This window comes from Streptomyces sp. NPDC048389 (genome assembly GCF_040706335.1).
Lineage (GTDB): Bacteria > Actinomycetota > Actinomycetes > Streptomycetales > Streptomycetaceae > Streptomyces.
In genome coordinates, this window is sequence record NZ_JBEZKP010000001.1 from 319,054 (window position 1) to 369,036 (window position 49,983).

Here is a 49,983-nt window from a genome sequence, read left to right on the forward strand (position 1 = left end):
GTCGGCCAGGGGCGCGGCCTCCGAGGTGGCGGCGTTTGCCGGCGGGTCCTGGACGACGGGTGCGTCGTCCCTGGAGGCGCTGGTCTCCTGGGCCTCGCCCTGGGGCGCGTCGTCCCCGGCGGGGGTGGTCGCCTCCGGTGCGTCCTCGGCGACGACGGGGGTGTCGGCCGGAGGCGTGTCCGCCCTGGCGGGCTCTGTGGCCCGAGGAGCGTCGTCAGAGGCGGGCGTGCCATCGGTGACGGGGGCGGACTCGACCGGGGGCGTGTCCGCCGCGGGGGCGTCCGCTGTGGACGGCGCGTCGGTCTCGGCCGTGATCGAGCTGCGGTCCTCGGTCACATCGGCCACATCGGACTCGGACGCGGACGTGGCGCTCGCGACAGCCGCCTCCGGGGCCGGTGTCCCGGGCGCGGGGGTCTTCGCAGCGGGGGTGTCCGCCACGGGCTCCCCGGCCTGCGGCTCCGGGGCATCGGCCCCGGGCTCGTCCGAGGCGGTCTCGGCCGCGACGGCCGCGCCGTCGTTGGTGTCGTCGTGCGTGTCGTCGTTCGCGACCGGCGCGTCGGCCGACACCTCAGGCGCCTTCGTCTCCGTCTCCGTCTTCGCCTTCGTCTCCGCCTCGGCGGGGCGCGACGTGGTGCGGTCGGCCTGCGGCGGGACCGAGGGCGTGGTGCGCGGCGACGGGTTGTCGAAGGCCGCGGAGACCAGGTCCGACACCCGCTCCGACGGAGCCTGCGAGGGCACCGTCGCGTTCGAGCCCTTCGAGCCCTCCGAGCCCTTGGCGGACGCGGACGCGGACGCGGATGCGGCCACGGACGCGTCGGACGACGTGTCCGTGGCCGGTTCCGTGCGCTCGGTCTGGGCCGGGACGGAGGCTGCCGCCGACTCGTTACGCTCAGCACGGTCGCGTCCGAACACCTTGCGCAGCAAGCTCCGAATACTCATGGTCGAGACCTTTCGCATGAGTTGAGTGCGGTGAGTGTCCGCTCCTGCCCGGGCATCACAGGCCAGGGCGGACACGTAAGGTTAGCGGCCACCCGGCCCGCCCTCGGGGAGGGCACCCTCCTGTGCCGCGCACACGCCCCGACCGTGCCCCAACCGCGTCCCATCCGCGCCGCATTCATTCGTCGTTCATCCGGCGTCCGCCGCCGTGCACATGTGCGCACATAACGTCATGGCCGGAAATGATTCCGACACCATGTCGGCGCAGGCTGCGCCGAAGGAGGACGAAGTGCGCAAACTGCTGCCGCTGTTGAACACGACTCCGCACGTGGGCGGACGCTCTGCCCTCACCTGCCGCTACCGCTGCGGCGACGCCTGCTTCCACGAGGTCCCCAACACCAGTGACAACGAGTACGTCGGTGACGTCATCGCGAGCGCCCTGTCGCGCCGCTCGATGATACGCGCCGCCGCGGTCGTGACCGTGGCCGCCGCGGCCGGCGGTGCGGTCGTACAGGGTGCGACCCCGGCCGAGGCCCACCCCGGCCACGGCCACGGCCACGGGCACGGCCACCGGCCCGGCAGGGCCGATGGCGCCCGCGGTCTGCGCTTCGCGCCCGTCGCTCCCAACACGGACGACAAGGTCACCGTCCCCGAGGGTTACGCCCACAGCGTCGTCATCGGGTGGGGCGAGCCGATCCTCCGCGGCGCGCCTGCCTTCGACCCGGACAACCAGTCGGCCAAGGCACAGGCGGGCCAGTTCGGCTACAACAACGACTTCCTCAGTCTCCTCCCCCTGCGGGGTGAGCGCGGCCGTCAGGTGCTCGTGGCGAACCACGAGTACGCGGACGAGGTCCTGATGTTCAAGGGCTACGACTCCGAGAACCCGACCCGCGAGCAGGTCGAGATCGCCTGGGCCGCCCACGGTCTGTCCGTCGTCGTGGTCCAGGAGGAGCACCGCTCCGGCAAGCTCTCCCCCGTGACCCGCCACCCGCTCAACCGCCGTCTGACGGCGACGAGCGAGTTCGAGCTGACCGGCCCGGCCGCGGGTTCCGAGCTGCTGCGCACGAGCGCCGACCGGTCCGGCAGGACCGTGCTCGGCACGCTCAACAACTGCGCCGGCGGTACCACCCCGTGGGGCACGATCCTGTCCGGCGAGGAGAACTTCAACCAGTACTTCGCGAACGGCTCGAGCGCCACGGACAAGCGCTACGGCATCGGCTCGGGCGCGACCGAGCGCAAGTGGGAGCGTTTCGACAAGCGTTTCGACGTGAAGCAGGAGCCGAACGAGCCCCACCGCCACGGCTGGATCGTCGAGCTCGACCCGTACGACCCCGACTCGACGCCCGCCAAGCGCACCGCGCTGGGCCGGTTCAAGCACGAGGCCGCGCAGCCCCGGCTCACCGGCGACGGCCGCCCGGTCGTCTACATGGGCGACGACGAGCGCTTCGACTACTTCTACAAGTTCGTCTCCTCGAAGCGGATGAAGAAGGGCCGCGGCAGCGCCGCGCGCGAGCACAACCGCACGCTGCTCGACGAGGGCACCCTGTACGTCGCCAAGCTCACCGGTGACTCGCCGGGCGAGATCGACGGCACCGGCAAGCTCCCGAACGACGGCGAGTTCGACGGCTCCGGCGTGTGGATCCCGCTCGCGACGGGCGACGTGTCGCACGTGCCGGGCATGACCGCCGAGGAGGTGTACGTCTTCACCCGCCTCGCGGGCGACAAGGTCGGCGCGACGAAGATGGACCGCCCCGAGGACGTCGAGCCGAGCCCCCGCACCGGCCGGGTCTACGTCGCGCTCACGAACAACACCAACCGCGGCAAGGGCGACAATCCGAGCGCGGACGAGGCCAACCCGCGCAACCTCAACAAGCACGGCCAGGTCCTGGAGCTGGCCGAGCACTGGGACGACCCGACGTCCGACGGATTCGCGTGGCGCCTCTTCCTGGTCGCCGGCGACCCGGAGGACCCGGCCACGTACTACGCGGGCTACCCGAAGGACAAGGTCAGCCCCATCTCGTGCCCGGACAACCTCGCGTTCGACCCGTACGGCAACCTGTGGATCTCGACGGACGGCAACAAGCTCGGTTCGCACGACGGACTGTTCGGCGTGGCGACCCACGGCGAGCGCCGCGGTGAGCTCAAGCAGTTCCTGACCGTGCCGACCGGCGCGGAGACCTGCGGCCCGATCATCCAGGACCGCCGTGTCCTGGTGGCCGTGCAGCACCCGGGCGAGGTCGACGGGGCGTCCGCGGAGAAGCCCGCCAGCGCCTGGCCCGACGGACCGGGCCGGATGGTCCGCCCGGCGGTTGTCGCCGTGTACCGCAAGGACGGCCGCGACATCGGCGCGTGATGCACGGGTTCACGCGGTGGCGCGAGCCACCGGTTCACGAGGCGGCGTGATGCACGGGTTCACGAAGCCTCGTCGTTCACCGGTTCACGAGGCGGCGTGATGCACGGGTTCACGAAGCCTCGTCGTTCACCGGTTCACGAGGCGGCGTGATGCACGGGTTCACGAGGTGGCGTCCATCTGCGCGCGCCACCTCGCGAACTGCTCCGCCGCGTCTCCCGTGTAGGCCCACGGGAGGTGCGCCGCGCGGCGGCCCAGCAGCCGGAACAGCCCGCTCGCCTCCAGGCGCAGACCCGCGTGGCAGGCCGCGTGGACCAGGTAATTGAGCTCGCCGACCTCCTGCGGGGCGAGCAGCCCGTCCGTACGCCACAGGATCCACCGCTCCCAGGTGCGGCGGATCTCCGTGATCGCCAGTTCGTGCTTCCAGTGCTGGTCGAAACCGCGCACCACCCGCCCCTGCGCCTCACCGGCGACGTACCGGTACTCCTCGGCCCGGGCGATCTGCACCAGCACCGGCAGCGGTGATCCGGGCGGTGACGCCCCGGCCGCGTCCCGGGCGAAGTCGTACATCCTGCCGTGGGTGCCGTGCCAGCGCGCCGAGTGGTAGCGCAGCAGCTGCACATGGCCCTCGACGTTGTACGGGTCGCGTCGGCGCATCTCGTCCCACCAGCCCCGCAGTTCTCGTCTGGGCACCCCGTCCTGGTAGAGACGGGCCACCGTCAGCAGCGACACCCACGGCATCGGGTCGGCCGGGTGGGCATCGGCGGCGGTGCGGCAGGCCGCGACGGCGGCGTCCAGCCGCGTACGGTCGGTGCCCGCGCCCCGGCCGGCGGCGATCGCCCGCTGGAAGACGCGCACCACCTCGGTCGCCGCGCCCAGGACCGCCGCGTCCGGGCACGACGGCTCCGCCGCCCGCCAGCTCTCGGCCGCGGCGGAACCGGCCGCGGCGTGGGCGAGCAGCCGGATCCTGTGGGTGCGCAGCGACCAGTCGTCGGCCGTGTCGCGCAGCAGGTCACGCACGCCCTGCCACCTGCCGATGGCGATGTCGTGCAAGGCGTCGGCCAGCGGCCGGTCCCCGAAGGCGGGATCGAAGTCGGGTACGAATCGGCGGCGTACGGCCATGTGCGGCACTTCCCTCGGCGGTGCAAGCGTGCGGCTGGCGTTCCCGGGTGGCCGGCGTACGGGCGCCGGTCCGTGCGGGCGTGGTGACGTGGTGGTGCTCAGAAGTCCGTGGCCAGCGCCTTGTCGGCGTAGTCCCCGCCGTGCGGGCCGCGCTCCCCGTGGCCGCCGCCGGGCACGACCGCACAGGACGCGTCCAGCCTGGCCGGCCGGTAGTACGCGCTGCCGCGCCGCCAGTAGACGATCATCGGCACGAGTCCGGAGGCGAGACCGCCGAGGCCGATCGCGATCGACGCGCCGCCGAGCCCACCGAGCGACTCGAAGAAGACCCAGAGCATGAACAGTGCGCCGACCAGCGGCCACGCGCCGCCGAGGACGAAGTCGCGCACGGAGGTCAGCAGCATCCTGCGGTACGCGACGACGGCGGCGATCCCGGCGAGCCCGTAGTAGAAGGCGATCTGGAGACCTATGGCGGAGACCGCCGCGGCGACGACGTCACCGGCGGAGCCGAGCGCCGTGGACGCCACGAACATGGCGAGGGCGACGGCCCCGACCACCGTGACGGCCACCCAGGGTGTCTTCCACCGCGGGTGGACCAGGCCCAGCGAGGCGGGCATCGTACGATCACGGCCCATCGCGAACAGCGAGCGGGTGACCTGGATCAGCGTGGTCTCCAGCGTCGCCACGGTCGACAGCAGCACCGCCACGACAAGCAGCTTGCCGCCGACGCCGGGCCAGACGGCGGTACCCAGAACGGACAGCACGTTCGATCCGGCGGCCCGGATCTCCCCGGACGTCAGGACGACGTTGACGGCGATCGTGAACGCCTCGAACAGCAGGAAGACGACACCCACACCGATGAGCGCGCCGAGCCCCGGGGTGCGGTGGCTGTCCCGGGTCTCCTCGCTGAGGTTGCCGGTGACGTCCCAGCCCCAGAAGTAGAAGGTGGCGACCAGCGCCCCGGCGGCGAAGCCCGCCGTCCCCTGGAAGTGGGAGAAGCCGAACCACGACCAGTCGAAGGCGACGGCGGCTCCACCGTGCAGCAGAGCGGCCCCGATGAACAGGACGAGGATCACCATCTCCGCGCCCGACAGCAGGAGTTGGGCGCGCACGGTCAGCCGGACGCCGCCCAGGACGACGAGGAGCATCGCGAGGAACCAGGCCGCGCCTACGGCCGTCGCGAGAACCGTGTTCTGGGCGAGGACCGGATCGAAGAGCGCCAGCGTCATCGAGCCCGCCGGCAGCGTGCCCGCCACCATGAAGATCGTCGTCGAGACCACCAGCGCCCACCCGGAGAGAAAACCGAGGAACGGGTGGAGGGTCCGCCCGACCCAGGAGTACGCGGCGCCCGCGTTGACGTCGATGCGGCCGAGCCGGCCGAAGGCCAGGACGATGCCGAGCATGGGTATCGCGCAGTACAGCAGCGCGGCGGGTCCCGCGAGCCCGACCGTGGCGACGAGTACGGCCGTGGTGGCCGCGATCGAATAGGCGGGGGCGGTGCCCGCCACGGCCATGACGGCGGTGTCGAAGGTCCCGAGGACACCTGGCCGAAGCCCTCTGCCGGAGCTGCTGCGCATGGAAGTCTCCGAATGCCCTTGCGCCGCACGGAAGCTGACGGCGCTTCGAAGGGGGTTGGCGGAATGCGGAGGGAGCGCCTCCGTCGTGGGGGATCGTGCGCATCGTAGTCGGATGTGTGCGCTCCGGTGAGGGGCAGGGGGCCCGCCCCACCCGCACGTGCCTGTACGGGCGCGACACGGGCGCCGGGTCGTAGAGTCGGAGGCATGGCTGCAGAGGGAGCGTCCGCGACAGGCGAGGGGTCCGTACGGGTCGACGTCTGGATCTGGTCCGTACGGCTCACGAAGACCCGCTCGCAGGCTTCCGCGGCCTGCCGCGCGGGACATGTTCGTGTCAACGGTGACCGCGTGAAACCCGCCCAGTCGCTGCGCGTCGGGGACCAGGTGCGCATCTTCCACGCGGGGCGCGAGCGCATCGTGGTCGTGTCGCAGATCCTGCGCAAGCGGGTCGGCCCGCCGGTCGCGGCTCAGGCGTACGTGGACAACACCCCGCCGCCCCCGCCCAAGGAGTTCACGGCCCCGGCGGCGGTACGCGACCGGGGGGCCGGCCGCCCCACGAAGCGCGACCGGCGCGAGCTGGAGCGGCTCCACGGCGGGCGGCCGAAGAGCTGACGCGAGGCGGCCCCGTAACCGGGCCCCGGCCCCGATCCGTTGCGCGGGTCTCCGCCCCGCACCCCTTCCGTGCCGTGAACTCCGGCTCGGGTCTCCGCCCCGGCCGTCCTCAGCGCCCCGGCGCGGGCGACGCGATCGCTCGCGCCGCCCTGACCTCCTGCCGCAGCGGTGCCAGCACGCCCTCCTCGTCGCCCGGCAGGTCCGCCCGCACCTCCACCAGCACGTCGCTCGAGCGCAGTCCGTCCGCCAGTTCGCGCAGTTGCCGCTCGATACCGGCGATCTCATCCGGCCGGGGCGGCTCCGCCCCGTGATCGACGCGGACCCGGGCAGCCGTCGTCGCGTCCACGATCCGCTCGACGGCCACGACCAGCGGCCACCAGGCCGCGGCCCGTCTCCCGGTCGGCGGCGGCTCGGTCAGGGCCCGCTGGAACTCCGACCGCACCGAGGACAGGTCCCGGTAGATCCGCCGCCGGGCCCGCGCCCGCGCCGCGTGGTCCAGGTCGCCGAACGCGCACGCCACATAGCCGGCCGTGTCCTCGACGCACTGCGCGAGCCGGTCCCCGACCCGGGCGTGCCAGCTCTCCGGCCACAGCAGATAGCCGGCCACCAGGGCGATCGCGCAGCCCAGAAGGCTGTCCACCAGCCGCGGGAGCACCAGATGGAAGCCCTCGTGGTTGAGGACGTCGGAGAGCATCAGGATCACCGGCGTGATCGCCGCCGTCTGGAAGGCGTAGCCCTTCACGGAGAACGCCGGGATCAGCGCCGCGAGCACCATCATGACCGGCACGTCCCACCAGCCCCGTTCGACGGCCGAGAGCACGGCGGCCGCCACCAGCAGGCCCGCCGCCGTGCCGAACGCCCGGAGCACCGCGCGGGAGAACACCGAACCGAAGTCGGGCTTGAGGACGAACGTGACGGTGAGAGCCACCCAGTAGGAGCGAGTCACCGGTACGAGGGACACCAGGGTCTGCGCCAGCCCGATGCAGAGCGCGAGTCGCAGCCCGTAGCGCCACGACGGCTCCGACAGCAGCATGGTGCGCACGGCGCTTCGCGCCCGGACGCCGAGCGAGGCCGGCCGGCCGAGCCGGTCGTCCATGACCGCGGGGTCGAGGCCCGCGTCGTGGACGACCGTCGACGCGTGCCGCAGCGCGCTGTTCACGGCACGGTCGGCGGGACCCTCGGGCTCGGGCAGGACGAGCTCGGGCGCGGTGCCGCGGCGCTGCTCCACGGACGTGGCCAGCTCGCGTGCCGCGGCGGCGATCTCCGGCCGGCGGGAGGCCCGCCCGTACCGGTGGGCGGCGGCGGCCGCCTCGACCAGCGGGATGACCACGTTGAGCTGGGCGAGCAGCTGCACCAGCGGGCTGCGGCGCCCGTGGTCACGGGCCCGCCGGGCCAGGATCAGGTCGTACGAGGTGTTGAGCGACCGGGTGACCTCCTGTCGGCGCTCGTCGTAGTCGGCCGTGCCCGCCGCGGCCAGCAGGTCGGCGGCGGCGCGGTATGTCGCGGCGACGGCCGACTGTTCGGGCACCCGTGCCCGCAGCGGCCAGCCGAGCAGGGTGAGGAAGAGGACGAACAGTCCGCCGAGCGAGAGCAGCAGCGGGGCCTTCCACCAAGGCCCCGGCATCGGGAGTCCCGCTCCGACCACGGCGTTCAGCAGGAGCAGCAGCCCGGACACGGAGGCCACCGCACCGATCGAGGAGATCATGCCGGACACGAGCGCGACGAGGGTGAGCGCACCCACGGCGGCCCAGCCCTCTCCGTACACCAGGGTGCCGAGGGTGACCCCGACCGCGCCGAAGAACTGCGGCACGGCGATGTTCAGCAGACGCATCCGGTAGGCGTCGGCGGTGTCGCCGATGACGCCGGCCAGGGCACCCATCGACACGAGCGCCCCGTACTCGGGGCGTCCGGCGGCCAGTCCCACGGCCAGCGGCGCGGCCAGTGCGACGGCCGCACGGCCGACTGCGGCCTTGGGGACGGGTGTCGGCTGGGGCCGCAACCCGTGTGTCAGCCAGTCCGGCGGGGTCAGGCGTCCTGTGTGCCCCCCGATGCCGCCCTCACGTCGTGCCATGGGATCAAGAGACCCCGAACGGACCGTCGCGCGCAAGCCCCGCGGCGGCCGCGCCCGGGCGGGGCCCGCCCCGCTCAGCTGCGGTAGTTCTCCACCTCGTCCGCGGGCCGTTCCTTCACCGTGCCGGGGTCCTCGCCGACCTCGGCCTTGGCCCGGCGCCGCCGCAGCACGTCCCAGCACTGGTCGAGCTGGATCTCCAGCTCGCGCAGCCGGGCCTGCTCGTCGGGGCCCAGGCCCTGCTGTCCGGTGGAGCGGTCACGCAGAGCGCGCTCCTCCGCGACGAGGTTGCCGATGTTGTCGATGATCTGCTCGTCGACCTTCGCGTTGTGCTGCTCGTGGTCCATGGCGTCCGCTCCGGTGCCGGTTTCTCGTGCCGGTGCTCGTGCCGGCTTCTCTTGCGCGGCGCGCCGAGTGCCCGGTGCTCGGTTCAGGACTCGGTGCTCGGTTCAGTACTCGGTGCGCAGTACTCGGCGCTCGGTTCTCGTCGTTCGGTGCTCGGTTCGCACTGCTCCGTCTCGGTTCGCACTGCTCCGTCTCGGTTCGCGGTGCTCTCGCTCGACTCTCGCGCGTGCGGGCCGTCAGCGCACATCGTGCAGCTCCAGGTCCACGAGCAGCGACCGGTGGTCGGTGTCGGGAAGGCCGAGAAAGCGGGCCCCGCGTACCGCAGAGTCCGCGCTGACCAGCACGTGATCGATCTGTGTGCCCAGCGGCCCGCTCAGCTCCGCCGGCCAGGAGGAAGCAGCAGGGCGGCTCCCGCGGGCACCAGCAGCCAGGCAGGAAAGCCGGCAGTCGCGGTACGGGCGTGACATCGTCCGAGTCCGCGGCACCGCATGCGGCGACGGCCCTCGGGGACGACGGGCAGCAGCTCGGCGGGCCGCCCGCCGCCGTGTCCGGTGCGGTGCGCCCTCGCCCGGGTCGTCCCGTTCCCACCGGCTTCCACGTGTGGTGTCTCCCCGTTTGCGCGTCCGCCCGTGTGTCCGCCTGTCTCCTCTGTCCTGAGTGAGACGCGGGTCTGTCCTGAGAGAGACGCGGGGCCGGGCCGATCCGTTGGGAGCGCCTACGCGGCGCGCCGTGCCCGGCCGCAGGTGTACCGGCGGCGGCACGCCGTGCCCGGCCCCAGGCGCGCGGTCCCAGGACTTGCCCGCGGCGGCGTGCTGGTGTGCCCTGAAGAGGGGGCGCGGGGGACAGGGAAGGAGCCTCTGCCATGGCCGCACACGCAGCGATGTCGCACCGGCGGCGCCGGACGCGCGAATCACGGCATCACAGCCCACTCGCCTGGGCATTGCCCGTCACGCTGGGCCTGACCTTCGGCATCTGGGCCGCCGTCATCAGACGGGTCGAGGAGGGCGGCGTCGCGACCGGCGGCCAGTGGCTCCTGGGCGTGGTCACCGCGGTGGTCGTCGCGGGCCTGGCCTTCGGCCTGGGCCGTGTCCAGCACAGGCTGCCGCGCGAGGCGCGCGCGGCAGCTTACGGGGCGCTGACCGCCGTGGTCATCGGTTTCATGACCAGCCTGGCCGACGGCAGTGTCCTGAGATCCGCGGCGATCGGGATCGCCGTGGGCGTGGGCCTGGGCGCCGCGGTCTTCTACTTCTTCTACACGCGGGAGTGACAGCGGGAGTGACAGGAGGAGTGACACCGGTGCCGTCCCGACCGATTACTTCGGGCCTCGGATCCCGTCTGTACTTGCACGGACGGCGAGAAGGAACCGAGGGACGGGCGAACGGACGATGAGTACAGCGACAGATCCGGCAGTCGAGACCAGCGGGCTGGTGAAGGTCTTCGGTGACAACCGTGCCGTGGACGGCGTCGACCTCCTGGTACCGGCCGGGACGGTCTACGGCGTGCTCGGTCCGAACGGGGCCGGCAAGACGACCACCGTCCGGATGCTCGCCACGCTGCTGCGGCCCGACGCCGGCGAGGCCCGCGTCTTCGGGAAGGACGTGCAGAAGGACGCCGACGCGGTCCGCGGCAGGGTCAGCCTCACCGGGCAGTACGCCTCGGTCGACGAGGACCTGACCGGCACGGAGAACCTGGTCCTCCTCGGCCGGCTGCTCGGTCACAACAAGCGGGCCGCCCGCGAGCGGGCGGCCCAGCTGTTGGAGGCGTTCGGGCTGCGCGACGCCTCCGACAAGCAGGTGAAGAACTACTCGGGAGGCATGCGGCGCCGCATCGACATCGCCGCGTCCATCCTCAACACCCCGGACCTGCTGTTCCTCGACGAGCCGACCACCGGCCTCGACCCGCGCAGCCGCAACCAGGTCTGGGACATCGTCCGAGCCGTCGTCTCGCAGGGGACGACCGTGCTGCTGACGACGCAGTATCTCGACGAGGCCGACCAGCTCGCCTCCCGTGTCGCCGTGATCGACCACGGAAAGGTGATCGCGGAGGGCACGAAGGGCGAGCTGAAGGCGTCCGTCGGCTCCGGGGCCGTGCATCTGCGGCTGCGCGACGCCGAGCAGCGGCCCGAGGCCGAGCGGGTGCTGGCCGCCGCGCTGGGCGCGGAGGTGCTCCTGGACGCCGACCCGGTCGCCCTCACGGCCCGGGTGGGCGGACACGGCACCGAACGCGGAGCGGCCGAGCAGGCGGCGCACGCGCTGGCCGAACTGGCCCGCTCCGGCATCACCGTCGACAACTTCGCGCTGGGCCAGCCCAGCCTGGACGAGGTGTTCCTCGCCCTGACCGACAAGAAGGGGGAGGCGGCATGACGACCGCGACCACCGCCAAGGAGCCCGGTGACCTCGAACTCGAAGCGCCGCGGACGGAGGACCTCGCCTCGCTTCTGGTGGCCACGGACCGGCCGGCGCGGCCCACGGCGTGGTCGGCGTCACTGACCTTCGGCTGGCGGGCCATGCTCAAGATCAAGCATGTGCCGGAGCAGCTCTTCGACGTGACGGCGTTCCCGATCATGATGGTCCTGATGTACACGTACCTCTTCGGAGGCGCGATCGCCGGCTCCGTCGACGCGTACGTGCAGTTCCTGCTGCCGGGCATCCTCACCATGAGCGTCGTGATGATCACCATGTACACGGGCGTGGCCGTCAACAACGACATCTCCAAGGGCGTCTTCGACCGGTTCCGTACGCTGCCGATCTGGCGACCGGCGCCGATGGTCGGCTACCTCCTGGGTGACGTCGTCCGCTATCTCATCGCCTCGGCCGTGATGCTGTCGGTCGGCCTGCTCATCGGCTATCGCCCCGACGGCGGGCCGGTCGGCATCGCTCTCGGGGTCGCCCTGCTGTTGGTCTTCTCGTTCGCGTTCTCCTGGATCTGGACGATGTTCGGCCTGCTGCTGCGCACCGAGAAGTCGGTCATGGGCGTCAGCATGATGATCATCTTCCCGATGACGTTCCTCAGCAACGTGTTCGTCGACCCGAGCACCATGCCGGGCTGGCTCCAGGCGTTCGTCAACAACCAGCCCGTCACCCACGTTGCCACGGCGGTCCGGGAACTGATGGCGGGTGACTGGCCTGCGGCGGACATCGCCTGGTCACTGGGCTGGTCGGCGCTGCTCGTGGTCGCATTCGGCTCGATCACGATGCGCCTCTACAACCGCAAGTGACTGCGCGCCGGCCATGGGGAGGGTGCCTCGGTGGCCCCCGGGCACTCGCCGGCCAGGATCGGCGGCCCGGGGCACCCTGGCAGGCCGGGAGTCGGCGGCCCGGGGGCGCCTTCGCAGGCCGGAGGCCCGCCCGACAGGTGGGTACGGACCTGCCGGGCCGGGCGTCAGGTCGTGGTGCCGCGGACCACGACGACCGGGCAGGGGGCGTGCTGGGCCAGGTGGAGGCCGACCGAGCCGAGCAGGGCCGCCTTGAAGCCGCTGTAGCCGCGGTCACCCACCACCAGCAGTGACGCGCCCTCCGACCGGTCCATCAGGGCCTGCGCCGGATTGCCGATCAGGACCGTGCGGGCGACGGCGGCCGCCTCGTCGCCGAGCGTCTGCTCCAGGGTCTCGTCCAGCACTCGGGCCGCCACCTTCTGCGGGTCGAAGTCGGCCGGGACGGCGGCGACCAGGGTGGCCCAGCCGGCTGCCGGATACTCCCAGCTGATGACGGCCTCCAGGGAGTCCCCGGTCAGCCCGGCCTGCCGCGCCGCCCAGCGCAGAGCCCTGATCGACGGCTCGGAGCCGTCGACGCCGACGACGATCCTGCCCGCGGCTGCGTTGTCCGCCATTCCCGCCACCTCCGTAGCTGTAGCTCGTTGCCAGCCTACGTAAATCTACGCAAACAGGTCCGCGGTGGCCGTGTCCCGGCGAGGCCCGCCGGTGCCCGGCGCGACCATCAGGGCCGCGAGTTCGGCGCCCGCGCGGGCGATGCGGTCGGGCAGGGCGGCCGTCATCGAGTCGCCCGTGCCGCCCCAGTCCTCGGACGCCGCGTACACGGCGGTCGGCACGACGAGGGCCCGCAGGTAGGCGAAGAGCGGCCGCAGCGCGTGCTCCAGCACGAGAGAGTGCCGGGCGGTGCCGCCGGTCGCCGCGATGAGCACCGGCGTGCCGGTGAGCGCGTCGGGCTCGATCAGGTCGAAGAACGACTTGAACAGGCCGCTGTACGAGGCGGTGAACACGGGCGTCACCGCTATCAGCCCGTCCGCGCCGGTCACCGCGTCGATCGCGTCGGCCAGTGGCCCGGCCGGGAAGCCGGTCACCAGGTTGTTGGCGATGGCCACGGCGAGGTCACGCAGCTCGACGACCGTGACCTTCACCTCGCGGTCCGTGCCCGCGAGTTCACGGCGCACGGACTCGGTGATCCGGTCGGCCAGTAGCCGGCTGGAGGACGGAACCCCCAGGCCGGCCGAGACGACCACGAAATTCACGGGGGCGGACGTCTGCGTCATGAGGTCTCCTCGGTGTCCCGGTCGGTGGTCCCCTCCGTGGCCCGCCCACTGCTTCCGTCGGTGTCGCGGCCCCTGTCACGAGCGAGGGTGGCGGGGTGCGCCGGCGCGGTCTCGGGGACCCCGGCGGGCCGCAGCTTCGCGAACTCCTCGCGCAGCACCGGTACGACCTGCTCGCCGAGGATGTCGAGCTGTTCGAGGACCGTCTTCAGCGGCAGTCCCGCGTGGTCCATCAGGAACAACTGGCGCTGGTAGTCGCCGACCGCGTCGCGGAAGCCGAGCGTCCGCTCGACGACCTGCTGCGGGGAGCCGACGGTCAGCGGCGTCTGCTCGGTGAAGTCCTCCAGGGACGGCCCGTGCCCGTAGACCGGCGCGTTGTCGAAGTACGGCCGGAACTCCCGGACCGCGTCCTGCGAGTTCGCCCGCATGAAGACCTGGCCGCCCAGCCCGACGATCGCCTGCTCGGGGGCGCCGTGGCCGTGGTGGGCGTACCGGCGCCGGTAGAGCTCGACCATCCGCCGGGTGTGGGACATCGGCCAGAAGATGTTGTTGTGGAAGAAGCCGTCGCCGTAGTACGCGGCCTGTTCGGCGATCTCGGGGGACCGGATGGAGCCGTGCCAGACGAACGGCGGGACACCGTCCAGCGGCCGCGGGGTCGCGGTGAAGCCCTGCAGCGGCGTACGGAACTTCCCCTCCCAGTCGACGACGTCCTCTCTCCACAGCCTGTGGAGAAGCGCGTAGTTCTCCATGGCCAGCGCCATGCCCTCGCGGATGTCCTTGCCGAACCACGGGTAGACCGGCCCGGTGTTGCCGCGGCCCGTCATCAGGTCGACACGGCCGTCGGCGAGGTGCTGGAGGTACGCGTAGTCCTCGGCGATCTTCACCGGGTCGTTGGTGGTGATCAGTGTGGTCGAGGTCGAGAGGGTGATCCGTTCGGTCAGGGCCGCCACATGGCCGAGGAGGGTGGTCGGGGACGACGGGACGAACGGCGGGTTGTGGTGCTCGCCGGTCGCGAAGACGTCGAGGCCGACCTCCTCCGCCTTGCGGGCGATGGCGACCGTCGCCTTGATGCGCTCGTGCTCGCTCGGCGTGCGACCGGTGGTCGGGTCGGGCGTGACGTCGCCGACCGTGAAGATGCCGAACTGCATGGCGGCTCACCTCCCAGGGTGGTGGTTGAACGTTTAATTAACTGTATCGCTCAACCGTCGCGCCCGCGCCGCTGTTCCCACGCCGAGCGGCAGCGCTCATCCCATGCCGGTCGCCCCCGGGAAGAGCTGGCGGAACGCGTCCGCCGATTCGGAGCCGGAGCGGCCGAACGGCGCGTCGAAGTCCCACACCAGGAAGAGCAGGAAGGCGATCAGCGCGCTGAAGAGCCCCGCGAGCAGCAGCTCGCGGAACGTGCGGCCGATCTGCATGGTGAAGATCAGCCCGATCGTCACGACGGCCCCGCTGATCAGCCCGAACCACACGATGCCCGGCAGCGTCTCCTCCGCGCCCGCCGCACGCGCGTTGCGCGCGTCCTCGGCGGCGGCCACCTGGTCGAGCATCGGCTGGTATGCCTGCGCCTCCAGTTCGTTCTTCGGCTCCCGCTCCGCGACGCCGGTGCGTACCGCCGCCAGCAGCTCCGTCCCGCGCGACGACAGCTCCTGCTGCTCGACCATCCGAGGCCACTCCGCCTCGACGACCTCGGCGACGTACGTGTCGATGTCCGTACGGAGCCGTTCACGGAAGTCGGCCGGATAGACCTGCGCCCGCTGGGTGACCTCGTGCAGCGCCTGCGCCTCCGTACGTACGGCGTCCTGCGCCGCTCCGCGCGCCTCCCAGACGCCGGCGATCGCGAGGCCGAGCACGATCGCGTACACGACCCCGACCATCATCACCATGTACTCGAGGACGTCCGGGGTCTCCGGCGCCTCCCGCTCGTCGAGGCCGGCCGCCGCCGTCGTGCGCTGCACGCGCTGGCTGAGGACCGTGACGACGAGGACGACGGCGCAGGCGGCGGCCATCACGATGGCCAGGACCAGCCATTCGGACATGAGGGTCTCCGGTGTGTGGGGGTCGGTGGGCTGTGTGGGCGGGTCAGGCGCGGCCGCGCCGCGCGGCGGACTGCGAGCGGGGACGCAGCAGGGCAGCGGCGAGTACGGCCGGAATCGTGGTGACCAGCATCAGGACGGTGAGCGGTGTGCCCGTGGGCTTGGGTGCGCGCGTCACGGGCCGGTAGGTGCGGATGGCGACGGCCTGCACGCGCTCCGGCGGCGGCGCGGCGGCGGGCGGCGCGGGTGCCGGCGGCTCGGGAGACGGCGGGGGCGGGGCAGGCGGGCCGGCCTGCGCGGCGGGCGGTGGCGGCGGGGTGGGGGAAGGCGGTGCGGGGGGAGGCGAGGGGGTGGGTGGCGCGGCCGGCGGCGTGCCGGGCGCCGGAGGTGACGGCGCCGGAGGTGACGGCGCCGGTGGCGGCGGCTCCGGACCGGGGGGCGTCGGCGGGGGTGTGGGGCAGGAAGGCGGCGGCGGACAGTGTCCGGCGCCGACGGTCACGCAGACCGTGACCCGGGCCGGCCAGGGCACGGCTGCCGACACGGAAACCGATAGCGACAGGACGGGCGCCGCCGGGCTCGGCCCGGGCTCCGGTCCCCACCCGGCCGCGGTGGCCGACGTTTTCGTGGTCGATCCTCCGGCGTGTGCGGCTCCTGTGGTCGATGCCGCGGTGGCCGAAGCTCCCGTGGCCGATCCCCCGGCGTGCGCGGCTTCCGTGGTCGATGCCCCGGCGTGCGCGGCGACCGGTGTGCCGGTGGGTGTGATCACCGAGGCCCCGACGGGCGCGGTGTCCGGCGCTCCGGCGTGCGTGGTGGCGACAGTGGTGACCGATGCTTCCGCCCGCCCGGCTCCTGCGGCCTCCCCGGATGACGGGGCCACGACGCCGGCCCCCTGTGCTCCGAGAACCGCCGCGACACCCAGTGCGCTCACGTGCTGCCATCCCGCCACGACGTCACGGTAGAGGCCCGGGTCGCGGTCCTATGGCCAGGATCACCCGTATGGCTGATCAGCACATTTGTCCTACCGGTGGCGATCTGTGGTGCGAATCATTTTGCACTTTGTTGCACAAGGTGGGGTCGGCCCGCTAGAACTTCAGTCGACACCCCCGTGCGAGGAGGCACCGATGACGACGAGTACGAGCACCACCACGGCCGGGCCGGCGCCGTACCCGCATCTGCTGAGCCCCCTCGACCTCGGGTTCACCACGCTGCCCAACCGCGTCCTGATGGGCTCCATGCACGTCGGCCTCGAGGAGGCGGAGCGCGGGTTCGAGCGGATGGCGGCCTTCTACGCGGAGCGCGCCCGCGGCGGCGTCGGCCTCATCGTCACCGGCGGCATCGCCCCCAACGACCGCGGCCGCCCCTACGAGGGCGGTGCCAAGCTCACCACAGAGGACGAGGCCGACCGGCACCGGGTCGTCACCGACGCCGTGCACGCGGAGGGCGGCAGGATCGCCATGCAGATCCTCCACTTCGGCCGGTACGCGTACCACCGGGACCTCGTCGCCCCCAGCGCGATCCAGGCCCCCATCAGCCCGTTCGTCCCGCACGCCCTGACCGACGCCGAGATCGAGGAGACGATCGGCGACTTCGTCCGCGCGGCCGTCCTCGCCAGGTCGGCCGGCTACGACGGCGTCGAGATCATGGGCTCCGAGGGCTACTTCATCAACGAGTTCATCGCGAGCGCCACCAACCACCGCACCGACCGCTGGGGCGGCAGCTACGAGAACCGCACCCGGCTGCCCCTGGAGATCGTCCGCCGCACCCGCGAGGCGGTCGGAGACGACTTCATCCTGATCTACCGGCTCTCCATGCTGGACCTGGTGCCCGGCGGCTCCTCCCTCGAAGAGGTCGTCGCCCTTGCCAAGGAGATCGAGGCGGCCGGTGCCACGATCATCAACACCGGTATCGGCTGGCACGAGGCCCGTATCCCCACCATCGCGACGTCCGTGCCGCGCGGCGCGTACACCTGGGTGACCAAGAAGCTGATGGGCGCCGTCTCGGTGCCGCTGGTGACCAGCAACCGCATCAACACCCCCGAGGTCGCCGAACAGGTGCTCGCCGACGGCCGCGCCGACATGGTCTCGATGGCCCGCCCGTTCCTCGCCGACCCCGAGTTCGTGGCCAAGGCCCGGGCCGGCCGCCCCGACACCATCAACACCTGCATCGGCTGCAACCAGGCGTGTCTGGACCACACGTTCAGCCTCAAGATCACCTCCTGCCTGGTCAACCCGCGCGCCTGCCACGAGACCGAACTCGTCCTCGCACCGACCCGGTTGAAGAAGCGCGTCGCGGTCGTCGGCGCCGGACCGGCCGGGCTCGCCTGCGCGGTCTCCGCGGCCGGCCGCGGCCACGACGTGACCCTGTTCGACGCCGCCGACGAGATCGGCGGCCAGCTGAACGTCGCCAAGCGGATCCCGGGCAAGGAGGAGTTCGACGAGACGCTGCGCTACTACCGCACGCAGCTGGAGGAGCACGGCGTCCGCCTTCGTCTCGGTGTACGTGTCACCGCCGGCGACCTGCCGGCCGCCGACTTCGACGAGGTCGTCGTCGCCACCGGTGTCACGCCGAGGACACCCGCGATCGACGGCATCGACCACCCCAGCGTCGTCAGCTACCTCGACGTCCTGCGCGACGGCGCGCCCGTCGGCGACCGGGTCGCCGTCATCGGCGCCGGTGGTATCGGCTTCGACGTCGCCGAGTTCCTCACCGACGGTGGCGAGGGTGCGAGCCTGGACCCGCAGACGTACTTCCGCCAGTGGGGCGTCGACATGGAGTACGCGGGCCCCGGCGGGCTGACGAAGCCCGTGCGCCCGGCCCCGCCCCGCACCGTGCACCTCCTCCAGCGCAAGACGAGCAAGGTCGGCGCCGGGCTCGGGAAGACGACGGGCTGGATCCACCGCACGGAGCTCAAGCACCGCGGTGTGACCATGACGGCCGGTGCCACGTACGACCGGATCGACGACGAGGGCCTGCACCTGACCGTCGACGGCACGGCGTCCGTCCTCCCCGTCGACACGGTGGTGCTCTGCACCGGCCAGGAGCCGCAGCGCTCGCTCCACGAGGAGCTGGCCGAGGCGGGCCGTACGGTCCACCTGATCGGCGGCGCGGACGTGGCCGCCGAGCTGGACGCGAAGCGCGCCATCGACCAGGGCACCCGCCTGGCGGCCACCCTGTGAGTCCGGGCCCCGCCGGGGGCGGGTGAACGGGAGGGCGGCGCGTGCGCGCCGCCCTCCCGGCCGTTCATATCCGGTCATGAACCGGTCAGGCGGGTGGCATACCATGCGCACGACATTCATAAGAATTACGTAAGAGGACGTACCGTCATGGCCCTGCGCACCCCGTCCCGTCCCCTGCGCGGCATATCCGCCGCCGTCGCCCTGCTCGCGGTCGGCGCGGTGGGGTGCTCGGAAGTAGTCGACAGCGCCAAGGACGGTGCCAAGAAGGTGGCCCGCCAGCGTTCGGTGTTCTCGCTCGGTATCGGGGACTGCTACAACCCGAACGGCAAGGAGGCCGAGGGCGAGACGTTCGCCATCGAGGTGGTGCCCTGCGAAGAGCCCCACCAGGCCCAGGTCGTCGGCGAGTTCAAGCTCGACGAAGCCAAGGCGTTCCCCGGCAACGACGCGATCTGGGCGGTCGCCGACGAGCGGTGCCCGGCCGAGGCCCAGAAGTTCGCCCCGGACACCTGGGCCCTCCCGCAGGGCGTCGGCATCCTCTACTACACCCCGACCCAGGAGAGCTGGGCGACCGGCGACCGCGCCGTGAGCTGCACGTACACCAAGGAGAAGGGCACGTTCAGCGGCTCCCTGAAGGCCGACGACGCGAAGCCCGGGCAGGCCGAGTACCTGAAGGGCTCCAACGCCGTGTACCAGGCCCTGTGGACGACCCAGCCCGAGACGGGGTCCGTCGAGGACGACCTGGACGGCTACAAGGCGCAGGCGAAGGCCGTCGCCGCCGCCCTCGACGCGCACGTCAAGGGTCTCGAGGGCATCGACGGCACGGAGACGGGCAAGCTCCGCGGCCGGCTGGAGAAGACCGCCGCCGAGTGGAACAAGGCCGCGAACGCGGCCGACGCCGACGCGTTCTACATCGCCTACGACCCGGCCGTCACCGGTATCGACCCGAACAAGACGGTCGCTGCCCGCAAGGAACTGGGGCTGGCCACCACCGTCCCGGCCGACGAGGCTGAGTTCTGGGCGGGCTGACGCCGCACCCGCCCGTGGGGCGCGTCCACACCTCTTTCCGGGGGAGCCGCTCTGGCTCCGATCCGGTTCCGGGTGGCCATCGGGGCCTGAGCCCACGGACGGCCCTCCCGCCGCGCAGGAAACCGCCCCGGGCACCGAGACCCGGGGCGGTCTCCTGTGTCCAGGGAGAGCGACGCAGACCCCACGACCGCCTATGCCCCGGCCGGGGGGCCTCCGTCAAGATCGTGACCGCCAACGGTTTCTGGGTCCTTGATGACCGCCTGGTGGTCGCGGAGGAACTGGCACGCCGAGCTGTGGTTGGACGACGCCGACAACGTCGCCTTGTACGCGAAGGTCTGGAGGACCCTCGGCGAGTCGGCCGGGTACGGGGCCGGCGCCCACAACGTCATCAACTCCGCCCGGCGTGCCCTGAACCCGCGTTGACGGGTCGGTCAACGCTCGACGGCGTCCCTTTGGAAAGGGCTGCGCCAGCGCTCCAGCTTGAACGGGAGCGCGAAATCCGCCTCCGACGCCGATATGAGGAGGAAGCGGTGTCCGGAAAACGAGGGTGTGCCGGCCCCCATGGGCGGGTGCGCACGCCGTAAGCGCGGTCTACGGGGCCGCGTCCGCCGGTGCGCCCGGTCCGGAGCGCGGCCCCGGCGCCCCGCTGCAACCCCCGGGCACAACGCCTTCCCGGCCCCGGCCCGCCCGCGTCCGCCGCCGCGCCGCCGCCCCGGTGCGCTGCCACCGGTTCCGGCGGAGGCGCCGGGGCCCCGCGCGCGACACGGGTCCTACGATGCGGCCATGTCCCTGCCCCACGCGATCCTCACGGCCCTGCTCGAGAAACCCTCTTCGGGTCTGGAGCTGACCCGCCGCTTCGACAAGTCGATCGGCTACTTCTGGTCGGCCACACACCAGCAGATCTACCGCGAACTGGGCAAACTCGAACAGGCGGGCCACATCCGGGCCCTGCCGTCCGAGCAGCCGACCCGGGGCCAGAAGAAGGACTACGAGGTTCTGCCCGCCGGCCGGGAGGAACTGGCGGCCTGGGTCACCCGCCCCGAGGACCCCCGGCAGATCCGCGACCCCCTGCTGCTGCGGCTGCGCGCGGCGGCGGTGGTGGGCGGCGCGGACATGGAGGTGGAGCTCGTACGCCATCTGGAGCTGCACCGCACCCAGTTGGCCGGGTACCTGGCGATCGAGGAACGCGACTTCCCGCCGGAGCGCCGGGTGAGCAGGGAGGACAGACTGCGCCATGTGGTGCTGCGGGGCGGCATCGAACTGGAGACCTTCTGGACGAAGTGGCTGGCGGACACGCTCGCCGAACTCTCCGCCCCGGCCGGCGGCGCCGAGCCGCCCCGAGACACGTGACCTGACGCCCGTCCCGCAGGCGCATCACCCGACGACCGTCCCGAAACGTATGATCGGACCGCCCCGAGATGCGCTGCCTGACGACCCGTGAGATCGTCGCCGCGTGACGGACTCCTTGATCGCGGTCTGCTGTGCGGCCGCTCTCACCCTGCTGCTGAAATCCGCCGTGGGCCTGGCCCGTGCCGGCGGCACCGACCCGTCCGCGGAGGCCCGCTCCGTGACATCGGCCCTGTACGGCTGCGGAATCGCCGTACTGGCGCTCGGCCTGTTCATCACGCTGACCTGACGGCGCGCGCCGGCCGGCAGGCATGCCTAGGCCAGGGGCGTCTGCAGTATGCCGCCGTACTCGTAGAGGTCCTTGTCGCCCTTGTCGCTCTTCGAGGCCCCGAGGTAGGGCACCAGGTCCGGATGCACCGGGGCGAGCGGCGGCTGGTCCGGATCGGGCCGCCAGTCGGCCAGATCGACCAGCCCGGGCTCCACCGGCACCAGCCCCTCCACCAGCGCGTCGACCTCGGCCGGGGTCCGCGTCTGCCAGGGGATGCCGCTGGACGAGATGTGCGCGGTCATCTCGGCGCCGCGGACGGGGTCGTCGCACACGACGTGCGAGAAGCCGACGCAGCTTCCCGGCGCCGCCCGGTCGAGGACCGTGCGCAGGATCCGGCGCGGGTCGTCGCCGTCGACGAGGTGGTGCCCCACGGAGAGGAACAGCACCGCCACCGGCTCCTGGAAGTCGATCAGCCGCCGCACATCGGGATGGTCGAGCACCGACTGCTGGTCCCGCATGTCGGCGGTGATGACGGTCGTCGTCGCGTTGTCGGCGAGCAGCGCGTGCCCGTGCGCGAGCACGATCGGGTCGATGTCCACGTACACGACGCGCGCGTCCGGCGCGAATCGCTGGGCCACCTGGTGCACGTTGTCGTCGGTGGGCAGCCCGCAGCCCATGTCCAGGAACTGACGGATCCCCAGCTCCTGCGTCAGATACCGGACCGCCCGGAAGAGGAACTGCCGGTTCTGCCGGGCGATGTCCACGCACTCCGGGAACGCCGGCAGCGTGGCGAGACAGAAGGCGCGGTCGACCTCGTAGTTGTCCTTCCCGCCCAGCATCCACCCGTAGGCCCGTGCGGAGGTCGGCACGTCGTACGGTATCGCGACCTCGTCGGGCCGCTTGTCGTCGATCACAGCGCGCTCTCCGCCTCTTCCGGATGTCGGTGTGGCTGCCTCGTCAGGCCGACCCTACTGGGGCTCCGCCCGGCGCCCGACCGTATCCGGCCACCCCGGCCACGGCCGGGGACCGGCCCGGCGCAGGCCGAGCGCAGGCCGGGGCGCGTGCGACGCGGGCCTCAGTCGTGCGGGCGGGGCCGGCCGGACCGGTGGCCGCCGTCCGTCTCCCCCTCCCGGCCGGGGCCGGTCAGGCGGGTACGCAGCCAACGGGAGAGGGCGGTCCCCGCGGCGGTGAGGAACACGAAGGTGTAGACGATCTGAAGGATCGCCACCACGCGGGCGCTCTGACCCCTCGGGGTGATGTCGCCGTAGCCGACCGTCGCCAGGGTGACGATCGTGAAGTACAGGGCATCGACGCGGGTGTCGAGACCGTGGAACTGGCCCGGTTCCCTTCCGAGCGCGTGGTACGCGCCCGCGAAGATGAGCACGGACGTGCACATCAGCAGCGGGATGGCGACACCGGGGCGGGTGCCGGGACGGTCGGTGAGGACGTCCCTGACCTGGAAGAGGAGCAGCAGTGCGATCGACAGCAGGGCCAGGGCGAAGATCGTCCAGCTGACGCCGGGGCGCTCGGGGCCGAGTTCCTCCAGGGGGAGCAGGAAGTACGCCACCGTCATGAGGGTGGCTGCCCCCACCGCGGCCAGCCTCAGCGGTGTCCGCGCCGGGCGACGCGGTCTACGGTCGTCGTCCGCCATCCGTATGCCTCCCGCCCCGGTCCGTCGCGCCCGGTTCGTTGCCCCGGTCCGTGGGGCCCGGTTCGTTGCCCGCCGGTTCGTTGCACCGAGCAGTGGGGCCCGGTCGTCGCGTACGGCCGTGGTGCCCGTTCCGCCGCGCACGGCTCGTCGTACCCGGCCGACGCCACCCGGTCAGATCCCGTCGTCGCCCACGATCGGCCGCGCCTTCGGCCCGCCGCCACCCGGGGGCCGCCGAACGGCGCACACGCGGGGTGCAGGCGTCACCGGCTCCGTGCACGCGGCGTGCGGCTCACCGACCGGCCCAGCGTGGCGGCCGACCGCGCGAACTCCGCCGCGTCCAGGACGGCCGCGCCGCCGGGGTCGTTGTTGAAGTAGACGTACACGTCGGCCTCGTCCGGCCATGCGGTGGCGATACGGGCGGCCCATGACATGAGCGCCCGGCGGCCGTAGCGCGGCTCCGGCAGGGCGAGGCCGGCGTGGAGGCGTACGTAGCCCCAGGATGCCGTCCGCCACAGCGGGGCGACCGGGCGGGAGCCGCGGTCCGCCCAGCACAGGGCGGCGTCGTGCCGTTCCAGCAGCGCGCGCAGCCGGGCCTCGGCCTGCCACCAGGACGGGTGCCGGAGCTCGACGGCTACGCGGACCGTGCCGGGGAAGCAGTCCAGAGTGGTCTCCAGGGCGTCGACGTCCTGCTGGAAGTTCGGCGGCAGTTGCAGCAGCACCGGCCCCATCCGGTCGCCGAGCCCCGCCGTGCGGTCCATCAGACGGTGCACCGGCTCCACCGGGTCGCGCAGCCGCTTGATGTGCGTCAGAAAGCGGCTGGCCTTCACCGCCATGACGAAATCGTCCGGCGTCCGCTCCCGCCACGCCGTGAAGATCTCAGTGGTGGGGAGCCGGTAGAAGGCGTTGTTGTTCTCCACGGTGGTGAACTGCCCGGCGTACTCCTCCAGCCACAGCCGCTGCGGCAGGCCGGGCGGATAGAGAACGCCTCGCCAGTCCTTGTACTGCCATCCGGACGTTCCGACCAACACGGGCATGGTTCGATCCCTGCCCGTACGCGGCGTGGGCCTATCGCCTTCGGGGGCGTGACACTCCGTACGGAGAGCGGTCGAGGCCCTCCGGGGTTACCTGCGGACACATCTTTCCCCGTCGATCCGCCTGCTCCACTATGGGGTCCTGTTTCCGGCCGGTAACACCGGACAGCCGCCGCATGACGACTGGTTGGTCTGCCGGCTCGTAACCGAACGAGGAGTCAACAGGGTGACCAAGCTCCGACACGGCGTTTGGGAGACCGGGGACGACGACCCGGGCCACGCCGCCCTGTCCGACGCCGAACTCACCGAACGCGTCCGGGCCGGCGCCCCGTCCGCTTATCCCGCCGCCCAGGAGCTCAGGCGCCGCCACCTGCCGGCGCTCCGCGCGTACGCCATGCTGTGCGGGCGCACCGGCCTCGCCGGCAACCAGCTCGCGGTACAGGCGGTGGACCTCGCCACGCAAGAGGCGTGCCGGGGCATGGAACCACGGGGCAGCTGGGGCCATCACCTGCTGATCACACTTCAGCGCATCGGCCTCCGGTGGGCCGTCGGCAGCCGCCGGGCCAGACTGGACCCCGGTTTCGCGGCGTGGCTCGACCACAACACCGATCCCGCCGCACCGCGTTCGCCCGACTCGCCGGGTCCCCGGCTCGCGGAGACGTCCACGATGCTCGCGTGTTTCTACGGACTGCCGGAACAGACCAGGGGCGTCCTCTGGTACGCGACGGTCGACGACGAGCCGGACGGCACGGTCGGCACGTTCGTCGGCGTCCCCGCGAAAACGGTCCCCGATCTGCGGGCCAAGGGCCAGGACGCGATGCGCAGGGCCTACATCCAGGCGTGCCTGGAGCACAGCGGCGACAGGAAGTGCCAGGGGTTCCGCCGCATCATCGATGCCGCGTCCCGGCCCGGGGGCGGACGGCGCAGCAACGATCTGACGCTCCATCTGGGGGAGTGCACCGGCTGCGCCCGGCTCATGGGGGAGCTGATGCGGATGGCGGACGCCCCCCGGGCCGTACTCGCCGAGGGCCTGCTCGGATGGGGCGGAGCGGCTTACGCGGCCGGCAACCCCGTGCGGGCGAGGCACACGCCGGACTCCCCGATCGAACGGTGGGAGAACCGGGCGGCCCTGCCGACGGTCATCGGCTCCCCGCGCGTACGCCGACGCGACGTGGCGGTGCGCAGCGGTACGTGGCGGCCCTCGCTGCTCACCGTCCTCACCACGGTGACGGCCGTGGCCGTCGCCGCCGGAACCTGGGCGGCGACCGGATCCGACGGCTCGGACCCGGACCTCGACCGTGGCCGGGCCCGAGCTGAGCAGCCCCGGCGCTGGGAAGCACCGCCGCCCACCGCCCTGCCCACCTTCGCGCCTTCGGCGACCATCACCGCCACCGCCCCACCCTCCGGGAAGCCTTCGCCCTCACCGAGCCCCGTCACCTCGGCCCCCAGGAGGGCGACGCCCGCTCCCAAGCCCTCACCCACCCCTTCGACGAGCAGCCCGCCCCGGCAGGTGCCCGTCGCGGTAGGCGGCGGCTGGGTGCAGATCGTCCACGCGGAAACCGGACTGTGCCTGGACATTGACAACGGCGTCATGGCCGACCGCACCGACGTCCTGATCGTGCCGTGCGACGGAACGTCCACCCAGCGCTGGAGGCCCGAGCGGGTCGGACTGCTGCGCAGCGGTGCCGACCCCGACTACTGCCTCGACTCGCGGGGCGCCACGGACCGCGGGGTCGGCATCTGGTCCTGTGCCTCCGTCGAGGGCAGGAACGGCATCAACCTTCTCTTCGCCGTCGACTCGGCGGGTGGAATCCGTCCCCGGATCGCACCGGAGTTCGCTCTCGAGCCCCTTGGCCGCTCCGGCAGCAGCACCCTCGAATTCGACCCGGCGGACGGAGGCACCGACCAGCGCTGGATCGCGCGGTACTGACCGGCGCTGGACCGTGCGGTACTGACCGGCGCTGGACGGTACGGACCGGGGAAGCCCGGCAGACGGCCACCGAGGCGTTCCGCCGGTCCCATGACGGCGGGACGGTTCCCACCGGCGCCCGGCTTCCTCAGAGGCTCCGCCGGGCCCCGCGGTGTCAGGCGGGGGCGAGTGCGTCAAGCGGCATCAGGCGATGGTGCAGGCGTTTCGGCGTGCAGGCGTGCCGTTCATCGTGTGCGAGGGCGGTCTGCCGGTGCCGGTGGGGACGATGGCCGCCGTCAGGCCGGTGTGCTCTTCTGCTGCGCCGACCGCCCCTACGGCGTGCGGCCGACGTGTCGCCCGACGTGCTGCCGGTGCTCAGCCGGGGAGTTCCGTGCGCTCCCACCATTCGTAGACGGGCAGTGTGCCCTCGGTGGTCTCCTGATGCCGCGCGGTCGCCCTGAAGTGCTCGTAACCTCCGCGGAACCGGACCTTGATGTCCGCTCCGGGTGCGGAGACGGGGACGATCCGCTCGGGGAGATCGCCGGGGCCGCCTTCCAGGACTGCTCTCTTCGCGTTGTCACTCATGCTGGGAAAGTCTCCCGGGAGATCGGCCGCTCTTCTTCGTGACGCGCCGGAGGCGGCGCACGCCGACACGGGCGAACCGTCCCGCCGGTCATGCCACTGCTGTGCAGCAGGTCCGCACCGTCACGGCCGGCGGCCGGCCCCGTGCGAGTCACGGAGGCCGGGGGCGGCGATGGCCCGGCTCCGCGATGGCCGGCTCCCACGATGTTGTCCGGCTCCGCGACGGTCCGGGAAGCGATGCCCGGCTCCGCGACGGTCCGGGGAAGCGATGCCCGAGACGGTGACCTACCGGGTCCGTGACGCCTCTCCAGGCTGACGCACGGGACGTGACCTCCGTGCCGGGACGGGATCACGCGGAGCCGTCGTCGCGCTCCTCGGCTGCCGCGCGGCGGAACTCCCCGTTGATGCGCTGGGCTTCCTCGAGCTGGTCCTCGAGGATGACGATGCGGCAGGCGGCCTCGACCGGCATGCCCTCATCGACGAGTTCGCGGGCGCGGGCCGCGATCCGGAGCTGGTACCGGGAGTACCGCCGGTGCCCGCCCTCGGAGCGGAGCGGGGTGATGAGGCGGGCATCACCGATGGCGCGGAGAAAACCGGGGGTGGTGCCGAGCATCTCGGCGGCCCGTCCCATGGTGTACGCGGGGTAGTCGTCGTCGTCCAGACGACCACTGAGCGGAGTGTCTGCTGTCATTCTCACCTCGTTGAGCAACGCGTCGAGGGGCCCTGGTGCCGTACGGCACCAGGGCCCCGAAGGAAATTCAACACCATCGGTCGGCTCTACTGCGGTGCCGACCTGCTGTTTCCGCCGACTCGCCCCAGGAGGGGGCGAGAATGCGGGGATCGCGGATGCGTGACCGGGGACCACCTTCCAATCCGGGGCCTTGCGGTACCCGGGCCGAATCTTCCCTGCCCGGGCGATCCTGATGGCGCCTGCTTCCTCCATTCCTCGTCGGACCGGCCACTGGGTGCCGGTCGGTGGTGCCAACTGCTGGTGTTGCCGTCGGCAGCCCCTCGCCTGCGGGCCGCCCGGTGCGCCTGCCAGTCCCGTCGCCGTCCTTCGAACCACGTGGCTTCGGAACTCCGCAGTCGCACCGTCGTGCTGAATCGCCTACTGCTACCCGGCAGTTCGTCTCTGCCGGGTCTCATCCGACTTCGTCTACGGAAGAAACACTAACCGTGTGGCGAGCCAATGTCTACTGTGGTGAGCATAGATTTCGATTCGTCGCGGACGAGGGAATCTGCGGGCCGCAACGGCAGAAGCCCGCCCGGAGCGGAAGCCACCCCCGTCACCTCGCTCGGAGCGGGGGACGCGCTCGGCAGCCGGCCTGGAGCGGAAGCCGACCCATACCCCGCCCGGAGCGGAAGCCGCCCCATCACCTCGCCCGGAGCGGGGGACGCGCTCGGCAGCCGGCCCCCTCGGCGTCCGCTCTGTGACCGGCCCCCGCCCCACCGGGCCCGTCGCGGATAGAATCGGCTCTCATGTCGAATGCTGACGAACTCCTCGTTGACATCGCCGCCATGGTGGAGTCCGAGCAGAGCAATCAGATGTCCCTCACCGTGGTCATCGGCGGCGCCGTCATCACCGGACGGCTGGCACCCGAAGCCGTGTGGCGCCAACGCGTGTCGGAGGTCCTGAGGGACTCGGAGCACCTCCGCCCCTTCTCCGGCGTCTTCTCCTCCGAGCGGGCCGCAGGCCGTCCCGAGCGCGGAGAGCCGCCCACGCATCTGCACTTCCACGTCGCCCGGATCCTGCAGGGCAGTGTCGGTATCCCGGAGACGGGCGGGATGTACCGGGTCGCGATCAAGGAGGTCAGCGGCTGGACCGTCGGCGACTTCAGCTACTCCGACCACTGATCCCGCGACCACCGACCGGCCCGGCCCACCGACCGGCCCGGCCCACCGACCGGCCCGGCCCACCGACCGGCCCGGCCCACCGGCCCTGCCCGGTCCGTTCCTCGCCCCCTGCCCGGTCCGCTCTCCGCCCACCGGCCCGGTCCGTCCCCCTGTCCTGCCCGGGTGCCGGTGGTCGGCCCGGTCGGTGCGGCCGTGCTGACCGGGGGCCGAACGCGGCGAGGGCCCGACCGCAGTGTGCCGGTCGAGCCCTCGCCGCTGTCGTACGCCTGTCTGTCCTGCCCTTGGTCTGCGCCCGGCTGCGCGGCGCAGACCTGGTTGTGTCCGCCTGCGTCTGGTTGTGCGCGCTACCGCCGGCCTCCGCCGGTCACACGGCGGGCGAGGTGCCGAGCAGCGCCGACGCCTCCTCGAACGGAGTGAGGGCACGCGCTGGCGTGGCCACGGGCAGGCTGCGGCACGTGAAGCCGAGGCGGGTCACTGCCCTGAGGACTTCGCCGGCGGTGAAGTCGCGGCGGTCCTGCCGGGTGATGACTTCACCGACCTGCATCATGGGGTAGTGACGACGGCCGATGATCACGGAGTCACCCGTGATCGGCTCGGGCCTGACGCCCTTCATCGACGCCAGGACCCCGCTCTTGGAGAGGTCGAACGGGAAACGGGCGATGACGCAGCGCATGGTGCCTCCAAGGGGAGTGGGGAGAGGTCCGGCCCGGGGGAAGGGGCAGAACTCAGCGGGGGAGGGTGAAGACGCCCACGGCACAGCCGTGCTCGTCGACGACGGGCACGGCCTTGAGCCGCCGGTACCGCATGGCATGCTCCGCCTCGGCCACCGTGGCCAGGGACGAGGGGAACGGCCCCGGGTCCCCGGCGACGTCCCGCAGGCGCACCCGGTCCGCATCGGCGGAGCTGTCGCGGACGGCGGCGAGCCGAGCCCGAGTGATCAGGCCCGTGCACCGGCCGTCCTCGTCGCTGACGAGCAGGTGCATCGAGCGGGCACCGTCCATGACGGACAGCGCCACCTCCACCGTCATGTCGTCCCAGACCTGCGGTCCGGGCGCGTCCATGGCGTCGACCACGGTCACGGCGGCGAGATCCGCGGGGCGCGGCTTCATCGGGGCCAGCGTCAAAGGTGCCTCCAGCGAAGCGGGGTCGGGGTCCTGAGCGTGAACGTCCTAGGCTGCCGCGTCGAAGGCGGACTGCGGCTGAGCCGTGCGGCGCGCCGCCTGCCCGGTCCTGCCGTTCCTGGCGTTACGCCCGCGGCGCCCGCGGGACGCGGAGGCGCTGCGCTTCGGGCGCTCGGTCACCGGCACCGCGATGACGACCGGGACGCCCGACGGCGTCCGCGCGCCGGTGATGCGGGTCAGTTCGGCCTCACCGGAGTGGACCTGGCTGATGTGCGGGCGGATCCCGGCGTCGGACATGAGACGGGTCATGTCCCGGCGCTGGTCGGGTGTCACCAGGGTGACGACGAGACCGGACTCGCCGGCGCGCGCCGTGCGGCCCCCTCGGTGGATGTAGTCCTTGTGGTCGCTCGGCGGGTCCACGTTGACGACGAGGTCGAGGTTGTCGACGTGGATGCCGCGTGCGGCGACGTTCGTCGCCACCAGGACGGTCACATGCCCCGTCTTGAACTGGGTCAGCGTCCGGTTGCGCTGCGGCTGCGACTTCCCGCCGTGCAGGGCGGCCGCGCGTACACCGTTGCTCAGCAGGTGCACGGTGAGCTTGTCGACGGCGTGCTTGGTGTCCAGGAACATGATCACCCGGCCCTCCCGGGCCGCGATCTCGGTCGTCGCCTGGTGCTTGTCCGCGCCGCGTACGTGGAGCACGTGGTGCTCCATGGTCGTGACGGCGCCTGCCGACGGGTCGACGGAGTGGACCACCGGATCGGTCAGGTAGCGGCGGACCAGAAGGTCGACGTTGCGGTCCAGGGTGGCGGAGAACAGCATCCGCTGCCCCCCGGGACGCACCTGGTCCAGCAGCGCCGTGACCTGCGGCATGAAGCCCATGTCGGCCATCTGGTCGGCCTCGTCGAGGACGGTGATGTCGACCTGGTCCAGGCGGCAGTCGCCGCGCTCGATCAGGTCCTTCAGCCGGCCCGGCGTCGCGACGACGACCTCGGCTCCACCCCTGAGGGCACCGGCCTGCCTGCCGATCGACATTCCGCCGACCACCGTGGCCAGCCTCAGTCGCACGGAGCGGGCGTACGGCGTGAGCGCGTCGGTGACCTGCTGCGCCAGCTCCCGGGTCGGTACGAGCACCAGGGCCAGCGGCTGTCCCGGCTCGGCCCGCCGGCCGGCCGTACGGGCCAGCAGCGCCAGGCCGAACGCGAGGGTCTTGCCGGATCCGGTCCGCCCGCGGCCGAGCACGTCGCGAACCGCGAGCGAGTTCGGCAGGGTCGCCGCCTGGATCGGGAACGGTACGGTCACGCCTTCGGCGGCGAGCGCTGCCAGCAGCGGCCGCGGCATGTCGAGATCGGCGAACGCCTCGACGGCGGGAAGCGCGGGGGTGACGGTCTTCGGCAGGGCGAACTCGCCCTGCGGCGCGGAGGGACGGCGCCCGTAGCCACCGGAACGGCCCGGAGTGCGGGAGCGGCCGGCGGCCGGGGCACCGGAGCGGCTGCCGCCCTTGCCGGCGTAGGAACCGGCGGAACGGGTGCGGCTGAAACGGTCGTTCGTACGTGTGCGGTTCATGCAGAACCTTCCTCGAAGCGGCACGTCTCAAGGAATTCCTGCAGAACGAACGGCAGAGAGAATCGCAAGAACGAGCCAAAAGGCGAAAGCGGATCCGGCCGGCGGGAATTCTCGCGGCCGGAGCGCTGAAAAAGGGTGACGCGAGCGGTGCCGGGCGGACCGGCGTGTCGCGTACGGGGAGATCTGAGCGGACTCGCGGTCCGGATCCTTGAGGGGGTATCCGCCGCAGGATGAGGCGGCGGAGCCCTGAAATTTCATGCCGCCGGGGAAAACGCCACGGCGTTGACCCCCGGGGACTGGGCCCCGGAGTGCAACGAGCTGGGGCCCGCACCCAAGGTGCGGGCCCCAGCTCGGACTGTGCGCGTGAGCGTCAGGCGGTAACGATGTTCTCCGCCGTCGGGCCCTTCTGGCCCTGCGCGATGTCGAAGCTCACCTTCTGGCCTTCGAGCAGCTCGCGGAAGCCCTGGGCGGCGATGTTCGAGTAGTGGGCGAACACGTCAGCGCCGCCACCGTCCTGCTCGATGAAGCCGAAACCCTTTTCCGCGTTGAACCACTTCACGGTGCCAGTAGCCATAATGTAAATCTCCTTCGGGGCAGTGCATCGGGTCCCGCACTGTGCGGAATCCGAGTCGCCGCGATGATTGCCCTGCCCGGAAAGACCGGAAATACAAAAGCACTCTCGTTGGCACCGAAGCCGGAGAGGGTGCTTGAAGTTCTGGGAACCACAACTGCAACTGACGTCGACAGTAGCACGCCATGTTCCGCGGTGCGCGACGATTGATTACGCTCCGCCTGTTGTCCCAGAAAACCTCATCAGGTGTCGCTTCTATTTCTCATTTCATGAGCACAGATATTGTTCGCCAGGCAGTACCGTCGCCGGGCGACATCCCACCGCGCATCACCCGCCCGCCCTGCCCGCCTGCCCGCCCTGCCCGCCTGCCCCGCGGGCGGGCAGGGCTGCGGCTTACCACCTCGTTGCCCGCGCCTTGCCTGCGGACGGCTACGATTCCGCTCGGAGAAATCAGGGCCGTCTTGAGAGACGGCCCCGGTCGGAGAAGGTGGTCATGATGGGTACGTTCAGCGTTTCGCACCTCCTGATCGTGCTGGGAGTCGCCGTTCTGCTCTTCGGAAGCGCGAAGCTGCCCGAGGTGGCCCGTGCGCTCGGCAAGTCCGCGCGCATCCTGAAGAGCGAGGCCGCCGCCATGAAGAACGACACCGCTCCGACCGCCGCGCCCGTGCTCCCGGCGTCGCGGCCGAACGTCTGAGCCCGCGCTCCCGGCCTCGCGGCGGAACGTGAGCCCGCTCTCGTACGGGTGCGGGCCCCTACGGGCCTGCGGTGCCGGGAACAGCCCCGCCGCTCCGCCTCGGATCGCCCAGCGCCCTCGACACCGGCCTGATCATCGTCGGCGGGGCCCGTCCGGCCGCTCCGCAGCCCCTCGCGCAGTCTTCTCGACTACTTCGGGTCGCGGTTGAACTGTGCCTGCGCCCAGCGGTGGCCGAGTGCGGTGAGGAGCAGGCACCAGGCGATGGTGATCCACCCGTTGTTGCCGATCTCGGTGCCGAGGAGGAGTCCGCGCAGGGTTTCGATGGCGGGTGTGAACGGCTGGTACTCGGCGATGGGCCGGAACCAGCCGGGCATCGCCTGGATGGGGAGGTTTGTTCGGCTGGGTGGTCGCGTTGCCGCCGGCTGGTCGAACTCGGGGTCTTCCGCAAGCAGACCTCGAAGTTCGGGTCGAACCGGAACATGCCCCCGGCGGACGTATCAGAGGTCCGGCCACTTCGAGATCAGGCTGGAGAACAACGGCAAGGTGTCCTACGAGGTCGCCTATGCCGCCCCCGCCGGCGCCGACTTCATCATCGAGCAGCGCGAGAAGCGCACAGCTGCCTGATCCGCGAGCGAGCCCTTGCCCTCAGGGCGAGGGCTCGCTCAGCCCTCACCGCCCAGCCGGCCGTTCAACGTCTTTTCCCGGGAGGGCGCCTGCATTGCCGTCGCGCTCCGGACACCCACGCCCGCCTCCTCGACTCGTTCGATTCCCCCGCATTTGCGTCCCTCTCCCCGGAACCCGGCTCCGGCAGAGCACTCCGACCACGACCGGCAGAAGGAAGTTGCCGGCGGGCTGGACCGGGTGGTGCCGACGGCTCGCGAGAAGGCCCGGGAGGAGAGGGAGACGGGGCCGCACCACCTACGCACCACCTGCCCCGGGGCACCTGAAGGGGTCTGAACGACAACAAAGAAGCCCCGGGCCGCCGGCCTGGGGCTTTCTGCTGGAGCGGGTGACGGGAATCGAACCCGCGCTCTGAGCTTGGGAAGCTCATGTTCTACCATTAAACTACACCCGCGCGGCGGACCGGTGATCGGTGCCGCATCGTCGCACACTCTACCCCATCGGTCGCCCCACGGTGTATTACGCCGCGGGGCGTTCGTGGTTTCCGGACGCGGACGCGACTGCGGCTGGCGGGAGTTGGGGCGTACGGTGGCGGGGCGGAGTGCCGCGTGTGGTGGTGTCCGAGGTATCCCCTAATGTGACCTTCGTCCGCATTCGCTGGGGAAGGGGCCCGATGGACTTGATGGAGCGCACCGTCGTCCGCTGTGCCGAGGGGCACGTGTTCAGTACCGCTTCGTTTCCGATGCAGCAGCTGGGGACCGACCGGATCGGGCCCGGGCGGCTCATCCGGTGTCCGCGGTGCGCGCGGCTGAGGAGCGCCGTACCCGTGGCTCAGGGCCGGCAGGGCAAGCAGTAGGGCCAGGGCGCCGAGAGGTGCAGGGCAGGCGACGGCAGAGAAGCAGTAAGGCTTGAGTGAGCGCGCGGGCAGGTGTCCGATTGGGGACGGCCCGCGCGCTCTGCGTATCCTCGGGGCGTGCTTCTCTCAGACAAGGACATCCGGGCCGAGATCGCCGCCGGGCGCGTGCGCATCGACCCGTACGACGAATCCATGGTGCAGCCCTCGAGCATCGACGTGCGGCTGGACCGCTACTTCCGGGTGTTCGAGAATCACCGCTATCCGCACATCGACCCTGCCGTCGAGCAGGGCGATCTCACCCGGCTCGTCGAGCCCGAGGGTGACGAGGCGTTCATCCTCCACCCCGGCGAGTTCGTGCTCGCGTCGACCTACGAGGTCATCTCCCTGCCGGACGACCTCGCGTCGCGGCTGGAAGGGAAGTCCAGCCTCGGGCGGCTCGGTCTGGTGACGCACTCGACGGCCGGCTTCATCGATCCGGGCTTCTCCGGGCACGTCACCCTCGAGCTGTCGAATCTCGCCACGCTGCCGATCAAGCTCTGGCCGGGCATGAAGATCGGGCAGCTGTGCATGTTCCGGCTCAGTTCGCCCGCGGAGGAGCCGTACGGCAGTGAGCGCTACGGCTCCCGCTACCAGGGGCAGCGCGGGCCGACGGCCTCCCGGTCGTATCTCAATTTCCATCGGACCCAGGTGTGAGGACCGGAGCAGCGGCATGAGTGACGTACGCGAGAACCTGACCTACGAGCAGTTCGGCGGCGCGATCCGCGAGCTGGCGCAGACGATCGCCGACGACGGATACGAGCCCGACGTGGTGCTGTCCATCGCGCGCGGCGGCGTGTTCGTGGCCGGCGGACTGGCGTACGCGCTGGACTGCAAGAACATCCACCTGGTCAACGTGGAGTTCTACACGGGCGTCGGAACGACGCTGGAGATGCCGGTCATGCTTGCGCCCGTACCCAACGCCATCGACTTCTCCAACAAGAAGGTCCTCATCGCGGACGACGTCGCCGACACGGGCAAGACGCTCAAGCTCGTTCACGACTTCTGCCTGGACCATGTGGCGGAGGTGCGGTCCGCCGTGATCTACGAGAAGTCGCACTCGCTCGTGAAATGCGAGTACGTCTGGAAGCGCACCGACGAGTGGGTCAACTTCCCCTGGAGCGTCTTGCCTCCGGTGCGCAAATCGGGTGAGCCCATCACGCCGTCGAAGGAAGCACTCTAGACCCGGGGTCTGCAGGTCCGGCACCTCGCGCCCTGCTGGTGCCCATGCCAATGCCAGGGCCCCGCGACCCTGAAGGATGGCGGGATGCCGACCCGGCGGCAGGTGTCGAGGTCGGGGGATTCCTCCGCCGGCACCGGTGTCGGTGACCGGTAGGGGTGGCTGTCCGGCCCGTGGCAACGCCCACTGTCAGTGGGACGGGCACGGCAGCTTGGCCATCCTCCGTCCTTCCTCACTCGCAGAGCTCCGCGTAGTTCGTGCGGACGGCCACACCGACGCCGGCGGACAGCAGAGTGAGCACGTGAGCACGATCTCCGTTCGGCAAGGGAGTCGCCTCACCTCCCGGGGCAGCCCGGCGGCGTCGAACTCATGCCCCGCGAGGGCAGCGGCGGGGTGGGCCCGCTGCACCACGTGACCCGCGAGGCGGTCTTCGGCTCATGAGAGCCCTTCCTGACGAAGTGTGAACTCGTAAGAGGCGCACCGGAATGCGAGTGTGCCGGCCATGCGCACGCCTCGCGCGCGGGAGCGAGCGATGCGTGCCGGGATGCCGGAGCTGCGTGGCGCCTGCATGCACCGGGAGACCTGACTGCACGTCATTACTCACCTCCCCTGCCGTGTTGGGCCGGTGCCGGGATGTCCCGCGGGGTGCTGATCGCCGCCGGCGGTGCGACCCCGAGGAATGCGACCCCGGCAAGGGAGAGTTCCGCAACCAACGGATCCTGGTCGGTCTGGACGGCAGGAAGACCATCCCGCTCTCCGGCTTCCGGAAGGCGAAACTGCGGTACGACGGCCGCTGGACCCCGGTGCTCACCCAGCGCTGACCCTGCCGCAACAGCGACCAGCGGGCGCTCGGGTGGAGGCGTGACACAGAGGAGCCTCGGCCGCAACCGGAGGTTCTACGCCTGGCCGCAGGACGCAGCCGGGACAGATGCGGTACGCGTAGCCCCCGCGGACCGGCCATCGGCGGGGCCTGCGCGTACGTGTCTTCGCGTACGTCTCGTCGCGTACGTGCCCTCGGGACGTACGCGGCTCAGATCGTGCCGAGCTTGATGATCGACAGCAGTGCGATCAGCTGGATCGCCGAAGCGCCCAGTGCCTTCGGCCACGGCAGGTCGTGCGACTTGCTCACCATCGACGTGAACAGCGCGCCCGCTGCCAGCCACGTCACCCAACCGAGCACCTGGACAAGGGAGTTCTCGCCGCCGAGGAACATGGCGAAGACCAGCCGGGGCGCGTCCGTGACGGACATGATCAGCATGGAGAGGCCCACAGTGGGCTGCCAGGCGCCGTTGCCGCCGAGCTGGCGCGCCATGGTGTGGGTGACGGCACCGAGCACCAGGCCGCTGATGACGAACGCGGCGCCCGTGATCAGCACGTACGGGATCGCGTTCGAGAGCGTCGCGTTGATGACCTCGTCACGAGGCTCGTCGAATCCGAAGATCGCGAGCATGCCGTAGAGCAGGGTCACGACCAGCGCCGGGACCCAGACCGCGTGGTCGCGCATCTGGTGGAACGTCGGGCCTGGCCGCAGGAGGATGCCGCTCAGGAGTTGCTTCCAGCGCAGGCGCGGGCCCGCGGGGGCGGCGCCCGCCTGGTAGGTCGAGCCGTCGCCGTACGGGTCGTCGTGCACGCTGAACATCTGCGTGTGGCCGGGGTTGTTGGCCGCGTGCGGGTCCTGAGCCGCCCCGTACCGGGGGTGCGGGTCGCCGAAGTACTCCGGCTCGTCGTACCTGCCACCGCCCTGGGGCCCGTCGGCCGCCCGAGGCCACTGCTGCTGATGCGTGTACGGCGGCGCAGGGGCCTGCCCACCGCCCGTGTACGGCGGCGCAGGGGCCTGCCCACCGCCCGTGTAGGGCGGCGGCGCCTGCTGCGCCTGCTGTCGTTGCGGGGTGCGGTTGTCCCGGCCGCGTCCGATCCTGAATCCAGCCACGTTGTCGAACGTACCCGGTCCGGCGGGATCGGGTGGCGGCGGACCGGGTACGGGAGGGGGTTTGCGGCCGACCTGTGACATCCCCTAAGGGGACCCTGGGGGGCCTGCCCCCGCCCTCACCGGCGCCTGCCCCCGGCCTCCCGGCCCCTGCCCTCCCCGGCGCCTGCCCCCGCCCTCCCGAGGACGCTCTGCCGGCCGGGAGCCCACTGGGGCACGCGATCGCCACGCGGGCAGGTGCCCGACGCACGAGCGGCCGGTCCTGCCCCCGAGGCAGATCCGGCCGCTCAGTGTTCTCCCGTGGAGAGGTCCCCTTCGTGGGCTCTCCGGCGGAGGTGTTCTCAGGTGGAGACGGTCATTTCACCGGCTCCGGTTCCGGCGCCCCCTCGGGCTCCGTCTCCGCCGAGGGGTCCGACGGCGGGGTCTTGACCGAGTCGAGCAGCAGCTGCGCGACGTCGACGACCTGGAGGGACTCCGGCGCCTTGCCGTCGTTCTTCTTCCCGTTGACCGAGTCGGTGAGCATGACCAGGCAGAACGGGCAGGCCGTGGAGACGATGTCCGGGTTGAGGGACAGGGCCTCGTCGACGCGCTCGGTGTTGATGCGCTTGCCGATCCGCTCCTCCATCCACATCCGCGCGCCGCCGGCGCCGCAGCAGAAGCCGCGCTCCTTGTGGCGGTGCATCTCCTGCTGGCGCAGGCCCGGGACGGCCGACATGATCTCGCGCGGGGGCGTGTAGACCTTGTTGTGGCGGCCCAGGTAGCACGGGTCGTGGTAGGTGATCAGACCGTCGACCGGCGTGACGGGGACCAGCTTGCCCTCGTCGATCAGGTGCTGCAGCAGCTGCGTGTGGTGGATGACCTCGAACTCGCCGCCCAGCTGCGGGTATTCGTTCGCGATCGTGTTGAAGCAGTGCGGACAGGTGGCGACGATCTTCTTGGCCGACTTCGGCTTCCTCGTCGACTCGTCCTCGTCATCCTCGCCGAACGCCATGTTCAGCATGGCCACGTTCTCCTGGCCGAGCTGCTGGAACAGCGGCTCGTTGCCCAGGCGCCGCGGCGAGTCACCGGTGCACTTCTCGTCGCCGCCCATGATCGCGAACTTCACGCCCGCGATGTGCAGCAGCTCGGCGAACGCCTTCGTCGTCTTCTTCGCACGGTCCTCGAGGGCGCCGGCGCAGCCGACCCAGTACAGGTAGTCGACCTCGCTGAGGTCCTCGACGTCCTTGCCGACCACGGGGACGTCGAAGTCGACCTCCTTGGTCCACTCGACGCGCTGCTTCTTGGCGAGCCCCCAGGGGTTGCCCTTCTTCTCCAGGTTCTTGAGCATCGTGCCCGCCTCGGACGGGAACGAGGACTCGATCATCACCTGGTAGCGGCGCATGTCGACGATGTGGTCGATGTGCTCGATGTCGACCGGGCACTGCTCGACGCAGGCGCCGCAGGTGGTGCAGGACCACAGGACGTCCGGGTCGATGACGCCGTTCTCCTCGAGCGTCCCGATGAGAGGGCGCTCGGCCTCCGCCAGGGCGGACGCGGGCACACCGGCGAGCTGCTCCTCGGTGGCCTTCTCGTTGCCCTCCATGTCCTTGCCGCCGCCTGCCAGCAGGTACGGGGCCTTGGCGTGCGCGTGGTCGCGCAGCGACATGATCAGGAGCTTCGGGGACAGCGGCTTGCCGGTGTTCCAGGCGGGGCACTGAGACTGGCAGCGCCCGCACTCGGTACAGGTGGAGAAGTCCAGCAGGCCCTTCCAGGAGAACTGCTCGACCTGGGAGACGCCGAACACGTCGTCCTCGCCCGGGTCCTCCCAGTCGATCTCCTTGCCGCCGGACGTCATCGGCTTCAGTTCACCGAGGGCGCTCTCGCCGGTCGCGTTGCGCTTGAACCAGATGTTCGGGAACGCGAGGAAGCGGTGCCAGGCCACACCCATGTTGGTGTTGAGCGAGACCGTGATCATCCAGATCATGGTGGTGCTCAGCTTGATCATCGCGAACAGGTAGACCAGGTTCTGCAGCGTGCCGAGGCTCAGGCCCTCGACGGCCAGGACCAGCGGGTACGAGGCGAAGTACGCGGCCTCGTAGCCGTCGACGTGGTGGATGGCGCCCTCGAGGCCGCGCAGCACGTAGATGGCCAGGCCGATGGTGAGGATGACGTACTCGACGAAGTACGCCTGTCCCATCTTCGAGCCTGCGAACCGGGACTTGCGGCCGGGGCGCGAGGGGAGGTTCAGCAGCCGGATGACGATCAGCGCGGCGATGCCGAGGACCGTCATCGCGCCGATGAACTCGATGTACATCTCGTACGGCACGAAGCCGCCGAGCAACGGCAGCGTCCAGTCGGCCTGGAACAGCTGGCCGTACGCGGTGACGATCGTCGGCGGCAGCGTCAGGAAGCCGACCGCGACGAACCAGTGCGCGAAGCCGACGATGCCCCATCGGTTCATCCGCGTGTGGCCGAGGAACTCCCGGACCAGGGTCACGCTGCGCTGGTACGGGTTGTCCGTCCGGGTGCCGGCGGGCACCGGCTGCCCCAGCTTGAAGTGGCGGACGAACTGGCCGATGGCGCGGGCGAGCAGCGCAACGCCGACCACGCTCAGGGTCAGCGACACAATGATCGCGGCGAGTTGCATGGAAGGCTCCTCGGGCCTGCGAGGGTGGGAGGACTAGGTACTACTAAGCGGTAACTTATTCAGCCCGAGCTGAGACTACCCACTTATTCCGCCGCACTGTAGCCACGCATGCGGTGATCTGTGTCGCTCAGGCAACCCTGACCGGAGCCGCCGGGGCGGCGTGGACGACGCTGCGTCCGGCGATCGCCACGGGCACCGTGCGGGCCAGGATCGCCAGGTCGAGTCCCAGCCAGTGTTGCTCCACATAATGCAGGTCGAGCACGGTCATTTCCTCCCAGGGCAGCTCCGAGCGTCCGCCGACCTGCCAGAGACCGGTCATTCCGGGCCGCACCGCGAGGCGGGCGCGCTCCGGTCCGAGGCCGGCCGGGAGGGCGTCCGGGGGCAGCGGATGCGGTCCGACCAGGGACATCTCGCCGCGTACGACGTTGAGCAGCTGGGGCAGGTGGTCCAGGAAGTGGCGTCGCAGTGCCCGGCCCACCGGGGTGACGGCTCCCGGGTGCCCGGTGCGGAACGTGAGCATCGTGAAGGTGCGGCCGCCGAGGCCCACCCGTTCACGGCGAAGCAGTACGGGGCCCGGTGATGTCACCGCCACGGCCGCCGCGGCGGTCAGCAGGAGTGGTGCGAGCACCAGCAGGAGGAGTGCGGCGCCCGTCAGGTCGACGACTCTCTTCGGCGTCATGGGTGTTGCCGCCATAGGGCGCACCCTCCTCGTCCGGTCTCATTCAGGACCATCCGTGCTCATCCTGAATGACAGTTCTTGACCACTTTTTTCGGATATGACTCTCCCAGAGGCGCGCGTTCCAGACGTGCTGCGCCACGCGCACGGGCGAGAACTGCACGTAAGCGCGGGATAAAAGTTGAGTGGCCCTGACTCAGGTCTGTTGACTCCGGGGAACGGGTGATGCATCCTTGAGCCAGTTCCACTCAAGTCAGTCGTTGGAGGAATCGAAATGGCACGTGCGGTCGGCATCGACCTGGGCACGACTAACTCCGTCGTCAGCGTTCTGGAGGGCGGCGAGCCCACCGTCATCACCAACGCCGAGGGTGCCAGGACCACGCCGTCCGTCGTCGCCTTCGCGAAGAACGGTGAAGTGCTGGTCGGCGAGGTGGCCAAGCGCCAGGCGGTCACAAACGTCGATCGGACCATCCGGTCCGTCAAGCGCCACATGGGCACGGACTGGAAGATCGAGCTCGACGGGAAGAACTTCAACCCGCAGCAGATGAGCGCGTTCATCCTGCAGAAGCTCAAGCGCGACGCGGAGTCCTACCTCGGCGAGAAGGTCACCGACGCGGTGATCACCGTCCCGGCGTACTTCAACGACTCGGAGCGCCAGGCCACCAAGGAGGCCGGTGAGATCGCCGGTCTGAACGTGCTGCGCATCGTCAACGAGCCCACCGCGGCCGCCCTGGCCTACGGCCTCGACAAGGACGACCAGACGATCCTCGTCTTCGACCTCGGTGGCGGCACCTTCGACGTCTCGCTGCTGGAGATCGGCGACGGCGTCGTGGAGGTGAAGGCCACCAACGGTGACAACCACCTCGGTGGTGACGACTGGGACCAGCGCGTCGTCGACTACCTGGTCAAGCAGTTCCAGTCCGGGCACGGCGTCGACCTGTCCAAGGACAAGATGGCGCTCCAGCGTCTGCGCGAGGCCGCGGAGAAGGCGAAGATCGAGCTGTCCTCGTCCACCGAGACGTCGATCAACCTGCCCTACATCACGGCCTCCGCCGAGGGCCCGCTGCACCTGGACGAGAAGCTCACCCGCGCCCAGTTCCAGCAGCTGACGTCCGACCTGCTCGAGCGCTGCAAGACCCCGTTCCACAACGTCATCAAGGACGCCGGCATCCAGCTGTCCGAGATCGACCACGTGGTCCTGGTCGGCGGCTCGACCCGGATGCCCGCCGTTGCCGAGCTCGTGCGTGAGCTCACCGGCGGCAAGGACGCCAACAAGGGTGTGAACCCGGACGAGGTCGTCGCGATCGGCGCCTCGCTCCAGGCCGGTGTCCTCAAGGGCGAGGTCAAGGACGTCCTGCTCCTCGACGTGACCCCGCTGTCCCTGGGCATCGAGACCAAGGGCGGCATCATGACCAAGCTCATCGAGCGCAACACCACGATCCCGACCAAGCGGTCCGAGATCTTCACGACGGCCGAGGACAACCAGCCGTCGGTGCAGATCCAGGTCTACCAGGGCGAGCGCGAGATCGCTGTGTACAACAAGAAGCTCGGGATGTTCGAGCTGACCGGTCTGCCGCCGGCGCCCCGCGGCGTCCCGCAGATCGAGGTCTCCTTCGACATCGACGCCAACGGCATCATGCACGTGACCGCGAAGGACCTGGGCACGGGCAAGGAGCAGAAGATGACCGTCACCGGCGGCTCCTCGCTGCCGAAGGACGAGGTCGACCGCATGCGCCAGGAGGCGGAGCAGTACGCGGACGAGGACCACCGCCGCCGCGAGGCCGCCGAGTCCCGCAACCAGGGCGAGCAGCTGGTCTACCAGACCGAGAAGTTCCTCACGGACAACGAGGACAAGGTCCCCGCCGAGGTCAAGACCGAGGTCGAGACCGCCCTCGGCGAGCTGAAGGAGAAGCTCAAGGGCGACGACACGGCCGAGATCCGCACCGCCACGGAGAAGGTGGCCGCGGTCAGCCAGAAGCTCGGCCAGGCGATGTACGCCAACGCCGCGCCCGAGGGTGCCGCCCCCGGTGCCGAGGGCCAGGCCGGACCCGCCGGGGACGACGACGTCGTCGACGCCGAGATCGTCGACGAGGACAAGCCGAAGAAGGACGGTGCCGCGTGACGGAGGAGACCCCGGGTTTCGAGGAGAAGCCTGACGTCCCCTCCGGCGCCACCCCTGACGACGCCGCCGAGACCGCCGAGGCATCCTCCGAGCAGGAGAGCCCGGCGGCCCCGGAAGGGGACGCAGCACAGACCGTCGGCCTGACGGCCCAGCTGGACCAGGTCCGTACCGCTCTGAACGAGCGGACGGCCGACCTCCAGCGGCTCCAGGCCGAGTACCAGAACTACCGCCGGCGCGTGGAGCGCGACAGGATCACGGTCAAGGAGATCGCCACCGCGGCGCTGCTGACCGAGCTGCTGCCCGTGCTCGACGACATCGGCCGCGCCCGGGAACACGGGGAGCTGGTGGGCGGGTTCAAGTCGGTGGCCGAGTCTCTCGAGACGGCCGCCGCGAAGATGGGCCTGCAGCAGTTCGGCAAGGAGGGTGAGCCCTTCGACCCGACGATCCACGAAGCTCTGATGCACTCGTACGCGCCGGACGTCACAGAGACGACATGCGTCGCGATCCTGCAGCCCGGATACCGCATCGGCGAGCGCACGATCCGCCCGGCGCGGGTCGCGGTCGCCGAGCCCCAGCCGGGTGCGGCACCGGCGGCGCAGAAGGAAGAGAAGCCGGCCGACGAGGAGAGCGGTGGGCCCGAGGAGGGTGCGTGACCTGGCTCCGCGTGGATGAGGGAGCGGCGTCCGGCGCGTGCGGATGCACAGCGGAGGAGGGAGACATGGCGAGGCCATGGCGACCGACGACAACGCAGCAGACGCGCGTGCCGGGGATCGCGAGCCCACGCGGAGCCGGGGCACGCACCCTGCGGGCTGACGCGGGAAACGTCCGGAAGGAGGGACGTCGATGAGTACGAAGGACTTCGTCGAGAAGGACTACTACAAGGTTCTCGGCGTCCCCAAGGACGCCACAGAGGCCGAGATCAAGAAGGCGTACCGGAAACTCGCCCGCGAGTTCCACCCGGACGCCAACAAGGGCGACGCCAGGGCGGAGGAGCGCTTCAAGGAGATCTCCGAGGCCAACGACATCCTCGGTGACGCGAAGCGGCGCAAGGAGTACGACGACGCCCGCGCCCTGTTCGGCAACGGCGGCTTCCGGGCGCCGGGCGCCGGCGGGCCGGGCGGCACCTTCAACTTCGACCTGGGTGACCTCTTCGGGGGGCCCCAGGGCGGGGGCCAGGGTGGCGCCGGCGGCTTCGGAGGCGGCCTCGGGGACGTGTTCGGCGGCCTGTTCAACCGGGGCGCCGGCCCGGGCACGCGGACGCAGCCGCGCCGCGGCCAGGACATCGAGTCCGAGGTGACGCTCAGCTTCACCGAGGCGGTCGACGGGGCGACGGTCCCGCTGCGGATGTCCAGCTCCGCCGCCTGCAAGGCGTGCTCCGGCACCGGCGACAAGAACGGCACGCCCAGGGTGTGCCCGACCTGTGTCGGCACCGGCCAGGTCTCGCGCGGCGGCAGCGGCTCCTTCTCGCTGACCGACCCGTGCGTGGACTGCAAGGGCCGGGGGCTGATCGCCGAGACCCCCTGCGACGTCTGCAAGGGCAGCGGCCGGGCCCGCAGCTCCCGCACCATGCAGGTGCGCATCCCGGCGGGCGTGTCCGACGGGCAGCGCATCCGGCTGCGCGGCAAGGGCGCGCCGGGCGAGCGCGGCGGCCCGGCGGGCGATCTGTACGTGGTCGTGCATGTCGACGCCCACCCGGTGTTCGGCCGCAAGGACGACAACCTCACCGTGACCGTGCCCGTCACCTACGCGGAGGCGACGCTCGGCGGCGAGATCAAGGTGCCCACGCTGGGTGGCCCGCCGGTGACGCTGAAGCTGCCGGCCGGGACGCCCAACGGACGCACCATGCGCGCCCGCGGCAAGGGCGCGGTCCGCAAGGACGGCACCCGCGGCGACCTGCTGGTGACCGTCGAGGTCGCCGTACCGCGGGAGCTCAGCGACAAGGCGAAGGAAGCGCTGGTGGCCTACCGCGAAGCCACCGCTGACGAGGATCCGCGAGCGGAGCTGTTCCAGGCCGCGAAGGGAGCTTGATATGGACCGGTCGGGGCGCAGCCGCAACCCTTACGAACTGACCGACGAGTCGCCGGTGTACGTCATCTCGGTCGCCGCACAGCTGTCGGGGCTGCATCCGCAGACCCTGCGCCAGTACGACCGGCTGGGTCTCGTCTCCCCCGACCGCACGGCCGGCCGGGGCCGGCGCTACTCGGCCCGGGACATCGAGCTGCTGCGCACCGTCCAGCAGCTGTCGCAGGACGAGGGCATCAACCTGGCCGGCATCAAGCGCATCATCGAACTGGAGAACCAGGTCGCGGCTCTCCAGCAGCGGGTCGGCGAGCTGTCGGCGGCGCTGGAGGGCGCGGCCGCGGCGATGCAGCAGCGTGAGGCCCAGGTGCACGCCTCGTACCGGCGCGACCTCGTGCCGTACCAGGACGTGCAGCAGGCGAGCGCGCTCGTGGTGTGGCGGCCCAAGCGCGGCGACTGACGGGCGGGCCGGTGCGGCGGCGGGCCGGGAGAGCAGCAGCGCTCCCGGCCCGCCGCCGTTCGCCGATCAGGGCGTCACGCCCGTCAGGGTGTACCGGTGTCGTCGCCGAGGATCCCGGACTGGGCGATCAGGTAACCGAGTTGAGCGCGGCTCCCGCTGCCCAGCGTGGCGTTCAGCTTCGCGATGTGGGCACGGCAGGTGCGTACGTTCATGCCCAGGCGGCGGGCGATGGAGTCGTCGACGTGGCCCTCGACGAGAAGCTTGGCGATGGAGCGCTGGACGCTGGTGATGCCGTCCAGCTCGGGAGCGTACGACAGTTGCTCCTCCCAGGGGGTGGCATGGAGCCAGAACTGCTCGAAAACGCCCACGAGATAGGTGACCAGCCCTTCGTGGCGCAGTTCCAGAGCGACCTGGCGGTCGCTGCGGGCCGGTACGAAGGCCACCTTGCGGTCGACGATGATCAGGCGGTCGATGATCTCCTCGAGGGTGCGTACCTCGACGCCGTAGGGGCTGACGCGTTCGACGTACGCGAGCGTGGACGGGTGGTGGCGGGCCGTGTGCTGGTACAGCGTGCGCATCTTCACGCCGTTCTTGAGCAGTGGTTCCGCGCGGCGCAGACCGTGCTCCAGGGTGTCCGGACGGCGTCCGCTGCCGGGCTGGACCGTGAGTAGTTCCTCCGAGCATTCGGCCGTGACACGGTCGAGAGCTGCGTTGATGATGCCCAGTCCCTCGAGCACGGTGATCGCGTGCCTGGTCGACAGGTCCTGCGCCGTCATGGTCATGAACGGCTCGAATGTGCCGGCGATCGACATCGCGAGCTGCCGGCGTTCTTGGATCTCCCGCTCGATGGGGTATATCAGCTGGTTGAGTGCAAGCGACGGGGGAACGGGGCGGAGCCACTGGGCGTCGTCGGGGTCGGGACGCAGCAGGGAGAGATCGAGCAGACAGGGTGCGTCCGCGGCCTCCGCCCGGGAGACCTGGCCGCTGCGCAGAGCCGTTGCGTAGAGGTTCTTCCCTGCTTCGCACAGTTCGGCACCACTGTGCTTATGCCCGACATTGTCCTGGTTCGACGACATTTGACACCCCCTCAGGGTCCTGAATTACAGGAACATGATGCCTGTGGTCGCTGGTGGAAGTATTCGGGGTGAGACATCGTCTTAGACGCGGGGGGAGGGTATTGAACAGAATGGGGTGGAGATCCTCCATGAACAGGACGGTTCGCATACTTTGCGCACTTGCTGCCGGCGCGGCCGCGTTCAGCGTGGCTGTGATCAGCGGTGAGCCGACTTGGGAGTCCGGGCCGGCGCACGCGGTGATCAGCGGTGAGCCGACATGGGAGTCCGAGCCGGCCCACGCGGTCGTCGCGGGTGAGCCCACGTGGGAGTCCGGGCCGGATGGCGCGGTGATCGCGGGCAAGGACGAACTGACGTGGGAGACCGCTCCCGTGGACGTGGATCCGGGCGCATGACCATCCCTCCGGATGATCGTGTCTTCCGGCGCGAGATGGCGACGGCCTATCGATCCGGGTGGCATTTCATCGACCTCGTCACGGCGATCCCCCATCGTGGCGACTCGTTGATGGTCACCCTGTTCGGTGAGCCGATCGTCGTCGCCCGCGAGGAGGACGAGGATGTCCGTGCCTACCGCTGTCTCCGCCGACCGAGAGGGGCTCCGCAGCCCGTCCGCTGTGCCATCCGGTACGGCATGATTTTTGTCAACCTCGACCAGCGTGACCACCAGCTGGCCGAGTCCGACACCACCGCCACCCCCCGCAGTGCCTGAGCGATTCCCCCGTCGTTTCAAATCGCTCAGGTGCTTCCCCCACACAGCGGCGCCATCGTGGACCTGAAACACGATGGCGCCGTTGTGCTGCCCGGAACACTTCGCCGGGCCCCGGGCGGCTATGCCCGGCCCATCGCGCGCGTCAGCGTGATCTCGACGACCACCCGGTCCGGATTGGGTGCCGGTGTGCGCCCGTACCGCTCCGCGTAGCGGTCGACCGCGTCCGCCACGGCCTCCGTCTCCGTACGGATCACCGCGACGCCCTCGAGCGTCGCCCAGCGGCCCTTGTCCACCTGGCAGACCGCCACCCGTGCCCCTTCCGGGCCCGCGGCCAGGATGTTGGCGACCTTGCGGCTGTTCTTGTTCGTGATCACCCGGGCCCTGCCGCCCGCCGGATCGTAGGTGGCCCCCACGGCCACCACGTGCGGAGTGCCGTCCGGGCGCAGGGTCGTCAGGGTGCACATATGGCGGTCGCGCCAGAAGCTGAGGTAGGAGGCGTCGGGGTTGCGTGGGTCGATGGCCATGGGGCGGAACCTATCTGGGCGGCCGCCGGCCCTGTCCCGCAGCACCCTGAGTGGAATAGACTCAACTTTGTGCACGTTGACTGAGTCAGTATGAGCGGACCAGTACACAGAGCACGAAGAAGTGCATCAGCGAGGAGGAGAGACCGCACGTGGACGCCGAGCTGACCAACAAGAGCCGGGACGCGCTCAACGCCGCCACCAGCCGGGCCGTGTCCGACGGGCACCCGGATCTGACCCCGGCGCACCTGCTCCTGGCCTTGCTGGAGGGGCAGGGACGGCAAGCCGCCGCGAACATCACCGACCTGCTGGCCGCCGTCGAGGCGGACCAGGCTGCCGTGCGGTCGGGGGCCGAGCGCGTCCTCGCGTCGCTGCCCAGCGTCACCGGCTCCACGGTCGCCCCGCCGCAGCCCAACCGTGAGCTGCTCGCCGTCATCTCGGACGCCGCGCAGCGCGCCAGGGAACTCGGCGACGACTACATCTCCACCGAGCACCTGCTCATCGGGATCGCGGCCAAGGGCGGCGCGGCCGGCCAGGTGCTGGACCAGCAGGGCGCCGGCGCGAAGAAGCTGCTGGACGCGTTCGAGAAAGTCAGGGGAGGACGCCGGGTGACCACACCCGACCCGGAGGGTCAGTACAAGGCGCTGGAGAAGTTCGGCACGGACCTCACCGCCGCCGCCCGCGAGGGCAGGCTCGACCCGGTCATCGGCCGGGACCAGGAGATCCGCCGCGTCGTGCAGGTGCTGTCGCGGCGTACCAAGAACAACCCGGTGCTCATCGGTGAGCCCGGCGTCGGCAAGACGGCCGTCGTCGAGGGTCTCGCCCAGCGCATCGTCAAGGGAGACGTCCCCGAGTCGCTGCGCGACAAGCGGCTGGTCTCGCTCGACCTCGGCGCGATGGTCGCCGGCGCCAAGTACCGCGGCGAGTTCGAGGAGCGGCTGAAGACCGTGCTGTCCGAGATCAAGGACAGCGACGGCCGGATCGTCACCTTCATCGACGAACTGCACACCGTCGTCGGTGCCGGCGCCGGCGGCGACTCCGCCATGGACGCGGGCAACATGCTCAAGCCGATGCTGGCCCGCGGCGAGCTGCGGATGGTCGGTGCCACGACGCTCGACGAGTACCGCGAGCGGATCGAGAAGGACCCGGCCCTCGAGCGCCGCTTCCAGCAGGTGATGGTGGCGGAGCCGACCGTCGAGGACACGATCGCGATCCTGCGCGGCCTCAAGGGACGCTACGAGGCCCACCACAAGGTGCAGATCAACGACAGCGCGCTCGTCGCCGCCGCCACCCTCTCCGACCGCTACATCACCTCCCGCTTCCTGCCGGACAAGGCCATCGACCTCGTCGACGAGTCCGCGTCCCGGCTGCGCATGGAGATCGACTCCTCGCCCGTCGAGATCGACGAGCTGCAGCGCGCCGTCGACCGGCTGCGGATGGAGGAGCTGGCGCTCAGGAACGAGTCGGACGCCGCCTCCAAGGAGCGGCTGGAGAAGCTGCGCCGCGACCTCGCCGACAAGGAGGAGGAGCTGCGCGGCCTCACCGCCCGCTGGGAGAAGGAGAAGCAGGGCCTCAACCGCCTCGGCGAGCTGAAGGAACGCCTCGACGACCTGCGCGGCCAGGCCGAACGGGCCCAGCGCGACGGCGACTTCGACACCGCCTCCAAGCTGCTGTACGGGGAGATCCCCGGCCTGGAGCGGGAGCTGGAGGAGGCCGCGCAGGCCGAGGCCGAGCAGGAGGCGTCCAAGGACACCATGGTCAAGGAGGAGGTCGGCCCCGACGACATCGCCGACGTGGTCGGCTCCTGGACCGGCATCCCGGCCGGGCGCCTCCTCGAGGGAGAGACGCAGAAACTGCTGCGCATGGAGCAGGAACTGGGCCGCCGCCTGATCGGGCAGACCGAGGCCGTGCGGGCCGTCTCCGACGCCGTACGCAGGACCCGGGCCGGGATCGCCGACCCGGACCGGCCCACCGGCTCGTTCCTCTTCCTCGGCCCCACCGGCGTCGGCAAGACCGAGCTGGCGAAGGCGCTGGCGGACTTCCTCTTCGACGACGAGCGGGCGATGGTCCGCATCGACATGTCGGAGTACGGCGAGAAGCACAGCGTCGCCCGCCTCGTCGGCGCGCCTCCCGGCTACGTCGGCTACGAGGAGGGCGGCCAGCTCACCGAGGCCGTGCGGCGCCGTCCGTACAGCGTGGTGCTGCTGGACGAGGTGGAGAAGGCCCACCCCGAGGTCTTCGACATCCTGCTCCAGGTCCTGGACGACGGGCGGCTGACCGACGGCCAGGGCCGGACGGTCGACTTCCGCAACACCATCCTGATCCTGACGTCCAACCTCGGGTCGCAGTACCTGATGGAGCCCACGACCGGTGAGGAGCAGAAGAAGCAGCAGGTCCTCGAGGTCGTACGGGCCTCCTTCAAGCCGGAGTTCCTGAACCGGCTCGACGACCTGGTGGTCTTCTCCGCCCTGTCCAAGGACGAGCTGGCGCACATCGCGGAGCTGCAGATCGGCCGGCTGGCCCGGCGCCTGGCGGACCGCCGGCTGACGCTCGACGTCACACCGGAGGCGCTCGCCTGGCTCGCGGACGAGGGAAACGACCCGGCGTACGGCGCGCGTCCGCTGCGCCGCCTGATCCAGACGGCGATCGGCGACCGCCTGGCCAAGGAGATCCTGGCGGGCGAGGTCAAGGACGGCGACACCGTACGGGTGGACCGTTCCGGAGACGGTCTGAGCGTCGGCGTGGCGCGGTAGTCGACAGGCCCGGGGCCGGGGGCGGCCCGCGCGAGATCGTCTGCGACCACGTCGTGGCACTGACCGGCTACACCGGCGACGCCTCC

Annotated in this window: 45 protein-coding genes, 1 tRNA gene and 5 pseudogenes; 24 read left to right on the plus strand and 27 right to left on the minus strand. The window is 71.0% G+C overall.

What is annotated here, in order from left to right; translation table 11 throughout:
* Positions 1–939 (minus strand): annotated as a pseudogene (locus AB0903_RS01470) (hypothetical protein); the annotation flags it as partial.
* A 286-nt stretch (positions 940–1,225) separates the two neighbouring features.
* On the opposite strand from AB0903_RS01470, the gene AB0903_RS01475 reads away from it, so the two are divergent.
* Entirely contained in the window at positions 1,226–3,289 is a 2,064-nt protein-coding gene (locus AB0903_RS01475) for a PhoX family protein (protein ID WP_366697899.1), read from the plus strand.
* Between the two features lie 159 nt (positions 3,290–3,448).
* Here the strand turns inward: AB0903_RS01475 and AB0903_RS01480 are convergent, their stop codons facing one another.
* The gene (locus tag AB0903_RS01480) at positions 3,449–4,408 is read right to left on the minus strand and encodes a hypothetical protein (RefSeq protein ID WP_366697787.1); all 960 of its coding nucleotides are present in this window, start codon (positions 4,406–4,408) and stop codon (positions 3,449–3,451) included.
* Positions 4,409–4,506: 98 nt separating this feature from the next.
* Positions 4,507–5,982 (minus strand): APC family permease, encoded by a 1,476-nt coding sequence (locus tag AB0903_RS01485; protein WP_366697789.1) that lies wholly within the window; start codon positions 5,980–5,982, stop codon positions 4,507–4,509.
* Between the two features lie 204 nt (positions 5,983–6,186).
* Here AB0903_RS01485 and AB0903_RS01490 point away from each other — a divergent pair, with 204 nt between their 5' ends.
* Positions 6,187–6,591, plus strand: coding sequence for an RNA-binding S4 domain-containing protein (locus tag AB0903_RS01490; RefSeq protein ID WP_366697791.1), 405 nt, complete (start codon positions 6,187–6,189; stop codon positions 6,589–6,591).
* 109 nt (positions 6,592–6,700) lie between these two features.
* Here AB0903_RS01490 and AB0903_RS01495 read toward each other — a convergent pair whose 3' ends face one another.
* The 3 genes and pseudogenes from AB0903_RS01495 to AB0903_RS01505 all read right to left on the minus strand — a co-directional run.
* The gene (locus AB0903_RS01495; RefSeq protein WP_366697792.1) at positions 6,701–8,662 is read right to left on the minus strand and encodes an FUSC family protein; all 1,962 of its coding nucleotides are present in this window, start codon (positions 8,660–8,662) and stop codon (positions 6,701–6,703) included.
* A 74-nt stretch (positions 8,663–8,736) separates the two neighbouring features.
* Positions 8,737–9,006, minus strand: coding sequence for a DUF2630 family protein (locus tag AB0903_RS01500; RefSeq protein ID WP_366697794.1), 270 nt, complete (start codon positions 9,004–9,006; stop codon positions 8,737–8,739).
* A gap of 234 nt (positions 9,007–9,240) precedes the next feature.
* Positions 9,241–9,396, minus strand: a pseudogene (locus tag AB0903_RS01505) (endonuclease/exonuclease/phosphatase family protein); the annotation flags it as partial.
* Between the two features lie 470 nt (positions 9,397–9,866).
* On the opposite strand from AB0903_RS01505, the gene AB0903_RS01510 reads away from it, so the two are divergent.
* From AB0903_RS01510 to AB0903_RS01520, 3 genes are all read left to right on the plus strand, one after another.
* A complete protein-coding gene (locus AB0903_RS01510; RefSeq protein WP_366697796.1) occupies positions 9,867–10,271 on the plus strand; it encodes a hypothetical protein in 405 nt (134 codons plus the stop codon).
* A 118-nt stretch (positions 10,272–10,389) separates the two neighbouring features.
* Positions 10,390–11,367 (plus strand): ATP-binding cassette domain-containing protein, encoded by a 978-nt coding sequence (locus AB0903_RS01515; RefSeq protein WP_366697798.1) that lies wholly within the window; start codon positions 10,390–10,392, stop codon positions 11,365–11,367.
* Positions 11,364–12,221 (plus strand): ABC transporter permease, encoded by an 858-nt coding sequence (locus AB0903_RS01520; protein ID WP_366697800.1) that lies wholly within the window; start codon positions 11,364–11,366, stop codon positions 12,219–12,221. The genes AB0903_RS01515 and AB0903_RS01520 overlap by 4 nt, the downstream gene beginning before the upstream one ends.
* A gap of 164 nt (positions 12,222–12,385) precedes the next feature.
* Here the strand turns inward: AB0903_RS01520 and AB0903_RS01525 are convergent, their stop codons facing one another.
* From AB0903_RS01525 to AB0903_RS01545, 5 genes are all read right to left on the minus strand, one after another.
* Entirely contained in the window at positions 12,386–12,832 is a 447-nt protein-coding gene (locus AB0903_RS01525) for a universal stress protein (RefSeq protein ID WP_366697802.1), read from the minus strand.
* Positions 12,833–12,877: 45 nt separating this feature from the next.
* Positions 12,878–13,492, minus strand: a complete 615-nt coding sequence (locus tag AB0903_RS01530; protein WP_366697804.1) for an FMN reductase — start codon at positions 13,490–13,492, stop codon at positions 12,878–12,880.
* Complete coding sequence (locus AB0903_RS01535) at positions 13,489–14,637, minus strand: LLM class flavin-dependent oxidoreductase (protein ID WP_366697806.1); 1,149 nt, start codon at positions 14,635–14,637, stop codon at positions 13,489–13,491. Before AB0903_RS01535 ends, AB0903_RS01530 begins: the two co-directional genes overlap by 4 nt.
* Positions 14,638–14,733: 96 nt before the next feature.
* A complete protein-coding gene (locus AB0903_RS01540) occupies positions 14,734–15,525 on the minus strand; it encodes a hypothetical protein (RefSeq protein WP_366697808.1) in 792 nt (263 codons plus the stop codon).
* A 43-nt stretch (positions 15,526–15,568) separates the two neighbouring features.
* Positions 15,569–15,733: a hypothetical protein gene (locus AB0903_RS01545; protein WP_366697810.1), complete on the minus strand. Its 165-nt coding sequence runs from the start codon at positions 15,731–15,733 to the stop codon at positions 15,569–15,571.
* A gap of 910 nt (positions 15,734–16,643) precedes the next feature.
* Here AB0903_RS01545 and AB0903_RS01550 point away from each other — a divergent pair.
* From AB0903_RS01550 to AB0903_RS01570, 5 genes and pseudogenes are all read left to right on the plus strand, one after another.
* Positions 16,644–18,698 (plus strand): NADPH-dependent 2,4-dienoyl-CoA reductase, encoded by a 2,055-nt coding sequence (locus AB0903_RS01550; protein ID WP_366697812.1) that lies wholly within the window; start codon positions 16,644–16,646, stop codon positions 18,696–18,698.
* 147 nt (positions 18,699–18,845) lie between these two features.
* Complete coding sequence (locus tag AB0903_RS01555; RefSeq protein ID WP_366697814.1) at positions 18,846–19,724, plus strand: septum formation family protein; 879 nt, start codon at positions 18,846–18,848, stop codon at positions 19,722–19,724.
* A 209-nt stretch (positions 19,725–19,933) separates the two neighbouring features.
* Positions 19,934–20,147 (plus strand): annotated as a pseudogene (locus tag AB0903_RS01560) (transcriptional regulator); the annotation flags it as partial.
* A 360-nt stretch (positions 20,148–20,507) separates the two neighbouring features.
* Complete coding sequence (locus AB0903_RS01565; protein WP_366697816.1) at positions 20,508–21,074, plus strand: PadR family transcriptional regulator; 567 nt, start codon at positions 20,508–20,510, stop codon at positions 21,072–21,074.
* A gap of 103 nt (positions 21,075–21,177) precedes the next feature.
* Positions 21,178–21,360 (plus strand): hypothetical protein, encoded by a 183-nt coding sequence (locus AB0903_RS01570; protein ID WP_366697818.1) that lies wholly within the window; start codon positions 21,178–21,180, stop codon positions 21,358–21,360.
* A 26-nt stretch (positions 21,361–21,386) separates the two neighbouring features.
* Here AB0903_RS01570 and AB0903_RS01575 read toward each other — a convergent pair whose 3' ends face one another.
* The 3 genes from AB0903_RS01575 to AB0903_RS01585 form a co-directional block, all read right to left on the minus strand.
* Positions 21,387–22,253, minus strand: a complete 867-nt coding sequence (locus AB0903_RS01575; RefSeq protein ID WP_366697820.1) for an SAM-dependent methyltransferase — start codon at positions 22,251–22,253, stop codon at positions 21,387–21,389.
* A 161-nt stretch (positions 22,254–22,414) separates the two neighbouring features.
* Positions 22,415–22,912, minus strand: coding sequence for a potassium channel family protein (locus AB0903_RS01580; protein ID WP_366697901.1), 498 nt, complete (start codon positions 22,910–22,912; stop codon positions 22,415–22,417).
* 338 nt (positions 22,913–23,250) lie between these two features.
* On the minus strand, positions 23,251–24,024 hold the full coding sequence (locus AB0903_RS01585; RefSeq protein WP_366697822.1) for a DUF72 domain-containing protein: 774 nt from the start codon (positions 24,022–24,024) through the stop codon (positions 23,251–23,253).
* A 223-nt stretch (positions 24,025–24,247) separates the two neighbouring features.
* Between AB0903_RS01585 and AB0903_RS01590 the strand changes: the two genes are divergently transcribed.
* A complete protein-coding gene (locus AB0903_RS01590; RefSeq protein WP_366697824.1) occupies positions 24,248–25,951 on the plus strand; it encodes an RICIN domain-containing protein in 1,704 nt (567 codons plus the stop codon).
* A 354-nt stretch (positions 25,952–26,305) separates the two neighbouring features.
* Here the strand turns inward: AB0903_RS01590 and AB0903_RS01595 are convergent, their stop codons facing one another.
* The gene (locus AB0903_RS01595; RefSeq protein ID WP_366697826.1) at positions 26,306–26,515 is read right to left on the minus strand and encodes a DUF5988 family protein; all 210 of its coding nucleotides are present in this window, start codon (positions 26,513–26,515) and stop codon (positions 26,306–26,308) included.
* Positions 26,516–26,861: 346 nt separating this feature from the next.
* Entirely contained in the window at positions 26,862–27,203 is a 342-nt protein-coding gene (locus AB0903_RS01600) for a MerR family transcriptional regulator (RefSeq protein WP_366697828.1), read from the minus strand.
* A 788-nt stretch (positions 27,204–27,991) separates the two neighbouring features.
* On the opposite strand from AB0903_RS01600, the gene AB0903_RS01605 reads away from it, so the two are divergent.
* Positions 27,992–28,366, plus strand: coding sequence for a hypothetical protein (locus AB0903_RS01605; RefSeq protein ID WP_366697830.1), 375 nt, complete (start codon positions 27,992–27,994; stop codon positions 28,364–28,366).
* Positions 28,367–28,730: 364 nt separating this feature from the next.
* Here AB0903_RS01605 and AB0903_RS01610 read toward each other — a convergent pair whose 3' ends face one another.
* The 4 genes from AB0903_RS01610 to AB0903_RS01625 form a co-directional block, all read right to left on the minus strand.
* A complete protein-coding gene (locus AB0903_RS01610) occupies positions 28,731–29,039 on the minus strand; it encodes an SCO5918 family protein (protein ID WP_366697832.1) in 309 nt (102 codons plus the stop codon).
* A 52-nt stretch (positions 29,040–29,091) separates the two neighbouring features.
* The gene (locus tag AB0903_RS01615; protein ID WP_366697834.1) at positions 29,092–29,475 is read right to left on the minus strand and encodes a CBS domain-containing protein; all 384 of its coding nucleotides are present in this window, start codon (positions 29,473–29,475) and stop codon (positions 29,092–29,094) included.
* 60 nt (positions 29,476–29,535) lie between these two features.
* The gene (locus AB0903_RS01620) at positions 29,536–31,053 is read right to left on the minus strand and encodes a DEAD/DEAH box helicase (RefSeq protein ID WP_366697836.1); all 1,518 of its coding nucleotides are present in this window, start codon (positions 31,051–31,053) and stop codon (positions 29,536–29,538) included.
* A gap of 370 nt (positions 31,054–31,423) precedes the next feature.
* Positions 31,424–31,627: a cold-shock protein gene (locus AB0903_RS01625; protein ID WP_100201797.1), complete on the minus strand. Its 204-nt coding sequence runs from the start codon at positions 31,625–31,627 to the stop codon at positions 31,424–31,426.
* A 493-nt stretch (positions 31,628–32,120) separates the two neighbouring features.
* Between AB0903_RS01625 and tatA the strand changes: the two are divergent.
* Positions 32,121–32,288, plus strand: a pseudogene (gene tatA, locus AB0903_RS01630) (twin-arginine translocase TatA/TatE family subunit); the annotation flags it as partial.
* A 218-nt stretch (positions 32,289–32,506) separates the two neighbouring features.
* Here tatA and AB0903_RS01635 read toward each other — a convergent pair.
* Positions 32,507–32,707: pseudogene (locus AB0903_RS01635) on the minus strand (ABC transporter permease); the annotation flags it as partial.
* A 612-nt stretch (positions 32,708–33,319) separates the two neighbouring features.
* Positions 33,320–33,393: transfer RNA gene (locus tag AB0903_RS01640), tRNA-Gly, on the minus strand.
* 219 nt (positions 33,394–33,612) lie between these two features.
* On the opposite strand from AB0903_RS01640, the gene AB0903_RS01645 reads away from it, so the two are divergent.
* The 4 genes from AB0903_RS01645 (at position 33,613) to AB0903_RS01660 (ending at position 35,832) form a co-directional block, all read left to right on the plus strand.
* Positions 33,613–33,795, plus strand: coding sequence for a hypothetical protein (locus tag AB0903_RS01645; RefSeq protein WP_366697838.1), 183 nt, complete (start codon positions 33,613–33,615; stop codon positions 33,793–33,795).
* A 117-nt stretch (positions 33,796–33,912) separates the two neighbouring features.
* Positions 33,913–34,488 (plus strand): dCTP deaminase, encoded by a 576-nt coding sequence (dcd, locus tag AB0903_RS01650; RefSeq protein ID WP_366697840.1) that lies wholly within the window; start codon positions 33,913–33,915, stop codon positions 34,486–34,488.
* Between the two features lie 16 nt (positions 34,489–34,504).
* Complete coding sequence (locus AB0903_RS01655) at positions 34,505–35,014, plus strand: phosphoribosyltransferase (protein WP_366697842.1); 510 nt, start codon at positions 34,505–34,507, stop codon at positions 35,012–35,014.
* Between the two features lie 614 nt (positions 35,015–35,628).
* Positions 35,629–35,832: a hypothetical protein gene (locus AB0903_RS01660; protein WP_366697844.1), complete on the plus strand. Its 204-nt coding sequence runs from the start codon at positions 35,629–35,631 to the stop codon at positions 35,830–35,832.
* 209 nt (positions 35,833–36,041) lie between these two features.
* Here the strand turns inward: AB0903_RS01660 and AB0903_RS01665 are convergent, their stop codons facing one another.
* From AB0903_RS01665 to AB0903_RS01675, 3 genes are all read right to left on the minus strand, one after another.
* The gene (locus AB0903_RS01665; protein WP_366697846.1) at positions 36,042–36,941 is read right to left on the minus strand and encodes a YIP1 family protein; all 900 of its coding nucleotides are present in this window, start codon (positions 36,939–36,941) and stop codon (positions 36,042–36,044) included.
* 352 nt (positions 36,942–37,293) lie between these two features.
* The gene (locus tag AB0903_RS01670) at positions 37,294–39,564 is read right to left on the minus strand and encodes a (Fe-S)-binding protein (protein ID WP_366697848.1); all 2,271 of its coding nucleotides are present in this window, start codon (positions 39,562–39,564) and stop codon (positions 37,294–37,296) included.
* A 127-nt stretch (positions 39,565–39,691) separates the two neighbouring features.
* Entirely contained in the window at positions 39,692–40,243 is a 552-nt protein-coding gene (locus AB0903_RS01675; protein WP_366697903.1) for a sugar transferase, read from the minus strand.
* A 271-nt stretch (positions 40,244–40,514) separates the two neighbouring features.
* On the opposite strand from AB0903_RS01675, the gene dnaK reads away from it, so the two are divergent.
* The 4 genes from dnaK to AB0903_RS01695 all read left to right on the plus strand — a co-directional run bounded on the left by dnaK (position 40,515) and on the right by AB0903_RS01695 (position 44,841).
* Positions 40,515–42,362: a molecular chaperone DnaK gene (gene dnaK / locus AB0903_RS01680; protein ID WP_366697850.1), complete on the plus strand. Its 1,848-nt coding sequence runs from the start codon at positions 40,515–40,517 to the stop codon at positions 42,360–42,362.
* The gene (grpE, locus tag AB0903_RS01685; protein WP_366697852.1) at positions 42,359–43,015 is read left to right on the plus strand and encodes a nucleotide exchange factor GrpE; all 657 of its coding nucleotides are present in this window, start codon (positions 42,359–42,361) and stop codon (positions 43,013–43,015) included. Before dnaK ends, grpE begins: the two co-directional genes overlap by 4 nt.
* A 190-nt stretch (positions 43,016–43,205) precedes the next feature.
* Complete coding sequence (gene dnaJ / locus AB0903_RS01690; protein WP_366697854.1) at positions 43,206–44,390, plus strand: molecular chaperone DnaJ; 1,185 nt, start codon at positions 43,206–43,208, stop codon at positions 44,388–44,390.
* A 1-nt stretch (position 44,391) separates the two neighbouring features.
* Positions 44,392–44,841 (plus strand): helix-turn-helix domain-containing protein, encoded by a 450-nt coding sequence (locus AB0903_RS01695; RefSeq protein ID WP_366697856.1) that lies wholly within the window; start codon positions 44,392–44,394, stop codon positions 44,839–44,841.
* A gap of 83 nt (positions 44,842–44,924) precedes the next feature.
* On the opposite strand, the gene AB0903_RS01700 is transcribed toward AB0903_RS01695, so the two are convergent.
* Positions 44,925–45,917, minus strand: a complete 993-nt coding sequence (locus AB0903_RS01700) for a helix-turn-helix transcriptional regulator (RefSeq protein ID WP_366697858.1) — start codon at positions 45,915–45,917, stop codon at positions 44,925–44,927.
* A 185-nt stretch (positions 45,918–46,102) separates the two neighbouring features.
* Between AB0903_RS01700 and AB0903_RS01705 the strand changes: the two genes are divergently transcribed.
* Both AB0903_RS01705 and AB0903_RS01710 read left to right on the plus strand, forming a co-directional pair.
* Positions 46,103–46,309, plus strand: coding sequence for a hypothetical protein (locus tag AB0903_RS01705; protein WP_366697860.1), 207 nt, complete (start codon positions 46,103–46,105; stop codon positions 46,307–46,309).
* Positions 46,306–46,623 carry a (2Fe-2S)-binding protein gene (locus tag AB0903_RS01710; RefSeq protein ID WP_366697862.1) on the plus strand — a complete coding sequence of 106 codons (318 nt, stop codon included), beginning with the start codon at positions 46,306–46,308 and terminating at the stop codon, positions 46,621–46,623. Before AB0903_RS01705 ends, AB0903_RS01710 begins: the two co-directional genes overlap by 4 nt.
* Before the next feature lie 119 nt (positions 46,624–46,742).
* Here the strand turns inward: AB0903_RS01710 and AB0903_RS01715 are convergent, their stop codons facing one another.
* The gene (locus AB0903_RS01715; RefSeq protein WP_366697864.1) at positions 46,743–47,147 is read right to left on the minus strand and encodes a TIGR03618 family F420-dependent PPOX class oxidoreductase; all 405 of its coding nucleotides are present in this window, start codon (positions 47,145–47,147) and stop codon (positions 46,743–46,745) included.
* 149 nt (positions 47,148–47,296) lie between these two features.
* On the opposite strand from AB0903_RS01715, the gene clpB reads away from it, so the two are divergent.
* Positions 47,297–49,897: an ATP-dependent chaperone ClpB gene (gene clpB, locus AB0903_RS01720; protein WP_366697866.1), complete on the plus strand. Its 2,601-nt coding sequence runs from the start codon at positions 47,297–47,299 to the stop codon at positions 49,895–49,897.
* The last annotated feature ends 86 nt before the right edge of the window (positions 49,898–49,983 follow it).

What these genes read in the sequence shown, in the direction of transcription:
- AB0903_RS01480 (WP_366697787.1), bottom strand. Translation starts at nt 4,408, where the DNA reads ATGGCCGTACGCCGCCGATTCGTACCCGACTTCGATCCCGCCTTCGGG.
- AB0903_RS01485 (WP_366697789.1), bottom strand. Translation starts at nt 5,982, where the DNA reads ATGCGCAGCAGCTCCGGCAGAGGGCTTCGGCCAGGTGTCCTCGGGACC.
- AB0903_RS01490 (WP_366697791.1), top strand. Translation starts at nt 6,187, where the DNA reads ATGGCTGCAGAGGGAGCGTCCGCGACAGGCGAGGGGTCCGTACGGGTC.
- AB0903_RS01495 (WP_366697792.1), bottom strand. Translation starts at nt 8,662, where the DNA reads ATGGCACGACGTGAGGGCGGCATCGGGGGGCACACAGGACGCCTGACC.
- AB0903_RS01500 (WP_366697794.1), bottom strand. Translation starts at nt 9,006, where the DNA reads ATGGACCACGAGCAGCACAACGCGAAGGTCGACGAGCAGATCATCGAC.
- AB0903_RS01510 (WP_366697796.1), top strand. Translation starts at nt 9,867, where the DNA reads ATGGCCGCACACGCAGCGATGTCGCACCGGCGGCGCCGGACGCGCGAA.
- AB0903_RS01515 (WP_366697798.1), top strand. Translation starts at nt 10,390, where the DNA reads ATGAGTACAGCGACAGATCCGGCAGTCGAGACCAGCGGGCTGGTGAAG.
- AB0903_RS01520 (WP_366697800.1), top strand. Translation starts at nt 11,364, where the DNA reads ATGACGACCGCGACCACCGCCAAGGAGCCCGGTGACCTCGAACTCGAA.
- AB0903_RS01525 (WP_366697802.1), bottom strand. Translation starts at nt 12,832, where the DNA reads ATGGCGGACAACGCAGCCGCGGGCAGGATCGTCGTCGGCGTCGACGGC.
- AB0903_RS01530 (WP_366697804.1), bottom strand. Translation starts at nt 13,492, where the DNA reads ATGACGCAGACGTCCGCCCCCGTGAATTTCGTGGTCGTCTCGGCCGGC.
- AB0903_RS01535 (WP_366697806.1), bottom strand. Translation starts at nt 14,637, where the DNA reads ATGCAGTTCGGCATCTTCACGGTCGGCGACGTCACGCCCGACCCGACC.
- AB0903_RS01540 (WP_366697808.1), bottom strand. Translation starts at nt 15,525, where the DNA reads ATGTCCGAATGGCTGGTCCTGGCCATCGTGATGGCCGCCGCCTGCGCC.
- AB0903_RS01550 (WP_366697812.1), top strand. Translation starts at nt 16,644, where the DNA reads ATGACGACGAGTACGAGCACCACCACGGCCGGGCCGGCGCCGTACCCG.
- AB0903_RS01555 (WP_366697814.1), top strand. Translation starts at nt 18,846, where the DNA reads ATGGCCCTGCGCACCCCGTCCCGTCCCCTGCGCGGCATATCCGCCGCC.
- AB0903_RS01565 (WP_366697816.1), top strand. Translation starts at nt 20,508, where the DNA reads ATGTCCCTGCCCCACGCGATCCTCACGGCCCTGCTCGAGAAACCCTCT.
- AB0903_RS01580 (WP_366697901.1), bottom strand. Translation starts at nt 22,912, where the DNA reads ATGACGGTGGCGTACTTCCTGCTCCCCCTGGAGGAACTCGGCCCCGAG.
- AB0903_RS01585 (WP_366697822.1), bottom strand. Translation starts at nt 24,024, where the DNA reads ATGCCCGTGTTGGTCGGAACGTCCGGATGGCAGTACAAGGACTGGCGA.
- AB0903_RS01595 (WP_366697826.1), bottom strand. Translation starts at nt 26,515, where the DNA reads ATGAGTGACAACGCGAAGAGAGCAGTCCTGGAAGGCGGCCCCGGCGAT.
- AB0903_RS01600 (WP_366697828.1), bottom strand. Translation starts at nt 27,203, where the DNA reads ATGACAGCAGACACTCCGCTCAGTGGTCGTCTGGACGACGACGACTAC.
- AB0903_RS01605 (WP_366697830.1), top strand. Translation starts at nt 27,992, where the DNA reads ATGTCGAATGCTGACGAACTCCTCGTTGACATCGCCGCCATGGTGGAG.
- AB0903_RS01610 (WP_366697832.1), bottom strand. Translation starts at nt 29,039, where the DNA reads ATGCGCTGCGTCATCGCCCGTTTCCCGTTCGACCTCTCCAAGAGCGGG.
- AB0903_RS01615 (WP_366697834.1), bottom strand. Translation starts at nt 29,475, where the DNA reads ATGAAGCCGCGCCCCGCGGATCTCGCCGCCGTGACCGTGGTCGACGCC.
- AB0903_RS01620 (WP_366697836.1), bottom strand. Translation starts at nt 31,053, where the DNA reads ATGAACCGCACACGTACGAACGACCGTTTCAGCCGCACCCGTTCCGCC.
- AB0903_RS01625 (WP_100201797.1), bottom strand. Translation starts at nt 31,627, where the DNA reads ATGGCTACTGGCACCGTGAAGTGGTTCAACGCGGAAAAGGGTTTCGGC.
- AB0903_RS01645 (WP_366697838.1), top strand. Translation starts at nt 33,613, where the DNA reads ATGGACTTGATGGAGCGCACCGTCGTCCGCTGTGCCGAGGGGCACGTG.
- AB0903_RS01655 (WP_366697842.1), top strand. Translation starts at nt 34,505, where the DNA reads ATGAGTGACGTACGCGAGAACCTGACCTACGAGCAGTTCGGCGGCGCG.
- AB0903_RS01670 (WP_366697848.1), bottom strand. Translation starts at nt 39,564, where the DNA reads ATGCAACTCGCCGCGATCATTGTGTCGCTGACCCTGAGCGTGGTCGGC.
- AB0903_RS01675 (WP_366697903.1), bottom strand. Translation starts at nt 40,243, where the DNA reads ATGACGCCGAAGAGAGTCGTCGACCTGACGGGCGCCGCACTCCTCCTG.
- dnaK (WP_366697850.1), top strand. Translation starts at nt 40,515, where the DNA reads ATGGCACGTGCGGTCGGCATCGACCTGGGCACGACTAACTCCGTCGTC.
- dnaJ (WP_366697854.1), top strand. Translation starts at nt 43,206, where the DNA reads ATGAGTACGAAGGACTTCGTCGAGAAGGACTACTACAAGGTTCTCGGC.
- AB0903_RS01695 (WP_366697856.1), top strand. Translation starts at nt 44,392, where the DNA reads ATGGACCGGTCGGGGCGCAGCCGCAACCCTTACGAACTGACCGACGAG.
- AB0903_RS01700 (WP_366697858.1), bottom strand. Translation starts at nt 45,917, where the DNA reads ATGTCGTCGAACCAGGACAATGTCGGGCATAAGCACAGTGGTGCCGAA.
- AB0903_RS01710 (WP_366697862.1), top strand. Translation starts at nt 46,306, where the DNA reads ATGACCATCCCTCCGGATGATCGTGTCTTCCGGCGCGAGATGGCGACG.
- AB0903_RS01715 (WP_366697864.1), bottom strand. Translation starts at nt 47,147, where the DNA reads ATGGCCATCGACCCACGCAACCCCGACGCCTCCTACCTCAGCTTCTGG.